This is a genomic window from Kitasatospora sp. CM 4170, from assembly GCF_032110285.1.
GTDB lineage: Bacteria > Actinomycetota > Actinomycetes > Streptomycetales > Streptomycetaceae > Kitasatospora > Kitasatospora aburaviensis.
The window spans coordinates 2226920-2284068 of sequence record NZ_CP134877.1 but is presented as its reverse complement, the minus strand read 5'-3'; the positions used below and the strand labels follow the sequence as shown (position 1 = coordinate 2284068).

Genomic DNA, 57149 nt, shown 5'->3' with positions numbered 1-57149 from the left:
ACGTTGACGTTGTACTTCCACCACCAGCCGGCGGCGGCCGTGCTGTACTCGTTGAAGTAGTACAGGCGGAAGCAGCCCTCGTTCCACTCGTTGTCGTTGTTGTACCCGGAGATCTTGTACGACTGGGCGATGTTGGAGTTGTTGTGCCACTTGATCTGCTGACCATTGGTGCCGGCCGAGGCCGGGGTCGCGGTCGCGACCAGCGTGGCGGTGGCCATGGCGGCGACGGCCAGGGCGCCGAAGCGTGCGGAGATGGACTTGCGCATGCTGAAGAGTCCCCCGTGAAGATTGATGTGCCCGCCACAAGATCGTGACGGCCGCGGACGATGTTAGCCGCGTCGGGGACGCCCGGCCGGGATTTTCGGAACATCTGATCGGATGGGCGGCTGCCTCGCAGGTCAGGCGGGTGTCGGGCGGCCGGGCGTGGCGGGGCCGGGCCTCGCAGGGGCCGTTCGTCTGCCCACCGGCCCGTCCCGGGCGCGGGCCGGCCGATCCGACCGGCGCCGACCGGGTGTGTCAGGCTGGTGGGGGGTGGGCTGGAGCACGACCGAGGTCGGGAGGCTCGCGATGGCCGCGATCAGGGTGAACGGGGTGTCGCTGTACTACGAGGCCCGGGGCTCCGGGCCTGGCGTGGTGCTGGTCCACGGGTCCTGGAGCGATGCCGACAGCTGGGCGCGGGTGGTGCCCGGGCTGGCCGAGCAGGCCGCCGTCGTCGCCTACGACCGGCGCGGGCACAGCCGCAGCGAGGACCTGCTCACCCAGGGATCGGTGTACGAGGACGCGGCCGACCTGGCCGGGCTGATCGAGGGGCTGGGTCTCGCGCCCGCCTTCGTCTGCGGGGACTCCTACGGCTCGCTGGTCACCCTCCGTCTGGCCGCCGCCCGGCCCGACCTGCTGCGGGGTGTCGCCGTGCACGAGCCGCCCGGCACGTCCATGCTGCTCGCCGACCCGGACCTGCGGCCGATCGGCACGGCCTTCGCCGGCCGGATCGCCGCCGTGCGGGAGCTGCTGGAGCAGGCCGAGTCGGCGGCGGCCGCCGAGCTGTTCGTGGAGACGCTGGCCTTCGGCCCGGGCGCGTGGGCCCAGCTGCCGGCGCCGATCCGGCACACGTACGTGCGCAATGCGCCGACCTACCTGGACGAGCTGCGCGACCCGGACGCGCTGGACCTCGACCTCGCCGCGCTCTCCCGGTTCCCCGAGCCCGCGCTGCTCACGCAGAGCGACGACAGCGCGCCGATGTACGGGGAGGTCCTGGACCTGATCGACCTCGCGCTGCCGAAGCCCGAGCGGCACCTGTACGAGGGCGCCGGTCACGCTCCGCACCTGTCGCAGCCGGAGGAGTGGGTGCGGGTCACCCTGCCGCGGATCCTGGGGTGAGGCGGGGGCGGAGGGCGCGCGCCGGGGGATGCGCGCGCCCTGCTCGGTGGCTCGGTCTGGGTGCCCCCGCGTCCGCCCGGGCCCGCGGGTGCCCCCGCGTCCGCCTGTGCCCCCGCGTCCGCCCGTGCCGCGGTTGCCGTTTTCAGGCGGTGCCCGGGGTCTTGCGGGTGGTCACGTTCATCCGGTTCCAGGCGTTGGCGGTGAACACGAGCGCGATCAGCTGGGCCAGCTGCTGCTCGTCGAAGTGCTGCGCCGCCTCCGCGTACACCGCGTCCGACACGCCCTGCGGCAGCAGGGTCACCGACTCGGCCAGTGCGAGCGCCGCGCGCTCCTCGGCGGTGTAGAGGGAGGACTCCTCCCAGGCGCTCAGCTGGAGGATGCGCTCCTCGCTCTCGCCGGCCTTGCGGGCGTCGCCGGCGTGGTAGTCGATGCAGTAGGCGCAGCGGTTGATCTGCGAGACGCGGATCTGCACCAGTTCGACGAGCACGGGGTCGAGGCCCTGCCGGGCGGCCGCGTCCAGGGCCAGGACGGCGCGGAAGACCTTGGGGGCGGCGGTGGCGAAGTTCATGCGCTGGGGAATCTGAACCGTTGTCATGTGAACGAGCCTAGGCAGGGCAGTGGCCTGCCCCATGGTGCATTTCCGGTCAGGGTTCGCGGGTCAATTCGGCGGCGTCGCGACGGCGGCCGTCAGGCGCCCAGCGCCGCGCGCACGGCGTCGACCAGGCGGTTGGCGCGGGCGTCGCCGTGGCCGATCATGCGGTTCGCGACGTAGGCGAAGCCGATGCCGAACTCGTCGTCCCCGAAGGCGAACTGGCCGCCGGCGCCGTCGTTGCCGAAGCTGCGCGCACCGAGCATCGGGCGGAAGGCCGGGGAGTCGAGCAGCACGCCGGAGCCCCAGCGGGCGCCCATGTCGAAGCCCAGGAAGCCCGCGCCCGAGGAGAGTTCGCGCAGCGCGTCGGTCACCGTCCCGGGGGAGAGCAGCCGCTCCCGGCCGCCGACCCCGGTGACGGCGGCCGCGTACACGCCGGCCAGACCGGTGGCGGAGGCGACGGCGCCCGCGCCCGGCAGCTCGATCGCGTGCAGCGCCGGGTCGTTCCAGCCGCGCGGCTGGTCCAGGCCGGGGAAGACCAGCGCGCCGTTCATCGTCACGATCCGGGTGAGCAGGTGCTCGGGCCCGGGCATCGGGCGGCGGCCGTCGGCCTCCACCAGCCCCGCCAGGCGGCCGAGTTCGGCCTCGGGCAGGCCGATCCAGGCGTCCAGTCCGAGCGGCTCGCCGATCGCGGTGCGGAAGTACGCGCCCGGGGTCTGCCCGGTGATCCGCCGGACCACCTCGCCGATCAGGAAGCCGAGCACGTGGCCGTGGTACTCGTAGCTGGTGCCGGGCTCCCAGAGCGGCCGCTGCTCCTCGATGGCGCGGACGACGGGCGTCCAGGCGGCGATCTCGTCGAAGGTGGGGGAGGCGTCCAGCGCGGGCAGGCCGGCCCGGTGGCCGAGGACCGTCCGGCAGGTGATCGACTCCTTGCCGTGCTGCGCGAACTCGGGCCAGTAGCGGGCCACCGGGGCGTCCAGGTCGAGCCGGCCCTGCTGGGCGAGCAGGTGGGCGGTGACGGCGACCAGGCCCTTGGCGCAGGAGAACACGGGGACGAGCGTGTCCGCCGTCCACGGACGTCCGGTCTGCTGGTCGGCGGTGCCGGCCCAGAGCTCGACCACCTTGCGGCCGCCGGCGAACACCGTGACGGCGGAGCCGAGTTCGGGGAAGTCGGCCCAGTTACGGGCGAATGCGTCGGCCACCCCGCCGAAGCCCTCGTCGACCCAACCGTGCTGCTGCTGTTCCATCGCTGCGGTCCTGTTCCTGTTGGTCCGGTCGCTGCCGATCGGCAGCCTCAGGTGTGTTGTTCGGGGTGGTCGCGGTGGGACCGGGACGTGCGGGTCCGACGGTGCGACCACGATCGAAGACCGGGACACGCTACGGGAGCGGGCCGGGTGGACGGAACCGATTTCCGGCGGGTCGGCGGCCCGCCCGGGGCGCCGGCGGTGCACCGGGTCCGGCACGTCGGCGGACGGACGTCGACTCCACCGTGTGGGAACCGCACGGGAGGTGACGCTAAGGTGCGAGGCGTGACAGCAGTGAGCGGGGCACTGATCGGGGGCCGGTACCAGCTTCTGGAGCTGATCGGCCAGGGCGGGATGGGCCGGGTGTGGCGGGGGCAGGACACGACGCTCGGACGGGACGTCGCGGTCAAGGAGGTGCTGCTTCCGCCCGGCGTCGGCGAGCGGGAGCGGGACGAGTTGGTCCAGCGCGTGCTGCGCGAGGCCCGGGCGGCGGCACGGCTCAACCACCCCGGCATCGTCACCGTGCACGACGTCGTCGAGTACGAGGGCGCCCCGGTGATCGTGATGGAGTACATCACCGGCATGTCGCTCGCCGCCGCGCTCGCCCGGGGCGGCGTCCTGCCGGTGGGGCGGGTCGCCGATCTCGGCGTGGCGATGGTGAAGGCGCTGCAGCGCGCCCACGCGGCCGGGATCGTCCACCGCGACCTCAAGCCGGACAACGTCCTGCTGACGGACGATCGGGTCGTCATCACGGACTTCGGCATCGCACACATGGCCGACGCGACCACGGCGCTCACCCGCACCGGCGCCGTCATCGGCACCCCCGCCTACATGGCCCCCGAGCAGTTGGAGGGGCGGCCGCCCACCCCGGCCAACGACCTGTGGTCGCTGGGCGCGACGCTCTACGCGGCGGTCGAGGGGGAGGCGCCGTTCAGCGGCGCGACCTTCGGCGCCCTCTGCGTCGCCGTGGTGACCAAGGAGCCGCGGCCGGCGGTCCGGGCGGGCGTCCTGGCGCCGGTGCTGGCCGCGCTGCTCGCCAAGGACCCGGCTCACCGGGCCACGGCGGAGCAGGTGCTCGCGGCGCTGGACGTGGTGGTGCGGACGGGGGCGCTGCCCGGGGGGTTGCCGGCGGGGCCGGCACCGATGCCGACGGCGCTGGAGGCCGGGTCGCTGCCGGGCGCGGCGGTTCACGGTGGCGTGGCGCCGGGCGTGGTGGCGTCGGGCGTGGTGGCGACCGGCGTGGTGGCGCCCGGCGGGGCCGGTGCGGTCGAGCCGTTCCGGACGGGGCGGGTGCAGGCCGGGCCGCTGGTCGGGAACCCGGGTTTCGCCGGACCGGCCGCTCCCTCGGCGGATGCCGTGAACGCCACGCCCGCCCTGCCGCCGTACCCGGGGACGCCGTATCCGGGAGCGTCGTATCCGGGGACGCCGGCTCAGGGAACGTCGTATGCGGGGACGTCGTACCCGGGGGCGGCATACCCCGTGACGTCGCCCCTTGCGCCCGTTCCCGCTGCGCCCGTGGTCGGGGCGCCCGTGCCCGGGGTGCCCGTCCCGGCCGCCGGTTCCGGCCCGACCGCGGTCGGGGCTGCGGTGGTGCGGTTCCTCGGCTGCGTGGGACTCCTCTGGGCGATCGGCGCCCTGCTGCCCTGGAACAACCTGGGGGACGTGCCGGACGGTTACGTGTCCATCGCCCTCATGGTCACCTCGGTGCTCGCCCTCCTGCACGCCCTGCCCCGGCCCCGGTGGCACCCCGCCGCGGTGTGGGCGGCCACGGTGGCGGGCGACGTCGGCCTGTTCTTCCTCACCAAGGCCGTGCTCCTCGCCTGGCTCGGCGCACGGAAGATCGGCTTCGGCGAGCTGCCGTGGCAGATCGTGGTGAACATGCTGATCCTGGGCACCGGCGCCTGGCTGCTCTGGTTGGTCGTCCCGGGCAGCCGCCAACGTTCTTGAGCTGACGGGAAGTTCGTCGCAGGGCGAGGTGAGCCGGCTTCATCGGTGGGCGAGTTGGTCCGCCTGGTGGACTGCCGGCGGAATGTGCTGGACAGCGGAGCCGGTGCGTCCGATGGTGGGCGGCATGGAGTTCACCCATCTCGGCCGCACCGGCCTGACCGTCTCCCGGCTCTGCCTGGGCACCATGAACTTCGGCCCGCACACCGAGGAGTCCGACGCCCACCTGATCATGGACACCGCCCACGAGCGGGGCATCAACTTCTTCGACACCGCCAACGCGTACGGGCGGGACGGCGAGGGCAACCTCAAGGGCCGCACCGAGGAGATCATCGGCAGATGGTTCGCCCGGGGCGGGGGCCGCCGCGAGCGGACCGTGCTGGCCACCAAGGCGTACGCCCCGATGGGGGAGTGGCCCAACCAGGGCCGTCTCTCCGCCCTCGCCATCCGCCGCGCCGTCGAGGACAGCCTGCGCCGGCTGAACACCGACCACATCGACCTGTACCAGATGCACCACATCGACCGGGACACGCCCTGGGAGGAGATCTGGCAGGCGATGGAGGTCCTGGTCGCCCAGGGCAAGATCATCTACGTCGGCTCCAGCAACTTCGCGGGCTGGCACCTCGCCCAGGCCCAGGAGTCCGCCCGCGCCCGGCACTTCCTCGGCCTGGTCAGCGAGCAGTCCCTCTACAACCTGCTCGACCGCGCCATCGAGCTGGAGGTCGTCCCCGCGCTCCAGCACTACGGCCTCGGGCTGCTGCCGTGGTCCCCGCTCCGCAGCGGCCTGCTCGGCGGCGTCCTGCGCAAGGAGCGGGAGGGTACCGCCGTCCGCGGCGCCACGGGCCACGCCGCCGAGATCCTCGCCGCCAACCGCGACCGCATCCAGACGTACGAGGATTTCGCCGCCGAGCTCGGCACCGACCCCGCCCAACTCGCGCTCGCCTGGCTGCTCGCCCGCCCCGCCGTCACCGCGCCGATCATCGGCCCGCGCACTCCGGCCCACCTCGACGCCGCGATCGCCGCGCTCGACCTGAAGCTCGACCAGAAGACCCTCGACCGTCTCGACGAGATCTTCCCCGGCCACCGGCCCGCCCCGGAGGACTACGCCTGGTAGGCGGTGCCGGGCGCGCACGGCGTCCGGCGTTGCCCTGCCGTTCCCGGCCCTGCCCCGGTTTCTCGGCCCTGCCCGGCTCTCGGGTGGGGCCGCTTCTCGGGTGGGGTCGGGGCGTGTCGGTGTGGGGAGGGGGCTGAACCGGGGCCCGGACCGCGAGGGGCCGGCCGGCCGACCGCGGCGTACCCGCCGGTCACCGGGGCCGGCTGTGGTAGCACTGCTGACATGACGGAAAGGCCTGCCCGGCGGGGCAGTTATCACCATGGGGACCTGGCCGAGGCGCTGGTGACGGCGGCGTTCGAGCTGTTGGACGAGGAGGGGCAGGCCGGGGTCAGCGTCCGGGAGGTGGCGCGGCGGGCCGGGGTGTCGGCCGGGGCGCCGTTCCGCCACTTCGCCGACCGGCAGGCGCTGTTGACGGCGCTGGCCGACCGGGTGCTGGCGGACTTCGAGGCGTGGCAGCGGGCCGCGGTCGCGGACCACGAGGGGGCCGCGCTGCGCGCGATCGGGCTGGGCTTCGTCCGGTACGCGGTCCGGCACCCGCACCGCTTCGAGCTGGTGCGGTCGCGGGTGTTCGCGCCGTCGCGGCAGCCGGAGTTGGAGCGCCGGCTGGAGGGGATCGACGAGGCCTACACCGAACTCATCGTTGCGGACCAGGAGTCGGGTCGGCTCCGGCCGGGGGACCCGGCGCTGGTGGGGCTGGCCGCCCAGGCGCTGGTCTGCGGGCTGGCGCAGCTGATCATCGACGGGTACCTGCCGATCGAGAAGGCGGAGGAGCTGGCCGCGCAGGTGCTGGACACCTTCGGCCAGGGAATCGCCAACCCCCGCTGAGAGGAGGGGATTTGGGCCTGCGCGAAGCCTTGACCGGTTGGTCGGCCGCTGATGTAATCACCGCTTACATGGGTGGATGGAGACAGCTGGAGGCCGATGTGTCCGCCAAACCGAATGCCGGCTACACCACCGCAGGCGTCACCGGCGACACGGTCGTGCTGCTGATCGGCATGCGCATCAATCGCTTCTGGGCCGTTCACCACTGGGTTCCGGTGATGGCGGCGATGTTCCGGATGCTGTACGAGCTGGCCAGGGCCCCGGAGCGCGGGCTGCGCGGTCGGATCCTGCTGACGGCCTCGCCCCGGACGTACTACGTCGTCCAGTACTGGGAGTCGAAGGAGAAGCTCTACCAGTACTCCGCCGCGCCGGACGCCTTCCACCGCAAGGCCTGGGGCATCGCCAACCGCAAGGTCAAGGCGGGGAAGACGCGGCAGCACGTCGGGCTCTGGCACGAGACCTACATCGTGCCGGAGGGGTCGTACGAGGCGATCTACTTCGACATGCCGCCGTTCGGCCTGGCGGCGGCCCACGGCGCGCTGCCGGTGGAGCGGCGCGGGCGCCGGGCGGCGGACCGGCTCGCGTACCGGTCCAGGGCCGCGGAGGGCGTGGCGGCCGCGGAGGCCACGGCGGGCGCGGCGGCCACGGCGGGGACGCCCGCCGGGGCGGACGGCGCGCCGAAGGCCGCCGCCGACGGTGGCCCGCCGGACGGCGGTGCGGCGGAGGGTGGTGTGGCCGAACGCGGTGCGGCCGAGGGTGGCGCAGCCGTCGCCGGGGGTACCGGCGAGGCGCGCGAGGGTGCTGCCGCTCAGTAGAGCAGGCCGCCCATGTGGTCGTCGTCGGCGAGGAGTTGCCAGGAGTGGTCCGGGGTCGCGAAGGCCTCGGGGTCGACGGCGGCCACGGCGTGCTCGGCCACGTGGGCCAGCAGCGCCTGCGGGTCGAAGACCGCCCAGGCCGCGCGGGCCCGCCCGCCCTCCCAGCGCCGCCACTCGGCGCGCAGCCGCTCGTGCGTCCAGAGCGCGAACAGCAGCGCGGAGAGGTCCCGGTTGAGGTAGGCCGCGGGCACGCCGGGGTCGTGCCAGGCGGGCAGCTCCAGTCGGCCGGTGGCGCCGTCGAGGGCGATCACGAGGTCGTGCGGCCAGTGCGCGAGGGCGAGGTGGTCGCGCTGGTACTCGCGCTCGGAGGCCGATTCCGGTTCGTCGGCGGAGGCGAACTCCTCCGGGTACGCCTCGGCCATCGTGCGCAGCGGCCCGGTGGCGGGGACGTCGAGCAGGGTGCCGCCGACCGGCAGGCCGAGCTCCGTGAGCAGTCGGCGGGTGGGGCCGTGGGTGAGCAGTTCCGGCAGCTCGTCGGGGTGGAAGCGGCGGATGCCCGTGGCGGCGGCGTCGGTGTGGGCGGTGTCGGCGGTGTCGGTATCGGCGGTGCCGGTGCGGGCGCCGAGCTCGGCGAGGTCCGCGACGAGCTCGGTGGTTATCTCGTACGCCGCGGAGCCGGGCCCGTCCGGCACGCCGGGCAGGGCGCCCCACGCGAGGGCGCGGACCAGCAGGGCCGTGTCCCAGTGCGCGGGCGGGGCGTCGTCGTCCCGGAACAGCGCCGGGTCGATCGCCCGCATCCGCTGCCGGACGACGTCGACCACCCCGGCGACGACCGCCGGTCCGCGGTGGCCGTCGATCGCCTCGGGCTCCTCGGCGGCGAGGGCCGCCGCGTCGACCTCGCGCAGCAGCTCGACCAGGTGGGGCAGGCCGGTCGCGAGCGGGTCGCGGCGGAGCGCGCCGCCGCGTCGGCCGGCCAGGAACACCTCACCGGTCACGCCGTCGAGGAGGACGGCGTCGCCCTCGTGGGTGGTGTGGGCGGTGTACGTGGTCTCGCCGAGGACGAAGAGGTGCTCCTTGCCGCCCTCGTCCTCCGCGTCGCCGAAGGCCTCCAGCGGTGGCCCGCCGAGGGTGTAGAAGTCCAGGAAGGCGGCCGTCTCCGGCAGGCCCTCCGTGGTCAGGAAGTCCCGGCTGGGCTGGTGCACGAGCCCGTCCGGCAGCTCCGCGGACTCCAGCCGCAGGCGCCCGCCCCAATCCTGCTCGATGCCCACGCCTGGCCACCCCCGGGTTGATGATCGTTGATCACTGCCGACCCTAGCGGGCCTCACCGACAGTGCCGTCGCCAGGGCGGCCCATGGTGGGTGGCGCGGTGGCGGGTGCGGCGGGGCGCGGTGGCGGGTGTCGTACGGCGGCGGAGCCCGCCCGCCGTGAGAGCGTCGGTGCATGGTGGTGGCGGAGGAAGGCGGACGCGGGGCGGCCGTGGTGCACGAGGTGCCGTACTACGCGCAGTGGGAGTCGCCCGAGCTGGTGCGGGAGATCATCGCCGGCTCGGTGAGTGCGGCGGACGACCCGCGCTGGGGCGCGTCGGGCGCCGCCTCGCCGGAGGAGTACGAGTACTGGTCCTGGCGGCTCTGCGGTGTCGCCTGCCTGCGGATGGCGCTCGACCACTGGTGGGGCGTCGCGCCGTCGACGATGACGCTGGCCGGCGAGTGCCTGACGGCCGGCGCCTACGAGCGCGACGGCGACCGGCTGCGCGGGCTGATCCACACGCCGTTCGCCGCCTACGTCCAGGAGCGCTGGGGACTGACCGCGCAGGCACGGGAGTTGACGCCCGAGGAGGTGTCGGCGGAGGTGGCCGCGGGGCGGCTGGTCATGCTGTCGGTGCACCCGGCGGTCCGCCACCCGGACGGGCCCGAGCCGCAGCGGCGCGGCGGACACCTGGTGCTCGCGGTGGGCACCACGGGGACGGCGCTGGTGATCCACAACCCGTCCGGGTTCGCGGGCGAGTCGCAGGCGTACGCGCACGTCCCGTGGCGGCACTTCGAGCGGTTCTACTCCGGCCGGGGGATCGTCCTCGGCCCGCCGGAGGCCGTCGACGGCTGAGACTGGCCGGGCGGTGCGGCTCCGGCGCCGGGGTGGTGTGCGGGTGGGCGGCCCGTGGTTGGTGGCGGTGGACGTACGGCCCTGCCGTGCCTGACCCGCCTTGGCGGCGGGTCAGGCGCGGCAGGGGCCACGCGCGGCTCAGGTCAGGTGCGGGTCAGGCGGGGGTCGGGCGCGGCTCGGGTCAGGCCGTCGGCTCCGGCAGGCCGATCGGATTGACCGGGGGCAGGGCCGCGCGGCAGAGCGCCGCGATCGGCTTGAGCGCGGCGGCGAGCCGATCCAGTTCGGCGCGCGGCTGGTCCTGCCAGACCCGGGCGGCGGCCAGGTCGGTGGCCGCCTCCAGCGCCTGGTGGCGGAGCCGCCCGGACTCGGTGATCGTCCCGCGCCCGGTGAGCCAGCCGCGTTCCGCCAGCCGGGCGGTGGCCGCGTCCCACTCCTCGTCGGTCCAGCCGCGCATCGGCTGGATCGCCTCGCGCCGGGCGTCCAGGGCGCAGCGCACCACCAGCGCCTCGCAGCCGTCCAGCCCGGCCGCGACCAGGGCGCCGACGTGCCCGTCGCCCCGGTGCTCGCGCATCACCGTGGCCGCCTGCCAGAGCCGCCCGTGCAGGCCGGCCGGGCGGGGGAGCGCGGCGTTCGCGGCGGCCAGCACCCGGCCCGCGCAGTCGAGCCGGGAGACGGCCTGCTCCAGCCGGTCGGTGACCAGCTCGATCTGCTCCCGCCCGATGTGCTCCAGCAGCCGTTCGAGCGTCGCCGAGGCGCCCGCGACCCGGGCCGACAGCGTGGTCTCCGGATCGGCGCGCTTCCAGACGTCCGGGAGGGCGCGCTCCACCATCCCCGGTGCGAACCCGAAGAACGCGGCCACCACCGGCGGGGCGTCCACCGGGCCCAGCGGAGCCGCACGCCCGGCGAAGTAGCCGCGCCAGCCGCCGCGCAGTCCGGCGGCCTCGAAGGCGGCACGCGCCTCGGGCGCGAAGTAGGTGATGGCGTGCACCGGCTCGAAGAGCCACCAGAGAGCGCGGGCGGGGTGGACGGGATCGGTCAACGGAGGGCCTTCCTCGCGGGGGAGCGCCGGGGCGCGCGGACGGGGGAGGCGCCGCACAGGGCTGATGACCGCGGCGGCGGCCGCGGTAACCCCGCGCCAGGTGTGACGAGCGTCACGGTGGGGTCTCACGCCTCGGAACCCGCCCCGTTCGGTCCCTCCGGCCCGCCGAGGGATGATGGGCCGAGGTGCCCACTCCCGGCACCGGAACCCTCGCACGAAGGCATTCGGTAATGGCGCAGATCAACCCCAGCATCCTGTCCGCGGACTTCGCGCGACTCGCCGAGGAGGCCGAGGCCGTCAGGGGCTCGGACTGGCTGCACGTCGACGTGATGGACAACCACTTCGTGCCCAACCTGACGCTGGGCGTCCCGATCGTGGAGTCGCTGGCCCGGGCCACCGACACCCCGCTCGACTGCCACCTGATGATCGAGGACCCGGACCGCTGGGCCCCGCAGTACGTCGAGGCCGGCGCCGGCTCGGTCACCTTCCACGTCGAGGCCGCGGCCGCGCCGGTCCGGCTCGCCCGCGAGATCCGGGCCAAGGGCGCCCGCGCGTCCATGGCGCTCAAGCCCGGCACGCCGATCGAGCCGTTCGAGGACCTGTTGCCCGAGCTGGACATGCTGCTGATCATGACCGTCGAGCCGGGCTTCGGCGGCCAGGCCTTCCTCGACATCATGCTGCCCAAGATCCGCCGCACCCGGGAGCTGATCGACAAGCACGGCCTGGAGCTGTGGCTGCAGGTCGACGGCGGGGTCTCGGCCGGCACCATCGAGCGCTGTGCCGAGGCGGGCGCGGACGTCTTCGTGGCCGGCTCCGCGGTCTACGGCGCGGAGGACCCGGCCGAGGCGGTCGCCAAGCTGCGCGCGCTCGCGGACGCGGCGACGGCCGACGCCTGGTGGGCCTGCGCGCACTGAGGCCGCGGCGCCGGCGCCGGCCGTTCGGCGCCCGTTCGGCGCCGGGCTCGCCGTCCGCTCGGCGAGCGGTCGCGATCGCTCGCCGAGCGGACGGTGCCCGGCCCGCCGGACGGCCGGCACGCGGTGCACTCCACGGATGCCCGCCGCGGCCGCCGGGTGGAGGAACCCGCCGGGGTGCTGGATGATCGTGCTCGACGCCCCGGCCCCGGCCGGTCCCGCCCCGAACGGTGGAGGACCCGCGACATGAGCAACCTCGACCTCAAGCCCGCGCCGACCCGCTGCGGCGGCGAGGCCGGCACCGGCCCGGTGAAGGAACTGCTGACCGGCCGCCAGGTCCCGCTCGGCGAGAGCACGGTGGTGCGCCGCCTGCTGCCCAACCTCGGCCGCCGGATGGTCGGCGCCTGGTGCTTCGTCGACCACTACGGCCCGGACGACATCGCCGACGAGCCCGGCATGCAGGTCCCGCCGCACCCGCACATGGGCCTGCAGACCGTGAGCTGGCTCCACCAGGGCGAGGTCCTGCACCGCGACAGCCTCGGCAGCCTGCAGACCGTCCGCCCCTACGAACTGGGCCTGATGACCTCCGGCCGGGCGATCTCGCACTCCGAGGAGTCCCCGCGCCCGCACGCCCGCTACCTGCACGGCGCCCAGCTCTGGGTCGCCCTCCCGGACGCCCACCGGCACACCGACCCGGCCTTCGAGCACCACGCCGACCTGCCCGTCGTCACCGCCCCGGGCCTGCGCGCCACCGTCATCCTCGGCACCCTCGACTCGGCCGCCTCACCCGGCACCACCTACACCCCCCTGGTCGGCGCCGACCTCGCCCTCACCGCGGGCGCCGACCTCAGGCTCCCCCTCGAACCCGGCTTCGAGTACGCCGTCCTCTCGATGACCGGCAGCGTCGACGTCGACGGCGTCCGGGTCGAGCCGGGCTCCATGCTCTACCTCGGCACCGACCGCCGCGAACTCCCCGTCCTCGCCCGCACCGACGCCGCAGTCCTCCTCCTCGGCGGCCAGCCCTTCGAGGAGCACCTCGTCATGTGGTGGAACTTCATCGGCCGCACGGGCGAGGAGATCTCGCAGGCCCGTGCGGACTGGATGGCGGGCGCCCGCTTCGGTGAGGTCCACGGCTACGCCGGCGACCGACTGAGCGCCCCGGCGCTGCCGGCGACGCCACTGAAGGCGCGGGGTCGGGTGCGCTGAGCCGGCCCGGCACCCGGTCTGCAGCGGGGGCGGGTGCCGCGCGGGAACGGCGCAGCTGCCTGGGTGCGTCCTCTCCGGTCGAGGAGAGGCCGCCCCGATCGGCGGGACCGGCATGGAGGGGGCCGGTATGGCTGCATCGGAATTCGCCGAGTGGGTGCGGCACTTCGAGACCGAACGGGACCGCCGTGCCGCCGGGCCCGACCCCTCCTGGGAGTCGGGTGCCCGACTGGCCCCTGCGGTGCAAGCGAGCATCCGGCGCTTCCAGCTGGGCGAGGACGGCGACGGCGCGGACCTGATCGCCAAGGCGGACGCCGCAGGCGACCCGCACTACGCCGCAGCGGTGCGGCTGTTCGAGGACGAGGAGCACAACCACGCACGGTTGTTGGCCCGGCTGCTGGAGGCGGGCGGGGCCACGACGCTGACCGGGCACTGGAGCGACACGGTGTTCGGGCGACTGCGCCGCTCGGCGGGGCTGCGCGCCGAGTTGCTGCTCCTGATGGTCGCGGAGGTCGTGGCACTGCGCTACTACCGGGCGCTGCGCGACGGCACCGACGATCCGCTGACGTCGGAGGTCGCCCGGCGCATCCTGGCGGACGAGGAACGGCACGTCCCGTTCCACTGCGCGCGGTTGCGCACGTCGATCGCGGAGCTGCCGCGCGGCGCCCGGCGGCCGCTCCTGGCGGGCTGGCGGCTGCTGCTCCTCGGTGCGGGGCTGGTGGTGGCGGCCGACCACGGGCGCGCGCTGCGCAGGCTCGGGGTCGGGCGAGGGCGATTCGTGGTGGATGTGACGCGGTCGGCCGGTCCGGTGGTCGCGGCGATCCTCGGGACCCACCCGCCGCGGGTACCCGGTGAAGCTGCGGAGCCTGCCGCTGCCGCGCCGCCCGCGCTCAGCCGTCGACGGTGACGGCCCACTGCTGGAGTTGGCCGACGAGTTGGTCCCACAGGCCGGTGACCAGGAGGAGGCCGACGGTGACCAGGAGGCCGCCGCCGATCCGGGTCACCCAGACGTAGTGCCGCTTGACCCGGGCGAAGGCGCCGAGGGCGCGCCGGAAGGCCAGGGCGGCGAGGACGAACGGCAGTCCGAGGCCGAGGCAGTAGGCGGTCATCAGCAGGGCTCCGCGGCCGGCGCTGGCCTGGTTCCAGGCGAGGGCCTGGACGGCGCCGAGGGTGGGGCCGATGCAGGGGGTCCAGCCGAGGCCGAAGACGAAGCCGAGCAGCGGCGCGCCGGCCAGTCCGACGACGGGCCTGCGGTGGGTGCGCAGTTCCCGCTGGGTGAGGCCGGGCAGGAAGCCGAGGAAGGCCAGACCCATGGCGACGGTGAACAGGCCGAGCACGGTGGTGATGGTCTCGCGGTACGCCTGGAGGGTGTTGCCGAAGTACCCGAACAGGGCTCCGCCGGAGACGAAGACCGCGCTGAAGCCGAGGACGAACAGCAGCGATCCGGCGAGCATCCGGCCGCGCCGGCGGGCGGTGGTGTCGGCGAGGTCGGCGGCGGAGAACCCGGTGACGTAGCTGAGGTAGCCGGGCACCAGGGGCAGCACGCAGGGCGAGAAGAAGGAGATCAGGCCGCCCGCGACGGCCACCGGGACGGCGAGCAGCAGGGTGCCGTGAGCGAGGGTGGCTCCGGGGTCCAGGGCCAGGTGGGCCGGTGCGGTGGTCGGGGTCATGGGGTGGCGGCCTCCGCGGTGACCGGGTCGAGGACGGCCCGCAGCTGGTCGGGGGTCACCGGGGCGGTGACGGCGGCGGCGATCCGGCCCGCGCGGTCGATGACGAGGGTCGCGGGCAGGGCCTGGACGTTGACGGTCTGCGGCGGGAGGGTGCGGACCAGGGCGCCCTTGGGGTCGTACAGGCTGGGGTAGGTGAGGCCGTGGTCGCGGACGAAGGTGCGGGCGGGGCCGGGCTGCGGGTCCTTGGTGTCGATGCCGAGGAAGCGCACGCCCTGGGCCTCGGTCTCGGTGTGGACGCGCTGGAGGCCGTCGGCCTCGGCGCGGCAGGGGCCGCACCAGGAGCCCCAGATGTTGAGCACGACGACGTGGCCGTGGAGGGCGGCGAGGCTCTGCGGGGTGCCGTCCAGGTCCTCGCCGGCGAGGTCGGGGGCGGGGCGGCGTTCGGCGGCCGCGAAGGTGAGGACGGGTGCGTCGGTGGCGGACGCCGCCGAGCCCCGCTGGAGGGCGTCGGCGGCGGCGCAGCCGGTGGCGGGCAGCAGCGCCGCGGCGAGCAGGGCGGCCGCGGCGAGGGCGGCCCGGGGGCTGGGAGGCACGGGGTTCACCTCGGGGTGGTGGTCGGGGCGGAGCCGGACGGAGCGGATCCGGTCGGGGCGGCGGCGGTGGGCCCGGTGGGGGTGACGGTCAGCGGGACGGGGTGGTCGGCGACGGGCAGCAGGCAGCCGTCCGTCTCGCTGCAGGCGGCGTAGCCGATGTGGACGGCGGCCGACCCGGTGCCGGAGGCGCGGACCGGGAGGGTGGCGGTGACGGGTCCGTCGGGGTAGACGGGGACCGTTCCGGTGACGCCCTCCAGGGCGAGCCGGCGGACGGGGGCGGTGACGGCGAGCGGGGCGGTGGTGCCGAGGGCTCCGTCGGTACGGGCCGTGGTGGGCCGGCCGACGCCGTCCACGCCGTCCGGGGGGAGGTCGGTGGCGTAGAGGTGGAAGCCGGCTTCCACGGGGGCGTAGGAGAGTTCGAGGGTGCCGGCGCCGTCGTGCCAGTCGCGGAGGGCGACGGTGACGGTGACGCCGTTCTCCTCGAAACGGCCGAGGAGGGCGGCGGCGGCCGTCACCCGCTCGCTGCCGGAGCCGCCGTGGGCGCTGCCGCCGCCCGTGGTGCCGCCGGCCGAGCAGCCGGCGGCGGGGAGGGCGAGCAGGGCGGCGAGCAGGGCCGCGGCGGGGCGGCGGCGCGGGCTCACGGGGCCCACTTCTTGAGGAAGGAGGTGAAGCCGCTGGTGGTGAGGGAGGGCATGCCGGCGGTGTTGGTGTCGGTGCGGACGGTCCCGTCGGGGGTGACCACGATCAGCACGGGCATCTTGTAACTGCCCTGGGAGTCGTACTTCTTGAGGAGGTTGAAGTTGGTGCTGCTGTGGCCGCCGATGTCGACCTGGACCAGGTGGTAGGAGGCGTTGAGGACGCTCTGCACCTGGCTGTCGCCGAGGGTCTTGTCCAGGGCCTTGCAGTTGCCGCACCAGGTGGCGCCGAAGTCGAGCAGGACGTTCTTGCCGTCGGACTTGGCCTGCCGGATGGCGGCGTCCACGGCGGCGGGCGAGTCGGCGGTGGCGTTGTAGCCGATGGCGACCGGGCCGCCGGCGGCGGCGGGCTTGGCCGGAGCGGCGGTCGTGGCGGCGGTGGCGGCGGTGGTGGCCTTGGCCGATGCGGTGGCCGAGGCCTTGGTGGTGGCCGACGGCCGGGCCGTGGAGGCGCTGGGCGTCGGGGTCGGGGTGGTGGCGGCGCCGGGCGTCGGGGTCGCGGTCTCCGGGACCGGGGTGGTCGGGGTGCCGGTCTCCGGCGGGGCGGTGACGACGTTGACCGGCTCGGGCAGCGCGGCGGTGCCGGAGGCCGTGACGGCGGCGGCCGCGGGGGCGGCGTCGGCTCCGGAGCCGGTCGGGCCGCAGGCGGTGAGGGCGGCCGCGGCGGTGGCGAGGGTGAGGGCAAGGGCTTGACGGCGCAAGGGAGTTCCTCGGGTCGGGGAGGGTCTTCGAAGCGGGAGGGGCCGGTGCGGACGGTCGGTCCGGTGGTGGCCGGATCAGTCGGAGAAGTCCTGGGTGAGCCAGACCGTGCCGGCGGGGTCGCGGTACACGGATATGCCGATGTGGGTGAAGCTGCGGCTCAGCAGGTTGCGGCGGTGGCCGTCCTCGGGCGGCTTCTCGTCGAGCATGCTCTGCGTCAGACGGACGGCCTGGGCGGCGATGTCGGCGGTGGCGGTGGAGACCGGTCCGCCGCGGCCGATGTTCTCGCCGGCGGTGCCCCAGTGGACGCCCTGGGCGCTCTCCCGCTTGCCGACGGCGGGTTCGCCGGGGCACTGGTGGGCGAGGCCGCAGCCGCCGCTCATCACGTCGTTGTGCCCGGCGGCGGCCGCGGTGAGTCCGGCCGTCAGGGTGTACGGCGGGAGGCCCTGGGCGGCCCGGGCGTCGTTGATCAGGGCGAGGACCTGCTGGACCTCGTCCCCGCCGCCCGGTGCGCTCGCCGCCGCACCGCCCGTCGCACCGCCCGCCGCCGCAGCGCCGGTCGTGGCGGCGGAGGCCGCCGTGGTGGGGGTCGCCGTGGTGGGGGCCGCGGCGGCGGTGCCGGGGCCGTCGGTGCGGGTGCCGGTGGGCTTCGCCGCCGAGGGGGAGGCGGGCCGGGGGGTCGCGACGGTGGGCTCGGTGGTGGGCGCGGCAGGACCGGTCGGGGCGGCCGACGTGGCGCCAACGGCGGTGGTGGGTACGGCAGATGGTGCGGTGTCGGCCGCAGTGTTGCCGGCCGTGGCGGAGTGGGCCGCAGCGGTGCCGGCCGCAGTGGCATCCGCCGCCACGGTGTCCGCCGCCGTGGCGGCCGCGCCGGGCGCCGCGCCGCCGGCCGGGGCGGGGAGCGCGGCGACGGTGGCCACGGTGCCGCCGACGGCGAACAGCACCGCTCCGACGACGGCCACCCGGGGCAGCCGGGTCGCCCGCCGGGCGGCACGGTGGGACGGGGCGCGGCGACGGGGCCGGGGCGCGCGGGGGTCGATGGACATGGTGGTACCTCGGGATCGGGTGAGGGGTGCCGCGTCCCGGTGGGCGGCCCGGCCACGGGGGCCGGGCCGGGCGCCGGGAGGCGGTGGGTCGGCGCACCCCGGTCCGCGAATCCGGTGTGCGCGTGGAGCCCTGTCGCGCCGCCTGTTCTGCGGGCCGTCAGAAGCTCTCTGCGACAGCGAGCATAGGACGCCCGAACCGCCTGTCACGCGGTTCCGACCGATCTTCAGGAACGGCTAAGGAAGCCCGCAGCCTGCGCTTCGGGAGCAGCCCTCGAAACCCCGCCCGACCTGCGTCCGGACCTGCGCCCGGACCCGCGCCCGGACCCGCCCGACCTTCGCCCCGACCCGCCTTACCCTTCGCCCCGACCCGCCTTACCCTTCGCCCCGACCTGCGTCCGGACCCTCGCGGCAGGGTCGTCCCGGCCCCGGCCGGGAGGCCCTCCGGTCCGCTCAGAGATCCGTCTCGCGGACCGAGGACTGGGCACGCGGCTGCACCGTGGAGGTGATCTGGGAGCGGTGGTGGGAGCTGGAGAAGGTGACCTGGAAGGTCTGCGCGGAGCCCTGGGCGGTCTGGGTGGTGAACCCGGGCGCCGGCAGCGCGGAGACCAGGCAGACGGCGGTGGCGCCGTACCGGACCGTGACCTGCCCGCCCTCGGACTTCACGGTGTACACGCCCGGCCCGCCGGGGCAGGAGCCGGCCCGGTCGCCGCCCTGCGGAGTGGGCACGGTCGAGCCGGGTGCACTCGTACCGGGTGCGGTCGGTACCCGGCTCTTCGTCGCCGAGGGGCCGCCGCCGGCGGTCGGCGAGCCGCCCGGGGTCGCGGCGGAGGGCGTGGCGGAGGGCGTGGCGGACGGCGTGGGGGAGGGGGCGGTGGACGGCGAGCCGCCGGACGGGGCGGGCGCCGCCGAAGGGCTCTCCGCCACCCCCGAGGCCGCCGTCCCGATCCCGATCGCCGTCGTCCGGACCGTCGGCGGGACCTCGGCCGTGGAGTCCACGACGAAGCCGACCGCGAAGAACACGGCCGTCACGGCGAAGGCCGTGCAGCAGATCCAAACCAGCAGGTAGCGAGCGAGGCGGGGCACGCGGCCCATCATCCACGATCCGCTACGGTGTCCCCCATGCCGAGCGTCCTTGTCGTCGAAGACGAACCCGAGATACGCGCTTCGCTGATCGAGGTGCTCAGCGCGCACGGGCACCTGGTGCGCAGCGCGGGCGACGGATTCGGCGCACTGCGCGAGGTCACCCGGGCGCCGCTGGACGCCGTGGTGCTCGACCTCGGACTGCCGGACCTGGACGGCGCGGACGCGCTGCGCATGATCCGCGGCATCTCCCAGGTGCCGGTGCTGGTCGCCACCGCCCGCGACGACGAGGCGGAGATCATCAAGCTGCTGGACGCCGGCGCCGACGACTACCTGGTCAAGCCGTTCTCCGGCGGCCAGCTGGTGGCCCGGCTCAACGCGGTGCTGCGGCGCTCCACGTCCGCCCACCACCCGCCGGCCGCCGCGCCCGGCCCGGCGCCCGGCCCGGGCGAACTCCTCGCGGTGGGCGAGCTGATCATCGACCCGCGCGGCCGCTCGGCCCACCTCGGCGGGGTGGAGCTGAAACTGACCCGCCGGGAGTTCGACCTGCTCGCCTACCTGGCCCGGCACGTCGACCAGGTGGTGCCCAAGCGCCAGTTGCTCGTCGAGGTCTGGCGCGAGCCCTACGTGGACGACCAGACCATCGACGTCCACCTCTCGGCGCTGCGGCGCAAGCTCGGCGAACGCGGTTCGCTCCCGCGGTACCTGAGGACGGTGCGCGGCGTCGGGATCAAGATGGTGACGCCCCGGTGAGACGGTCGCTGGCCGGGGTGGCCCTGGCCGTCACCGCGATGGTGGCCCTCGCGTTCCTGATCCCGCTCGGGGTGCTGGTGGCCGACCAGGCCCGCAAGCAGAGCACCACCGCCGCCGAGCAGCGGGCCGCCGCCCTGGCGCCCGTGCTGGCCCTCACCACCGGCACGGCCGACCTCCAGCAGGCCGTCGCCGGCCTGGACCCGGGCGAGGGGCTGGGCGTCCACCTGCCCGACGGCCGGCACCTGGGGGCCGGGCACGCCCCCGCCGAACTGCTGCGCCGGGCGATGGACGGGGGAGAGTCGATCGCCCGGGACGTCCCCGGTGGCTGGCTCTACCTCCAGCCCGTGGTGCTCGGCCAGGACGGGACGGCCGTGGTCGAGGAGTTCGTCCCCGACGCCGACCTCACCCGCGGGGTGAGCGCCTCCTGGGCGGTGATGTCCCTGCTGGCCGTCGGCCTGATCGCCGGCTCGGTACTGGTCGCCGACCGGCTCGGAGCCCAGGTGGTGCGCTCCTCCCGGACCCTCTCCCGGGCCTCGAACGCCCTCGGCGCCGGCGACCTGGAGATCCGGGTGGAGCCCGGCGGCCCCAGGGAGCTGCGGGACGCCGGGCAGGCCTTCAACGCCATGGCCGACCGCATGGTCGACCTGCTGGCCACCGAACGCGAACTGGTCGCCGACCTCTCGCACCGGCTGCGCACCCCGCTGACCGCCCTCCACCTGGCCGCCGACCGGATGGCCCCCGGCCCGGACACCCGCCGGATCAGCACGGCCGTGGCGCAGCTGGAGGAGGAGCTCAACTCGATCATCGCCGCCGCCCGCACCCCGCTGGCCACCGGGCCGATGGGCCGCGCGCTCACCGCCGCCGAGGACACCCGCGCGGCGGGAGGCGCGCGGAGCGGCGCGGGGCAGGCTCCGTCGGCGGGTCCCGGTCCCCGTGCGGAGGCGGCGGAGGTGATCCGCCACCGGGCGGGTTTCTGGGCCACCCTGGCGGGCCACCAGGACCGCGCCTGCCGGCTGGAGATCACCACCGAGCCGACGCCCGTCCAGCTCCCCGCGGACGACCTCACCGCGGTGATCGACTCGCTGGTCGGCAACGTCTTCCGGCACACCCCGGCCGGGACCGCGTTCGCCGTCCGGGTGGAGCGCACCGCGCAGAGCGTCGAACTCACCGTGGAGGACGCCGGCCCCGGCATCGACGACCCGGACGGCGCCCTGGCCCGCGGTGCCAGCACCGGCTCCACCGGCCTCGGCCTGGACATCGCCCGCCGCGCCGCCGCGGCCACCGCCGGCGGCCTGCGGATCGACCGCGGCCGCCTCGGCGGAGCCCGGATCACCCTCTCCCTCGGGCTCGCCGCCGCCGACCCCACCACCGGCCCCGGCCGCCGCACCCGCCGCCACACGCGCCACGGTCCGTCCCGCTGACGGCGCAGGCCGTGTCCCGCTGACGGCGCACGCCCCGCGCGGGCGCCCCGAGGCCGCCCGACCGGACGGCACCGCGCCGCGGGCTTCGGCGGCGTCAGGCCGGACAGGGCCTGGCTAGGCCGGGCGGACGAGGCGGCTTTCGTAGGCGAAGATCACGGCCTGGACCCGGTCGCGGAGTTCGAGCTTCTGCAGGATCCGCCCCAGGTGGGACTTCACGGTCGCCTCCGCGAGGTACAGGGTGGCCGCGATCTCGGTGTTGGACAGGCCGCAGCCCACCTGGACGAGCACCTCGCGTTCACGGGTGCTGAGCCGGCTCAGCCGCTCCTCGTGGTCGGTGCCGCCGCCGCCGGGGAGGTGCGGGCGGAAGTTCTCCAGCAGGCGCCGGGTGATCCGCGGGGAGAGCACCGCGTCGCCCGCGGCGACGTTGCGGATCGCGGTGAGGAGCTCCTCGGGCCTGGTGTTCTTCAGCAGGAAGCCCGAGGCACCGGCGTTGAGCCCGGCGAAGGCGTACTCGTCCAGGTCGAAGGTGGTGAGGATCAGCACCCTGCTCTGCGGGGCGACCTCGACGACCTGCCGGGTCGCCTCGATCCCGTCGGTCCCGGGCATCCGGACGTCCATGAGGACGACGTCGGGGCGCAGCTCCCGGGCGAGGTGCACGGCCTGGCCGCCGTCCGCCGCCTCGCCGACCGGTGCCATGTCGGGCTGGGCCTCCAGTACGGTGCTGAAAGCCATGCGGAGCAGCGCCTCGTCGTCGGCGATCAGGATGCGGATCGTCATGCGGACGCCGCTCCGCCGCTGTCGAGGAGGAGGCGGGTGCGGACTCCCCAGCCGCCGCCCGGAAGCGGTCCGGCCTCCAGCGTGCCGCCGTAGGCGGCCGAGCGCTCGCGCATCCCGGGGATGCCGTGGCCGGACGGTGGGGCGGCGGGACGCGGCGGGCGGGGGCCGTCGTCGGTGACGTCCACCGTGACGGTCCCGGTCGAACAGCCGATCCGGACCGTTGCGCGGGTGCCGGTGGGTGTGTGTTTGAGGGTGTTGGTCAAGGCTTCCTGTACCAGGCGGTAGACGGTGAGTTGGGCGGTGGCGGGGACGTGGGCGTGGGTGCCGCGCACTTCGAGCCGGGTCGGCAGTCCGGCCGCGCCCATCTGGTCGGCGAGGGCCGCCAGTTGTGCGATGCCGGGCAACGGGTGGCGCTCCGCGTCCGGTTCGTCGGTCCGCAGGATGCCGAGCGAGCGCCGCATGTCGGTCAGGGCCTGCCGGCCCGTCTCGGAGATCTGGAGCATCGCGGCGGTGGTCTTCTCGGGCGACCGGTGCTGTGCGTAGACGGCGGCGTCGGTGAGCGCGACCATGACGGAGAGGTTGTGGGTGACGATGTCGTGCATCTCCCGGGTGATGCGCGTCCTCTCCTCGGCGACCGCCAGCCGCGCCTGCTGTTCCCGTTCGTGCTCCAGACGTGCGGCCCGTTCCTCCAGGGCCGCGAGGTAGGCGCGCGTGGTCCGCACGTTCACACCGAGGACGGCGGCGGCGACGGTCATCGCGGTGACCGCGACGAAGGGGGTCGGGAAGGCGCCGTCCGGCGCCCAGCGCAGGCAGGCCAGCAGGACCCCTGCCTCGACGACGGCGGCGGCGAGGAGCGCGCCGCGTCGGCCGGTGTGCGCGGCCGCCGTGTAGAGGGCCACCAACAGGGCGACGTCCGCGAGTAGTTGGACGTCCATCAGCCACTGGACGAAGGCCGCGGCCACCACGGCGCCGAACACCGGGAGCGGGGCCCGGCGCCGCCACACCAGGGGCAGCGCGAGGGCGGCGGTGAGCGCCACGGCCACCGGCAGTTCCTGCGGGGGGTGCGTGGTGACCACGTTGACGAGGAGAAGCGTCGGCAGCAGTGAGTCCCACACCGTGGGCGGCAGTCGGGAGCCCCGGCGCCCGGCGGCCGTGAGCAGTCGCGCCGATCGGGCGGTGGCGCGGTCGGCGTCGCTCGTCAGCCGCACGGCCGTCCTCGCCCACCACGCCCGCGCCCGGTCCCGGACCCGCGCCCGGTTTCGTACCCGGTCCCGTTCACGGACCAGGTGGGCAGGGCCGGTTTCCGCGGCCGCCTCGGTCATCAGGTGTCCTCGTCGATTCGGCATCATGGTGGCCCGGCCGGGGCCGCCCCGCGTACGGCAGGGTCCGGTCGGGCACGGGTACGTCCGCCTCGCGCTGCCCCGCACGAACCACGGCCCTGTCACGGTAGACCGCGAGCGCCGCGACGCACATGCGTCCACCGTCTGATGACACCGTGCCGGGGTACGACCGCAGGAGGAGTCCCGGCACCTCCCGTGGTCGCAGGGCGGTCGCCGATCCGGCGTGCCCGACTGCTGCTCCGGTTGCACGGGGACCGCCACGGACTGCGACCCCGGGCGCACCCGACGGCGACCCGGGATCGATGTGGCGGCGCGCACCCGGCGCCGAGGATGGCCGGGTGACCGAGATCATCACGGGACTCTTCATGTCCCCCCTGGAAGTCCTCGCCCTCCTGGGCGCCGTCGCGCTGGTGGCGGCACGCTGGCTCCCCGCTGCCGCCCGCCCGCGCGCCACGGTCGCGGCGGGGGCGGTTCTCCTGTTGTCCGCGATCGTGCTGGGTGTGGCCGGGATCCGCTGGCAGATGCTGCCCGTCCTGGCCGGCGCCGCCCTCGCGTTGCCGTTCGCCCTCGCACCCCTGCTGCGGCGCCGTCCCGGCCGGCCGGCGTGGCGGGCCCGCTGGTGGCTGGCGCTGCCGGGATCGGTGGCCTGCGCCGGCCTGATCGCCACGGGCCCGGTGGCCGCCTGGGCCTTTCCGGTACCCGTGTTCCCCACCCCGTCCGGCGACTTCGCGGTCGGCACCAGGGTGGTGCAGTGGACCGACCCGGCCCGCCCCGAGACCTTCACCCCCGATCCGGACGACCGGCGCACGGTCGTGGTCCAGCTCTGGTACCCCGCGCAGAAGAGCCCCGCAGGCACGCAGCGGGCCCAGTACCTCGGACGCACGGAGCAGGAGGCGCGCACCGTCTCCGACGCCCTGGCCGGCGGGGTCGGGCTGCCGGGCTTCCTGGTCGACGGTGTTCCGCGGGCCCGTTCCCAGGCGGTCTTCGACGCGCCGGTGGACGGCGGCGGGGGACGGTTCCCCGTCGTCCTGTTCTCTCCCGGGTCGGGCGGAGTGCGCACCCAGAACACCGCCTGGGCGGAGGAACTGGCCAGCCACGGCTACGTGGTCGCCGCCCTGGACCACCCGTACGACTCCGCCGCCGTCGTCCTCGCCGACGGCCGGACGATCACCACCGAGACCTCCTCCTCCGGCGACCGGGACAAGGACGACGAGCTGGCGGCCGGCTGGACGGCGATCCGGGCCGCGGACCTCGGCTTCGTCCTCACCCGGCTGGAGAGCCTCGACCGGGGCGAGGCCGCCGACCCGCTGACCGGACGGTTGGACACCGGCCGGGTCGCGGTGACCGGACACTCCATGGGTGGGGCCGCCGCCCTGCAGGCGGCCCGGCAGGACCGCCGGTTCCGCGCCGTCGTCGACCTGGACGGCTACCCCCACGGCCCCACCTCGCCCGCCCTCGACCGTCCGGCGCTCGCTCTCACCCAGGCCGTCACCGCGGGAACCGACCCGCGCTACGTGCCCCGCCTCACCGAGGCGCTCAACTCCACCACGGCGACGAGCTACCGGCTCACCGTCCCCGGTGCCGCACATCTCACCTTCATGGACGGCCCGCTGTATCTGCCGCCGGTGCCCTCGATAGTCGGCTCCCTGGGCCGCACCGGGAGCCCGCGCATCGTCGCCGCAGCCACCCTCGCCTTCCTGGACGCGGTGCTGCGGGACAAGCCCGGCGACCCGGCCGGCAACCTGTCGGCCTACGGCGACCTCAGCGTCCACCAACCGGACGGCAGCCGCTGACGGTGGACCTCGGTGAGCCGGGCCTCGCCCTGTCCGGGGTGGTCGAACCGAACCCGCTTTCCTGGCGGCACGTCAGATAGTGTGCGGGGGAAGGGGCGTCGAGTCCGTCGGCGGCTGGAACGGCAGGTAGCAGTCGGCGACCGGTAGCGGCCGCCGCTCGCCCGGCAGCGCCGTGTCGCAGCTCCGTAGGTCGGACGGCACCCGGTGGCGGACCGTCGGCCGGCCGGCGCCGGGTACGGGTCGCACCACCGGCATCCGGTCGGCGAACCGGGCCGTCCCGGGCGGCCGTTGCGCATCCGCCGCCGACCCGGTGGGCGATATGCCGAGGTGGACGGGTGGTGCGGTCGGGCCCGGGGCGACGGTCTCCCGGCGGGGGGTGTCGGCGGGCAGGGCGCTCAGCGGGAGGCCGAGCAGGAGAGCGAGACAGGCGACGGAGGAGACGGCCGTCGAGTTCGAGCGGTGCACACGGATTCCTGGGTCGAGTGGCCGGGCCGCAGGCGGGCCGGGGCGTTCCCCGTTCACGCTAGGAAGTTGCCGGCGGGCGTGCAGCACGGTCGGCACCGAGGGATTTGGGGGCCGCCGGGTGCTTCGGCCCCGCTCGCGGCGCCGGATCCCCGACCGGCCCGTCGCCCCGCCGAACGTGGTGCCCCGGTACACCCCCGCGGTGCGGACCGAAGGAGTGGGCCGGGGCGCCCGAAATGATTCGGCGATCGGCCGTTTCCACTGGCCGACGGCCCCGTGGTTCTGCTGTGATCAGCGCCGCGGGCCTCGGCCGGAGCGTGCGAACAGCTTGTCGCCGGGGAGCCGTCCCACGCCCCGTGCCCTTGTCCGGGCCGACCTCTGCCGGCCCGTCGAGCGGGCCCGGGTCGATCTCGCCGGCGTGGGGCGTCGTGCCGCGTACTTCGAAACCGTCACCACTCCTGGAGGAGAACCCATGGCCACCACTCGTACCGCGTCCGCCGTGTGGAAGGGATCGCTGATCGAAGGGGCGGGCGAGGTGGCGCTGGTCTCGTCCGGCGCCGGCTCGTACCCGGTGTCGTGGCCGGCCCGTGCGATGCAGCCGAACGGGGTCACCAGCCCCGAGGAGCTCATCGCGGCGGCGCACGCCTCCTGTTACTGCATGGCCCTCTCGCACGGGCTGACCGGGGTCGGCACGGCGCCGGAGTCGCTGGAGGCGCAGGCCGCGGTGACCTTCGAGCCGGGCACCGGGATCATCGGCATCGTCCTGACCGTGCGCGGCTCGGTGCCGGGTCTGTCGGCGGAGGAGTTCGCGGCGGCGGCCGAGGTGGCCAGGCGGAACTGCCCCGTCAGCCAGGCGCTCGGCGGCGTTCCGATCACCCTCGCCTCCGTCGAGCTGGGCTGACGTCCCGGGTCGTCCCGGGTCCTGGAGGCCGGCGACCCGGGACACTGCCGGTGCCGCGATTCGGTGCGGTTCGCCGGAAGGAATGTCCGGCGAAGGAAGACGGCGCACCACGGTGAAATGCCGGAGAGGGGCGCGCGGCAATGTCGACGGATTCGTCCGGCGAACGGTCACCGCGGGAAGGGCGGGATCGGGATCGCCGGGGGTGGTGATCTCCGTGGCGACCGTTCCACGACCCGCGCCGCGCGCTCCCGGTCACTGGTGCACCCGCTCGTGGCGCAGCCGCGCGTGATGGAACATCCGGCGCCCGGTCGGCAGGGCCGTTCCGTCCCCCTGACGGGGCTTCGGCCTCGGCGCTCCTCGGGATCCTGCGACCGGTCGACGTCGTCAGGATTCCAGCCGTTGACGCGGATTGACGGAAATTCAATTAGGGATCGCCCACGATTGTCTCGCGAATTCTGCCGCCGATGCCATTTCGGGATCGCATAGGGTCGATGCAATGCTTGCCGTAATCGTTGCTTCCTGCCATGATTCGCGCTTGTGATAAACCGTCGCACTCTGATCACGGCGCTTGCCGCCGTACCGGCCCTCTCCACCGTGGGCACCATTCTGGGGAGCACCCCCGCCCAGGCCGCCGACCTGTATGCCTCCAACACCGCGCTCTACTCCGACCCGGCACTGGTCGAAGGCGTGGACTACGGCCGGCGCTCCCGTCGGCACCTGGTCGACGACCAGGACCCGGCGGCCCGCGCCCAGTTCGTCCGGACCGCCGTGATCGCCCCGCACGGCGGCGGCATCGAGGGCGGCACCTCCGAGCTGTGCCTTGCGATCGCCGGCTACCACCCGGCCGATCTCGCCCCGACGCCGACCGCCGGTCCGGTGCACGACTTCTGGATGTTCGAGGGCATGCGCTCCTCGGGCAACAGCGCGCTGCACGTCACCTCGACCCACTGCGACGACACGACCGCCCGCGCGATGTGTGCCGGCAGCCTCAACGTGGTGTCGCTGCACGGCTGCACCGCCGCCCAGGCCGGGCTGGAGGCCGGTGCCCAGGCAGTGCTGGTCGGCGGCCTCAACTCGACCTTCCGCCAGTACCTGATGGAGGAGTTCGCGACGGCGGGCATCCGTGCGGTGACCGCCTCCGGGGAGGAGGAGATCGCCGGTATCGCCCCGGAGAACATCTGCAACCGCAGCCTGCTGGGTATGGGCGCGCAGCTGGAGATCACCACCGATCTGCGCGGCGCGATGTTCGCCACGGGCAAGAACACCCGCGCCGACCGGGCCGCCAACACCCTGCCGCTCTTCTGGAGCTTCACGGGTGCGGTCCGTACGGCGATCCAGCGCTTGGAGGCGACCCAGCCGGTGCTGTGACGGGCCGGGGTCCTCGAAGGGCGGCTCGGCGGCCTTGAGCCCCTCGACGGGATCGCCGTAACGGCCGTGGCCGGCGAGCAGTTCGGGCCGGCGCGACGAACGGGTCACGCCGAGCCGCCCTCCCTCGTCCAGGCGCCGACGCCGAGGCGTCCGGTCGTGCCGAGGTCGAGTTCCGGGGTGACCATCACGGGGGCCGCGTCCGGGAAGGCGCGGACCCGTACGTAGGGGGCGTTGACCGGGGCGCCGTCCTGCGTGGTGTTGCGCCACACCAGGGTGGAACGGGCGCCCTGGCCCGGCTGCAGGGCGATCTCCTGCGGCGGGTCGTCCGCGCCGGTGCCGGTGGTGATCTCGGCGCCGCCCGGCAGGATGCGCACCCCGTCGATCGGCCGGTGCTCCAGGTCGAGCAGTTGCAGCTTCGGGTAGCCGTTGACGGTCACCGTGGTGCTGCCGCAGTTGCGCAGGTGGAGGCCGACCACGCGCAGGCCCATGGCGGCGTCGCCTTCGTCGGCGTACAGGCGAAGACCCGACGCCGGGCACGGGCCCGCGGGCTGCGGCGCCTCGGCGCTGGGCACCCGGCGGACCCGGAGGATCTTGACCCGGGGCCCGGTGCCGGCCCGCGTGGTCTCCCGCCCGCCCAGGTCGACCGTCGCCGTCACGGTGGCGCCCGGAGCGATCGCGGGGACGGTCCGGGTCACGTTGTCCAGGGCACCTCCGTCCGCCGAGAGCCGGCTGAACACCACCGTGACGTCGGACGGCTCGCTGCCCGGATTGGTCACCTCGTACTCCGCGCAGGCCGGGCCGGCGGCGGTGATCCGTACCCCGCCCTGCCCGGAGGGTGCCGCCGATCCCGGCGGTGTCCCGCACGGCCCGGCGCTGCCGGACGTCCCCGGGGCCGCGGTCGTCGCCGCCACGGACCCGCAGCCCGCGACCAGGGCGGCGGCGACCGCGGCCGCCGCTGCGGCCGCCACGGGACGATGGACCGTCAGCAAGTCGGTGAGCTCTCGGAATCGACGCATCCGCCGATGCGATCACGCTCCGCGCCGAACGGCTGTGAGGGGCGCCACTTCCCGCGCAACAGTCCTGCAACGTACTGCTGACCACCGTCTGACCACCGTCGCGACCGGAGGGGCGGACTGCGAGTCGGGTCGCGGTTGAACGTGGAGGGCGACCGGCGGCGGCCGGGGAGGTCGCAGGGGGAGAGGGCGGGGCGAGGCCGGTCGACCGGTTGCGGGCCTCGGCGGGCGTGGCTCAGAGGCTGTGGGCGGTGATGTCGCCGTAGGAGGTGGTGGCGCGGATGTCGAGTTCGGCGCTGCCGTTGTTCTTGAGGGAGTTGCTGACGCGGCCGTAGCCGGTGCCGGCGTCCAGGGTGGCGGAGGCGCCGGTGGCGGCGCCGACGGTGATGTCGCCGGACTGGGTGCTGAGGACGACCGTGCCGCGGACGGCCTCGGTGATCCGGATGTCGCCCCGCTGGGTGCTGATCTCGGCGGGGCCGCCCAGCCGGCCGATCTCGACGTCGCCGTCGGTGGCGGTGAGGCGGACGCTGGCGGCCTCGTCGATCTTGATCTGGCGGTACGCGCCGTCGAAGGCGATGTCGCCGAGGCGGCCGACGCCGCGCAGTTCGGAGGCGGCGGCCCTGGCCTCGACGCGGGAGCCGACGGGCAGCTTGACGGTGATCTCCACGGATCCGGAGGGTCCGAAGAGCTGGTTCCTGGCCGCGGGCGCCGCGATCCGCAGGACGCCGTCGTCGTGGGTGACGGTGGTCTGCTCGGCCGCCTGGACGTCGCGCCGCTTGGTGGGGTTGGCGGGCCGGACCTCGACGACGGTGTCGGTGCGGTCGGCGGCGATCAGCTGGATGCGCCCGGCGGGGACGTCCAGGACGGCCGCGATCGGTGCGGGGGTGTCGAACTTCTGCATCATGCCCTCCTGGGCTCGCTAGATCTTTCTGACGCCGGAAACGCTACGTTGCTTTCCAGGGCTAGGCAACAAGCTCGTTGCGGCAAGTGGTTATATCTGCAGGTCAACGATGCGAAATCATTGCAACGACCGGAGAGGTAATGCAATGGCCGCGGCTTCGATCATTGCAATGGGTGAGGAGTGAACGCTATGCTGGGCGAGCAGGGACCACCATGGACGACCCACCGAGGAGATCGCGATGCCGGGAGGCAGGCTCACCCAGCAGGAACGCCAGCAGATCGCGCTGGGGCTGGCCGACAGCCTCCCCTACGCCGAGATCGCGCGACGCCTCGAACGTCCGACCTCGACGGTCACGCGTGAGGTGATGCGCAACGGCGGCCCCACCGGCTACCGCGCCGACCTGGCCCACCGCGCCGCCGAACGCCGCGCCCACCGGCGCAAGCCCGTCTCCCCCCGGGGGCCGGAGCCGGTCCCCCAGCTGGGCGGGCGCGACGCCGACGCCGTGCGCGACTTCGAGGAGATGCTGACCACCGTCCTCATGCAGTCGGGCCTGCCCAAGATGACGGCGCGGGTGATGGCGAGCCTCTACGCCACCGACGCGGGCAGCCTCACCGCGTCCGAACTCGCCCAGCGCCTCCAGGTCAGCCCGGCGTCGATCTCCAAGGCGATCACGCTCCTCGAAAGCCTGGACCTCGTCCGCCGTGAGCGCGACGAGCGCCGCCGCGAGCGCTACATCGTCGATGACGACCTCTGGTACCAGTCGATGATCCGCAGCGCCCGGGACAACGCCAAGTTCGTCGAGGCGGCGCGGCAGGGCGTCACCATCCTCGGCCCCGGCACCCCGGCCGCCACCCGCCTGGAGAACGTCGCCCGCTTCCTCGACTTCGTCTCCGAGGGCATCACGCGCGCCGCCGAGCAGGCCCGCGAAGTCCTGTACACCCGGGCCGAACCGGCTGCGGCCGCCACCACCGCACCGACCGCCGGCCGCGACTAGGGGGCGTCCTTCGGGTCGCGACGCCCGCCCGGCGTGATCCGAAGGACGCGCCCTGGGCCCTGTCCGGCCCCGACCCCTTCGATCGACGAGCAGCCGCCCCGGCATCCCGCCGGGGCGGCTGTTTGCGTGCCGCCGGTGCCGGCGCGGGCGGGTTCCGCTACGCGGGGGCGGCGCCGTCGGGCGGGCGCGGGTGTGCTTCGAGGGCGGGCGATGACGTAGCAGCTTGTAACGTTTTCGCTGTGCGCGACGAAAAGTCCTCGAAAACTGTTGTTAACCGTTGCGGGTCTGGCTAGATTCACTCCCGCTCCCGCCGGTGGCGACGGGTGCGGCGGCACCGGACGGCGGTGCGCCGGAGAGCGGGGACGGCTGGTGTGCGGCGCTGTCCCGAGCCGAGAGAAGGAGACCCGGGCATGGGTGGCAGAGTCGTGGGCGGTCCGAGTCGGCGCGGGTTCCTGAAGGGGCTCGGCGCGGCGGCGGTCGCCGCGGGCGGGGGTTCGGTGCTCGCCGCGTGCAGCGGTTCGAGCTCGGGCGGCGGCGACAACGGGGGCTCGGGCGAGCTGTCCGGCTCGGTCACCGTGTGGAGCTGGAAGAACCCGGCGGCGGAGCTCAAGGCCCTGATCCCGGCGTTCAACGCCGTCCACCCGAAGGTGAAGGTCACCGTCCAGGACATCGGCAACCCGGCCATCTGGGACAAGATCACCATCTCCATGGCGGCCGGCGGCCAGGGGCTCGCCGACGTCCTGCACATCGGCGTGGACTACCTGCCCAGCTACATCGAGAAGTTCCCCGGCGGCCTGGCCGACATCTCCAAGCTCGGCGCCGACAAGTACGCGACCGCCTTCGCCCCCGGCCTGTGGCAGACCGTCTCGCGCGAGTCCAGGGTCTACGCCCTGCCGTGGGAGGCCAACGCCAGCGGCTTCTACTACCGGGCCGACCTCTTCCAGAAGGCCGGCGTCGACGCCACCGCGCTGGCGACCTGGGACGACGTCATCGCCGCCGGCAAGAAGGTCAAGGACGCCACCGGCACCGCCCTGCTCGCGCTGGACCGCTCCGCCTCGCAGGCCGACTCGGCCAACCTCTTCCAGCTGCTGCTCCAGCTCCAGGGCACCTTCTACTTCAACCTGGACGGGAAGATCACCCTCAACTCGCCCGAGGCCGTCCGAGCGCTGACGCTCATCAAGGAGATGAACGACGCCGGCCTCGTCCTCGACGCGCAGGGCTCGCCCGGCCAGCCGGGCTACGACTCCGCGGTCAAGGCGGGCAAGGTCGCGGTCTGCCCCAACCCGGCCTGGTACGGCGGGTACATGGAGACCCTGGCCGCCGACCAGAGCGGGAACTGGAAGCTGATGCTCCCGCCCGCCGTCACCCCGGGCGGGTCCCGCTCCGCCATCGTCAACTCCACCCACCTGGCGGTCGCCGGGTCGAGCAAGAACCAGCGGGCGGCCTTCGCCTTCGCCGAGTTCGCGCTGACCCGGCCCGAGTCGCAGGTCGGGATCTACAAGAACAAGGGCATCTTCCCCGCCCTGCTCAAGGCCTACGACGACCCGGCGTTCCACACCGAGGCGGCGTTCTTCGGCGGCCAGAAGTACGCCGAGGTGTTCCTCGACGAGCTGTCCAAGCCGTCCGTGCCCACCAACTACACCGCCGACTACGCCCGGGCGCTCAAGGTCATCGACGACGCCCAGACCAAGGTGCTGCTCCAGGGCGCCGACCCGGCCGCGGTGCTGAAGTCCGCCGCGGAGCAGCTCGTCCAGCAGACCAGGCGGGCGCAGGCATGACGACCGCTCCGCTCGATCGGCCGGCCCCGCCCGGGGCCGGCCCCTCGGCCCCGCGGACCCGCACCACCCCGGCCCCCCGGCGGGCCGGGCGCGGTGGTGGCGCCCGCCTCGCGCCCTACCTCTTCGTGCTCCCGGCGCTCGCGCTGTTCGCGGCGTTCCGGCTCTACCCGGTGGTCTGGTCGTTCCTCCTCAGCCTGTACCGGACCGACGGTGTCCAGCAGACCTGGACCGGCCTCGGCAACTACGACCGGCTGATCCACGACCCGCTGTTCTGGAAGGCGCTGGGCAACACCGCGCTGATCCTGGTCGTCCAGGTGCCGGTCATGCTGGCGCTCGCGCTCGGCCTCGCCGTCGCGCTCAACTCCGCGCTGCTGCGCTGGAAGCCGGTGTTCCGCCTCGGCTTCTTCCTCCCGGTGGTGACCGGCCTGGTCACCTACGGCCTGATGATGGGCGCACTGCTCAACCAGGACTCCGGTGCCGTCAACTGGCTGCTGCAGCTGGTCGGACTGCCCGAGGTGCACTGGCTCAGCGACCCGTTCTGGGCCCGGGTGGCCATCATGCTCGCCCTGACCTGGCACTACACCGGCTACAACGCGGTCATCTACCTGGCCCGGCTGCAGACCGTCCCGGCCGAACAGCACGAGGCCGCCGCCGTCGACGGCGCGGGCGCCTGGCGCCGGTTCTGGCACGTCACCCTGCCCGCGATGCGGCCCGCCGTGCTGCTCACCGTCGTGCTGTCCACCATCGGCACCCTGCAGCTGTTCGACGAGCCGTTCATCATGACCGGCGGCGGGCCCGACAACGCGACCACCACCATCGGCGTGTACCTCTACCAGACCGGGTTCCGGTACTTCGACTTCGGCTACGCGTCCGCGATCGGCTACGCGCTGGTCCTGATCATCTCGCTGCTCGGCCTCGTCCAGGTCAAGCTCGCCAAGGAGGAGGAGTGATGGCCGGCACCAGTCCCGCCTTCCGTGCGTCCCGCCGCGGTCAGGTGCTGCTCACCGGGGCGATGCTCGCCCTGCTCGCCCTCACCGTCGCCCCGCTGTACTGGCTGGCGATCGCCTCCACGCACACCTCGCACGACATCTTCGGCCGCCCGCCGCAGCTGCTGCCCGGCGGCGAGCTCGGCACCAACCTCGGCAACCTGGAGGAGTCCGTCGGCTTCGGCCGCGTCGTGCTCAACTCCCTGCTGCTGTCGGTGGTCTACACCGTCCTCGGCGGCATCGTCTGCACCCTGGCCGGCTACGGCTTCGCCAAGTACCGCTTCCGCGGCCAGGGCTTCCTGTTCTCGCTGCTGCTGCTCGCGCTGGTGGTCCCGACCCAGCTGACCATCGTGCCGCTGTTCAAGATGATGGTGAACCTGGACTGGCTCAACACCTACCAGGCCGTCCTGCTGCCCAACCTCGCCCTGCCGTTCGGGATCTTCCTGATGCGCCAGTCCATGCGCTCCCTGCCGGACGAGCTGCTCCAGGCCGGCCGGATCGACGGCTGCGGCGAGCTCGGCCTCTTCCTCCGGATCGCGCTGCCCACCATGCGCCCGGCCCTGGCGGCGCTGGCGATGTTCCTCTTCCTGTTCCAGTGGAACGACTTCCTCTGGCCGCTGGTCGCGCTGCGCGACCCGTCCTCGTACACCATCCCGGTCGCCCTCGCCGCGCTGACCGGCAGCTCCGACGTCGACTACGGCCAGCTGCTGACCGGTACCGCGGTGGCCGCGGTACCGATGGCCGTGCTCTTCCTCTTCCTGCAGAAGCACTTCGTGTCCGGGATGCTCGCCGGGGCCGTGAAGCAGTGACCGCCCACCCGGCCGGTCCGCGCACCGCCGCGCCCGCCCCGACCACCCCCTCCGCCGCCCCGACCACGCCTTCCACCGCCCCGACTCCAGAGAGGCCTCCCGTGCAGACCGGCTCCATCGACCTCGCCGCGCTGCCCACCTTCACCCCGGACCAGTGGGAGGGCGGGACGCACGAACTCCGGCTGCACGGCACCCGGATCACGGTGCAGGCCGCGCCGGGCGCCGTCGCGGCGGCCGCCGAGGACACCGACACCGTCGTCCTCGCCGCCACGACCGCCACCGAGGTGACGATCCGCCTGGACGTCCCGCTCGGCGACGCCGCCGGCTTCTGGCACCCGAACGCCGGCTGGGAGCGCACCCTGCCGGCCGACTGGTCGCCCTGGCGCTCCGTCTCCCTGGTGGACTCCGCTCCGGCCGGCTGCCTCTTCGACACCGCCGGGCGCTCCGTGCTCGCCTTCGCCGCCGACCGCGTCGTGCGGCAGACCGCCGTGCGCTTCGGCGTCTCGGAGGAGCACAAGCGCTTCGGCGTCTGGCTGCGCTTCCCGCTCGCCGCCGGCGAGTCCTGCCGGGTGCGGCTCGCCGCTCCCGGGACCACCCTGGCGGCCGCGCTGCGGGAGCTGCGGGACTGGTTCGGCGCCCTGCCCGGGGGCACGCCCCTGCCCACGCCCGACTTCGGCCGGACCCCGGTCTACTCGACGTGGTACGCCTTCGCCCAGGACGTGACCGCCGCCGGGGTCGAGCGCGAGGCCGCGATCGCGGCCGAACTGGGCTGCGGGCAGCTCTTCCTCGACGACGGCTGGCAGCTGCACGGTGACGGGCGCGGCTACGCGGGTTGCGGCGACTGGACGGCCGACCCCGCCAAGTTCCCCGACCTGCGCGCCCACGTCGAGACCGTCCGCGGGCTGGGCCTGCGCTACACCGCGTGGATCGCCCCGCTGCTCCTCGGCGAGCGCTCCGCGGCCCACCGCGACTGGGCCCGGTTCGCCCCGCACCACGTCCACCGCCTCGACTGCCGGATCCTCGACCCGCGCCACGCCGAGGTCCGCGAACACGTGGTCGGCCTCTGCCGCGGCGTGGTGGCGGAGTACGGCCTGGACGGACTGAAGATCGACTTCCTGGACGAGGCCACCGCCTACGGCCTGGCCCCCGCCCCCGACGGGGCCGGCCCCGGCTACGTCGCGGACGTCGGCGAGGCGATGGCCCTGCTGCTGACCCGGCTGCGCGAGGAGCTGCACGGGCTGCGCGGCGACGACTTCGTGATCGAGCTGCGCCAGCGCTACACCGGCCCCGCCATGACGGCGTACGGCAACCTCCTGCGGGCGATCGACTGCCCGGCCGACGCGGTGGCCAACCGGGTCCGCACCCTGGACATCGCCATGCTCGCCCCCGGGGGCGCCGTCCACTCCGACATGCTGATGTGGGACCCGGACGGCGCGCCGGAGGTGCTCGCCCGGCAGATCCACGGCGCGCTCCACTCGGTGCCGCAGATCTCCGCCCGGCTCACCGGGCTCTCCGGCCCCCACCGCCGGGCGCTGGCGTTCTGGCTCTCCACCTGGCGGCGGCTCAGCCCGGCCCTGACCGGCGGCCACTACGAGCCGGGCCGGCCCGACGAGCTGTACCCGCAGGTCACCGCCCGGCACGACGACCAGTACGTGGTCACCGCCTACACCGACCGCCCGGTCACCCTGCCCGCGGAGCCCTGGCACGCGCTCACGCTGGTCAACGCCTCGACCGCGGGGCGCCTGCTGCTGGACGTGCGCGGGGCCGCGCGTCGCGTCCGGATCGAGGCGTACGACGCGGCGGGCCGGCCGCAGCCCGAGCTCCTGATCGACCTCCCCGAAGGTCTGCACTCCGTCGCCGTGCCGACCGGCGGTCTCTGCCACGTCACCGAGGTCGCCGGATGACATAGTTACGGCCGACCGGGGACAACGATCAACCCAATTGGGGGCAGGTAGTAGTGGAACAGGAAAAGGTCGGGATCACCGAGGTCGCGCAGCGGGCCGGGGTCAGCGTGGCCACGGTGAGCCGGGTGCTGAACCGCAAGGCCGGGGTCTCGCAGAAGACCCGGCAGGTGGTCGAGCGGGCCATGGAGGAGCTCGGCTACGAGCGGGGCACCGCCACCGGCGGCATCGTCGGGGTCATCACCCCGGGGCTGTCGATCCCGATCTTCGGTGTGCTGGCCGAGCGGATCGGCCTCGCGCTGGCACCGCACGGCCTGCGCGCCGTCGTCTGCCCCGCGCTGCCGGGCGGCGTGCAGGAGCGCGACTTCCTCAAGTCGCTTCTCGACCTGGGCGCGAGCGGCATCGTCTTCTGTTCCGCCAGCAACACCCTGGAGAACTTCGACCCCGAGGTGCTCCAGCTCCTGGAGAACCGTCCCGTCCCCTACGTCTGCATCAACGGCCGCTTCGAGGACAGCCCCTCGGTCGCCTTCTCCACCGACGACGCCTACGCCGCGGAGCTGTCGGTACGTCATCTGTACGGGCTCGGCCACCGCCGGATCGGGATGGCCGCCGGTCCGGTCGGAAACCGCCCCGCCGACCGGAGGGTCGCCGGGTTCCGGGCCGCGATGGCGGCGCTCGGCCTCGGTGAGGACGAGCAGCCGGTGGTGCACCAGACCTACTCGGTCGAAGGCGGCCAGTTCGCCGCCGAGCAGTTGCTGGCCCGGGGCGTCACCGCGGTGATCGCCGCGAGCGACCAGATGGCGCTCGGTGCGATCCGCGCGATCCGCCGCCAGGGCCTCTCCGTCCCCGAGGACGTCTCCGTGATCGGCTACGACGACGGCCCGCTCATGGAGTTCACCGACCCGCCGCTGACCACGGTGCGCCAGCCCGTGGACCGGCTGGCGGCCGAGGTCGCCCGCGGCCTGGTCGGTCTGCTGTCCGGGCACCAGGTCCCGGTCGGCGAACTGATGTTCCAGCCCGAAGTCGTCGTGCGCGGCACGACCGCCCCCCACCACCCCCGACGGCCGCCTGCCTGAGGCCGCCGGGGGCGCACCTTCCACAACGATGTCGGAGGATACGTTGCCCCACCCCGTACCCCGTCCCGCCCTGCTCCGCGCCCACGCCCACCTGGGCCTGGTCTCCGTTGCGGCGAGCGCCCTCACCCTGCTGCCCGCCGGGGCGGCCCACGCCGGCGGCGACCCGGTGGTCCCCGGAAGCGCCTACACGATCGCCTCCGGGGCCACCGGCCAGTGCCTGGGCGGCAGGTGGGCGGCCACCGCCGACCTGACCCCGGTCGTGCAGCAGCCCTGTCAGGGTCTCCTGGGCCAGCGCTGGCGGCTCACCCCGAACGGCCGCGGCGGCTACACCATCGCCGACCGCTCCGCCCCGAACTCCTGCCTCAGCGTCCAGGGCGGCTCCACCGCCTCCGGCGCCGCACTCGTCGAGTACGCCTGCAACGGCTCCCCGAACGAACAGTTCACGCTGGAGACCACCGCGAACGGCGCCACCCTCGTCCACCCGCAGAACAGCGCGCTCTGCCTGGACCTGCCGTACGGCGCCCCCACCCCGAACGTCCAGGTCCAGCAGTACACCTGCCACGGCGGCGCCAACCAGCAGTGGCTGCTGACCCGGGCCGACCCGCTGATCTTCGCCAACCCGGGCTTCGAACAGGGCACCACGGGCTGGACGTTCACCGCGCACGCCGGCACTGCCGGGAACAACGCGCACCGGGGGGCGGGCCTCGCCTACCTGGACGCGGGCAGCGGCTACCGGATCAGCCAGAGCACCACCGCGCCACAGGCGGGCAGCTACGACATCGGCGCCTGGATCGCCACCGGCGCGGCCGGCGGCACCCTGACCGTGCAGGTCAACGCGGTCACGGTGGGAACCGTGACGGTGCCCGCGCAGAACGTCTACGCCCAGTACACCGTGCCGGGCGTACGGGTGGCCGCCGGAGACACCGTCACCGTGTCGGTCGGCTCCGCGCCCGGTGGATGGGTCAACGTCGACGACGTCACCGTCGCGCCGTCCGCCCCCAACAACCCGCGGATCAGCTCCTCCAACGCGACCGTCACCGCCCTCTTCGACTGGGCCCGGGCCAAGGCCAACTCCTTCGCCGCCCAGCCCGGTGCCACCGGCCCGCTCAACGCCGACGAGCGCACCAGCGGGGGCAGCGGACAGGGCACGTACGCCGCCGGCTACTGGGCGGGCTACCCGTACCGGTCGGCCTTCTACTCCCGGGACTTCGCCCACCAGGTGGTCGGCGCCCACCTGCTCGGCCTCGACGCGGCCAACAAGACCATGCTCCGCTCCTTCGCGTCCTCCGCGGCCGGCGCCCCGGACCACATGCCGTACTGGGCGGTCAACTTCGACGCGAAGACCCCGCTGTCGATCGACTACCACAGCCCGACCTCGTTCGTCCGCGAGCTCCCCGCCGCGTTCGAGCTCGCCCAGAAGATCAACGAGGCCTACGGCTGGACCGGCGACACCGACTACCTCGACGACCCGGCGCTGTCCGGATTCGTCGCCGGCACCGTCGGGCCCTACGTCACCGGGCACACCGGCCCGATCGACAACGGCGGCGTCCCGGTCGCCCAGGCCACCAGCGGCGACATCTTCCAGGGCGTCGCCAGCTACAACGAGAACGGTGCCACGCTGGCCGAATCCGGCGACGCCGTGGCCTCGCAGTACCAGGCCTACCTGGCCGCCGCCGCGCTGGCGACGGCCAAGGGGAACGCCGATACCGCCGCCGGGCTCCAGGCCAGGGCGGCCACCCTGAAGACCTACTTCAACACCTCGTGGAGCGTGGACCCGGCGAACCCGGCGCGCGTCGTCCGCGCCTACGACGTCAACGGCACCGCGTACAGCGACTGGGGCAAGGAGAACTCCTGGTTCATACCGCTGAAGGGCATCATGGACCCGGGGCAGCGGCAGAACGACTACCTGGCCTGGATCGACGCCCAGGCCTCCGGGGCGGGCGCGCCCGAGAACCTCGAAGCCGCCACCTACCTGCCGGACGTGTTCTTCGCGCACAACCAGGGCGCGACCGGCTGGAAGTGGATGCAGTACGTCCACGACCGCGTCGGCACGCTGCACAGCACCGGGCGCTTCCTCAACGGCGACTACCCCGAGATCGCCTTCACCCTGCTCGGCCAGACCGTCCAGGGCCTCATGGGCGTCCAGCCGGACGCCGCCGGGCACGCCCTCAGCACCACCTCCCGCCTGCCCTCGGACATCGGCTGGCTGCAGCTCACCTCCGTCCCGGTCGGCAGCGGCACGGTGACCCTGCGGCACGACGGCGTCACCAAGTCGGCCCTGACCAACACCTCCGGCACCGGCAGCCTCACCTGGACGGCCCGGTTCGCCGGCACCCACAGCGGCATCACCGTCGACGGCGCGGCGCAGCCGACCCGCACCGTCACGATCGACGGCGTCACCTACACCTACGCCACCGTCACCGTCCCAGCCGGCCGGACCTCGGTCGTCCAGGTCACCGGCTGACCGACCCCCGGCCGGCGGCGCGGCACTTCCCCCACGGTCCGCGCCCCGGTCGGGCACCCGCCCGGCGGCAGTCGAGACACTGCCGCCGGGCGTTCTCCCGATCCCCGGACAGCAGGGCCGACCGGCTCCCCCGGACCGAGCCCCGAGGAGTAGGAACCCATGCACAGGAGCAGAGGCAAGCTCGCGGACGGCCGCGAGATCATCTACTTCGACACGGCCTTCGCCGACCGCGGCTCCGCCGACCTGCGCCCGCTGGAGCCCACCGCCGCCCGCTCCGAGGTCCGCCGCGACCCGGCCACCGGTGACTGGGTCACCGTCGCCGCCCACCGGCAGGACCGCACCTACCACCCGCCCGCCGACGAGTGCCCGCTCTGCCCCTCCCGGGACGGCCGGCTCAGCGAGATCCCGGCCGACGACTACCAGGTGGCCGTCTTCCAGAACCGCTTCCCGTCGCTCGCCCCGGACGCCGCCGCCGCCCACGTCCCGGTCGGGGACGGCGAGCTGCGCACCGACCACCCGGGCACCGGCCGGTGCGAGGTGGTCTGCTTCACCGCCGACCACGACGCCTCGTTCGCCGACCTGGACGAGCCGCGGGCCCGTCTCGTCCTCGACGCCTGGACCGACCGGACCGCCGAACTCTCCGCCCTGCCCGGCGTCCGTCAGGTCTACTGCTTCGAGAACCGCGGCGCCGAGATCGGCGTCACCCTCGCCCACCCGCACGGTCAGATCTACGCGTTCCCGTTCACCACCCCGCGCACCCGCCGCGCCCTCGCGGCCGCCGAGGAGCACCGGGCCCGCAACGGCCGCAACCTCTTCGAGGACCTGCTCGACGCCGAACGGGCCGCCGGCGAGCGGGTCGTGCTCGCCGGTGAGCACTGGACGGCCTTCGTTCCCTTCGCCGCCCGCTGGCCGTACGAGGTGCATCTGTACCCCGACCGCCGCGTCCCGGACCTCACCGCCCTCACCGAGCCCGAGCGCGCCGAGTTCCCCCGCCTCTACCTGGAGCTGCTGCGCCGCTTCGACCGGCTGTTCGACGGCGGCCCCACCCCGTACGTCTCCGCCTGGCACCAGGCGCCCCTCGGCCGGGGCGCCGAGTTCGCCCTCCACCTGGAGCTCTTCACCGTCCGGCGGACCGCCGGCAAGCTCAAGTACCTGGCCGGGGTGGAGGCCGGCATGGACGCCTTCGTCAACGACGTGGCGCCCGAGCAGGCGGCCCGCCGGCTGCGGGAGGCCGGCGCATGACCGGCTTCGCACAGCTCTACGGCCACGCCCCCGGGGGCGAGTGGGCCGCGCCGGGCCGGGTCAACCCCATCGGCGAGCACACCGACTACAACGACGGGCTCGTCCTGCCCATCGCGCTGCCGTGGACCGCCCGGGTCCAGGCCCGCCGGCGGGGCGACGGCCTCCTGCGGCTGCACAGCACCCTCGACGGCGGCGTGACCGCCGAGCTGCGGCCCGCCGAGCTCGCCCTGCTCGCCCAGCGCGCGGAGAACGAGTTCGTCGACCGCGTGGTGGCCGCCGTCACCGCGGCCTTCGTCGGCGCCGGCCACGGCGTGCCCCGCTGCTTCCCCGCCGGAGCGGCCGCCGGGGCCCGCCGGACGGCGTGACGGGTGGTGTGACAGACGGTGTGACAAGCCGTATGACCGGTCGTCAAAACGACCGGATGGCCGTCTTGATGGAACGGGCGGTCGTGGGATACGGTCGCCCGGTGACAGACGTGATGGGTGCGGTGGCTGGGAACCTACGCAGGATTCGCGACGCCCGCGGACTGTCACTGAACGAACTCGCAAGGCAGTCAGGCGTGGCCAAGGCCACCCTGTCGCAGCTCGAACTCGGCCGTGGCAATCCGACGGTCGAGACCCTGATGACCTTGGCGACGCACTTCGGTGTGACGCTGACCGACCTCATAACCTGCGACGACCCGCCGAAGACGCACGTCAGGCGGGCCGGCGAAGGAACCCTCGTGAGAGGGGACGGGCTCCAGCTCAGGCTGGTGCACCGGATGACCAGTGGTCCCACCATGTACGAGATCTATGACATGGCGACGTGTCAGGGACTGTTCGAGTCCCCGGCGCACGGCGTCGGCGTCATGGAACACCTGATGCTCCATCAGGGCACCATGCGGGTCGGCCCCAAGGACGATCCGGCAATGCTCGAAGCCGGGGACTTCATCGTCTTCTCGGCCGACCGGCCGCACTTCTACGAGAGCCTGAGCCCCACGACCCAGGCCACACTGATCGTGCTCTACCCCACAGGGGCCCAGCCGCCGCTGTGAGGCTTGCAGGGCGCACTTGCAAGGCGCAAGGGGGGTTTCGTTGCAAGGAACAGTACAGCGCGTACGCGAAGTGCTGCGCGAGTCGGGCAGCTCCGAGGAGATCGTCGAGCTGCCGGCGGCCTCGCCCACGGCAGCGGAGACCGCCGAACAGCTCGGCTGTCCGGTGGGGGCCATCGCGAGCAGCCTGATCTTCGACGTCGACGGCACGCCGCTGCTCGTCGTGACCAGCGGCGCCCATCGGGTGGACACCCGCCTGCTGGCCCGGCTGCTCGGCGTCGGCCGCGGGAAGATCCGGCGCGCCACACCGGAGTTCGTGCTCAGGGCCACCGGTCAGGAGGTCGGCGGCGTCGCGCCCATCGGCCATCCGCAGTCCATCCGCACGCTGGTGGACGTCGCCCTGGACGACTACGAGCAGGTGTGGACCGGGGCCGGCATGCCCCATTCGGTCTTCAGAACCACCTACGCCGAACTGGTGAAGCTCACCGGTGGCGAATCCGCGGTGGTCGCCGGCACCTGAGTCACCGGCACCTGAGAGCTGTCCGGACGCGGGACGGTGACCCTCGGCTTCCGTGCCCCTCGGCGACCTCCTCGACCGTGCGCCCCGACCGCACGCGCCTTCGGCGCCTCCGTGACGTGAGCGTTCGACGTGTGGCCACCCGGCCCGTCGTTCGACCTGGCACGCCCGTGCGCCTGCACACTCGTACCGCCGCACGCCTGAACATCTGCGCGCCTGCATGTCCGTACCGCTGCACTGCTGCACGTCTGCACCGCTGCACGTCTGTACGACAAGCACATGCCTGATCCAGTCCTCTGCGAGAGTGGTGGTTCCGCATGGCCGAAGACGCACAGTACGTCCTGTTCATCAACGCCAACGACACGTCGCGCCACACGTCGAGCGCGAATACGGCGATCTATCCGAATCTCGGGCTCCTGACGCTGATGAGTGCTCTGCGTCCGAAGCTCGCCGACGGCGGGCCGAGCGTCGGGTACTTCGACGGAACCGTCCACGGCAATTCCGTCCTCGTGGACTTCATCGAGGCCCACGCCCATCGAATACGGGCCCTCTGCTTCAGCGTCCTGACCGCGAACTACGGGGCCTCGATCACGATGGCCAAGCGGGCCAAGGAACTCAATCCGGACATCCTGGTGGTCCTCGGCAACGACCACTTCTCGGCCCTGTACGACCGGGTGATGGCCAACCAGCCCGTCGTGGACGTCGGCTTCCACGGCAACGACGTGGTCGAGGGGTTCGCCGAGTTCATGAGCGACCGGCTCGCCGGCCGTCTGCGACCCGCGATGGACTACGCGGGACTGGTCTACCGGGACCCCGGCGGCACGGTCCACCGGAACCCGGAGAATCCGGCCGAGTACCACCGGCTGCCGCTGGTCGACTACGGGCTCGTCGACAGTTTCATCCCGCACGAGAAGCACTACCTGGACGGCCAGCAACAGGTGTACTTCTTCATGCGCGACCGGGAGTTGCGCAGCCAGGTCGTCGACATCGGGCGCGGTTGCGTGAAGTTCGCCGGCGAACGCCTGGAGGGCGTGCCGCTGAACGCCTGCGACTTCTGCGGCATCATCCCCGGTGTCCGCGAAATCGTCGCGCCGGAGGCCGAACGCGCCTGGCGGATCCTGGAGAACGTCCACAACCAGGGCTTCAACTACTTCTACATCACCGCCGACGAGCTCCCGCTGACGCTCTGGCGGATGCTGCGCGCGATGGCCGCGAACCCGCCGGAGTGGTTCCTGGCCCTGCCGGAGGCGGAGCGTCCGAAGATGTTCGGCTACGCGCGGGCCGAGGCGTTCGCCACCGGTCCCGACCGCATCGACACCCTGGTCAACAAGCTGGGCCTGGACCACTTCTTCATCGGCTTCGACGGCCTCTCCGACGTGTCGCTCCGGGTCATGAACAAGCAGCCGGTCGGCGGCCGGGGCCGCGCGCACGCGCCGATGGGGCACAACCTCCGGGCCCTGGAGGGGGTCATCGACCGGGGCGGCATGATCACCGCCGGGCTGGTGGTGACGCACCTGGGTATCACGCCCGAGATCATGGCGGACAACCACGAGGCGCTCACCCGGATCGTCGAGGAACACCCCAGGACCTTCGCGGCCCTCGACTTCGGACCGCTCTGCCCCATCCCGGGCTCGCAGTCCTACCGCTACCTCACGCACCCCGACTACGCCGAGGCCAGGGCCGCCGAGTTCGGCCTCGAAGTCGACCGGGCCTACCTGGAGTCCCGAATGGACTTCTACCGTACGGCCGACGAGCTCGACATGGACGAGATGATCCGCGACTTCATCGCCGGCTGCTGCCCGAAGGTGACGCAGGATCTGGTCGACGAGTACATGAGCCGGATGAACGCGCTGGCGACCAAGCACGGCATCGTCATCGGCGGCGGGGTCTGACCGGCCTTCCGCCCCGCGGAGCGACGGCCCCTGGGGGCTTCACCTCGCGGTGAAACGTTCCTGTGGTCCGCCCCGGCTGTTCCGACGGGCGGGCACCTCCCGGTACTTCGCTTCCCCGCGCACCCGCGCACCCGCGCACCCGCGCACCCACGCGCACCTGAACCGCAACCGTTCGCATCCCGCACGTTCGCATCGTCTTCCGCGGCCATGGCGATGGCCGCGGAGAAGGAGAGTCTTCCCATGACCGGACACGGCAGAGAGAACCGGACCGAGCAGCGGCTCGTGCACGAGATGGTGGCCGCGCAGGCGCAGGCCCACCCCGACGTGATCGCCCTGCGCTGGCCCGGCGGTGAACTGACGTACCGTCAAGTCCAGGCCTCGATCCAGCGGTTGGCCGGACACCTCGCCGGCACCAGCCGGGCGGCGCTGTTCAACGACCGGTCGCCGGAGCTGGCGATCGCCGTGCTCGCGGTGCTGGCCGGCGGCGGCTCCTACGTGCCGCTGGACGACACCTATCCGCGTGGACGCCTCGACTACATGCTCGCGGACAGCGGTGCCGACCGACTGCTCTGCCGGGCCCACCTGGCGGACCTCATCACCGTCCCCGAGGGCTGCCGGCTGGAGGTCCTCGACAGCGTCCTCGACGGGGAGGCTCCCGCCGAGCCGCCCCGGCCGGGCGCCGGCGCCCGGCCCGAGGACCTCGCGTACATCAGCTACACCTCCGGCTCCACCGGCCGGCCCAAGGGCGTCGTCATGCCGCACGGGGCACTCGCGAACCTGATCTCCTGGCAGGTCGAGAACTCCGGTTCCACGGTCGGCTGGAACACCCTGCAGCTGTGGCCGCTCAGCGTCGACGTCTCCTTCCAGGAGATCTTCGGCACCTGGGCCAGTGGCGGGACGCTCGTCCTGGTCGACGAGGCCACCCGCAGCAACCCCACCAAGCTGCTCGCCTACATCGACGAGCAGCGGATCGACCGGGTCTTCCTGCCGTTCGTCTCCCTGCACCAGGTGATCGAGGCCGCCGTCCAGCAGGACCGGTTCCCCGGCTCGCTCAAGGAGGTCGTCACCGCGGGCGAGCAGCTCCAGATCGGGGAGTCCGTGCGGACCTTCTTCTCGCGCACCGGCGCGTCGCTGGAGAACCAGTACGGCACCACCGAGACCCACGTCATCACCGCCGAGAAGCTCACCGGCGACCCGGCCGGGTGGCCGGTGCTGCCCTCGATCGGCCGGCCGATCGACAACGCGGTCGTCAAGGTGGTCGACGCCGCGATGCAGCCGGTCAAGGCCGGGGAGGTGGGGGAGATCTGCATCGGCGGGATCGCCGTCGCCGACGGCTACCTCAACCGGCCCGAGCTGACGGCGGAGCGGTTCCGGACGTGGGAGGGGCTGGGCATCCCGGCGTACCTGACCGGCGACTACGGGCGCGTGCTGCCCGACGGGGACCTGGAGTTCCTCGGCCGCCGCGACACCCAGGTCAAGATCAAGGGGTCCCGCGTCGAACTGGGCGAGGTCGAGAGCCAGCTCCGCGACCTGCCCGGGGTCAGCGACGCCCTGGTCACCGTCCACGCCACGGCGACCGGGGAGCAGTTCCTGGCCGCGCACTGCGTGCGGGTGCCCGGCGAGCGGATCGAGGAGGAGCGGCTCCGCGCGAGTCTGCAGGGCGTGCTGCCCGGCCACATGGTCCCGGCCCGGTACGTCGTCGTGGACGCCTTCCCGTTCACCCCGACCGGGAAGGTCGACCGGGCGGCGCTCGCCCAGGCGCTCACCGGCCGGTGACCTGACGCCCCGGACCGGGGCCGAGACACGGCAGCCACACCCCGAGCGGGGGCGGGTCGACCCTGCCCCCGCTCTCCCTTGACCGCGGCCACCGGGCCGCCGGCTCCGGGCCCTGCGCTCCGAGCTGCCCGTGCCGGGCCCGCCCGCATCCGGGCCGCCCGCTGCCGGCCCGCGACCGCCCGCACCCGGCCCCGCATCCCCAGGAGGAGCACCCACGTGAGCACCGAACTGCCCGAACCAGCCCGCCGAATGCGGCGGGAGGTCACCCTCGCCCAGCTCGTCTTCCTCAGCATCGGCGGCCAGATCGGCTCGGCCTGGCTCTTCGCGGTCCTCTCCGCCGCGGGGATCGCCGGGCCGGCCGCGATCCTGTCCTGGGTCGTCGCCGGTGTCGTCTTCATGGTCATCGCCCTGACCTGGATCGAGCTCGGCGGCATGCTCCCCCTGACCGGCACCGTCGTCCGCTACCCGTACCTGACCCACGGTGCGTTCACCGGCTGGATCATCGGCTGGGCCGCCTGGCTCTTCGCCGTGTCGATCCCCGCGGTGGAGGCGGTCGCGGTGATGACCTACCTCGGCAGCCGCTTCCCCGGGCTCCACGTCGTCGAACAGGTCGACGGCACCACGGTGCTCACCTGGCCGGAGGGCATCGTCTCCGCCATCGCGCTGATGGTGGTCTTCTACGTCGTCAACGTGATCGGCATCCGCAAGTTCAGCGTGGCGACCAACTGGGTGACGTTCTGGAAGATCGTGATCCCGGTCGCCACCTTCCTGCTGCTCTTCTTCGCCCTGCACGGCGACAACTTCTCCCTGGCCGGCGGGTTCCTCCCGTTCGGCGGCGCCAGCACCGTGCACGCCATCTCGTCGACCGGCATCGCCTTCGCCTTCGTGGGCTTCAGACAGGCCCTCGACTTCGGTGGCGAGATGAAGAACCCCCGGCGCGACGCCAAGATCGCCATCATCGTGGCCATCGCCGTCCCCACCGTCCTCTACACCCTGCTGCAGATCGCCTTCATCGGCGCGATCGACTGGCAGGACGCGCAGGTCCGCCCCGGCGACTGGGCGGCGCTCAACGCCAGCACCTGGGCCTCCGGTCCGTTCTTCCACGCCCTCGACGCCGTGGGCACCGCGGGCTTCGCCGCCTTCGGCAGCGTGCTGCTCGTCGACGCCGTGCTCTCGCCCGCCGGCGCCGGGTGGATCTACCTCGGCAACAGCGCCCGGGTCAGCCAGGCGCTGGCCCACCACCGGGCGGCGCCCGAGATCTTCCGGCGCCTCTCGCCCCGCGGCGTGCCGACCGTCGCCACGGCCTTCTGCTTCCTGGTCGGCTGTCTCTTCTTCATCCCCGCACCGAGCTGGTACCAGCTGGTGTCGTTCATCTCCGCCGCCGGCGTGCTGACCTTCCTGATGGGCAGCGTCAGCCTCTCCTCGCTGCGGCGCACCGCCCCCGACCTGCCGCGGCCGTTCCGGCTCCGGTGGGCGGCCCTCTGGTCGCCGGCCAGTTTCATCTGCAGCGTGCTGGTCATCTACTGGTCCGGCTTCACCACCCTCGTCACCCTCCTCGTCACCGTCTTCGCGGGGCTGCCGGTCTTCGCCTCCTACACCGCGGTCAGGCGCGGCTGGATCGACCGGGCGGTCGCCGTCCCGCTCTCCCTCGCCTTCCTGGCCGCCTGGGTCTGGACGACCGCCTCCGGGGGCTGGTTCCTCGCCCGCCACGGTGCGCGCCACAGCGGGTGGGGCTTCGGGCTCTACGCCACCGCCTTCACCCTCTGCATCGCCGTCTTCACCGGCCTGCTCTGGGCGGCGGGCAACCGCGAGGGGCGCCGCCACGTCACCGGCGGCCTCTGGCTGCTCGGCCTGCTCCTCGCCCTGCTGCCGCTCTCCTACTACGGCGAGTACGGGCCGACCGGTGATCCGGCGATCCCCTTCCCGCTCGACACCCTGGCGATCGCCGCGGTCTCCTACGTCTTCTACCTGTGGGCCCAGGCCAGCGGCTTCCGGACCGAGGACCTGGACGACACCCTCGCCGCCCGGGAGGTGCTCGACATCCCGGACCACGCCGGGGAGTTCGGGGACGGCGTGCCCGTCGGGTCCGGGCCCGCCGCCGCCGCGGCGAGCAGGGACGCGGCGGGCTGACCGACGTGCGGCCGCCGACCGCGGCCGCCGACCGGAGCCCCGGCCGGCGGCCGCACGGCTCACGGCGCGGGTCGGGGGACGGGTCGGAGCGCGACGGCCTTGCGGGCGTGCAGGACACTGGCGTCCAGGGGCAGCGGCGAGCGGTCCACGAGGGTGAGCCCCGCGTCGGCGAGGAGCCGGGCGTAGTGGTCCTCGCGGCGTTCCCGGCCGCCGACGTTGCACATCATGTGCAGGTCCCAGGCGGTGGCCAGGGAGGCCGAGCCGTCGGCGGGCAGGATGCGCTCGACGACGAGCAGGTCGGCGTGGGCGGGCATCGCGCGGGCGCAGTGGCGCAGGATCTCGCGGCAGCGTTCGTCGTCCCAGTCGTGCAGCACCCGGGAGAGCAGGTAGACGTCGCCGCCCGCCGGTACGTCCGCGAAGTCGCCCACCCGGTAGCTGCAGCGGCCGCCGTATCCCGCCGCGTCGAGCCGGCGGCGGGCGGCCTCGACGACGTGCGGGCGTTCGAGGAGGACGCCGTGCAGGCGGGGGTGCGCGCCGAGGACGCGGCCGAGCAGTTCGCCGTTGCCGCCGGCGACGTCGACGACGGTCGCGGGGGCCGGTGCCCGGCCCGCGGCCGTGAGGACGGGGTGCGCGGGGAGCGGCTCGAACATGTGCGAGCTCGCGGCCATCGACCGGTCGAACAGCTCGGCGAGCTCGGGGTCGCGGGCGAAGTGGTCGAAGTGGTTCTCGCCGAAGAGGTGGTCGAAGGCGGTCTCCCCGGTCCGCACGGTGTGGGCGAGGCCGGCGAAGGAGCGGTAGAACGGTCCGCCGTACAGCAGGGCGAGGGGGCGCAGCGACCCCGGGGTGTCGGCGCGCAGCAGGGCGCCGAGGCCGGTGAGCCGGAAGGCGGCCTCGCCCTCCCGGGTCACCACGCCGAGCATCGCGAGGTAGCGCAGCAGCGTGGCGAGGCTGCCCGGGTGGGCACCGAGCCGCCGGGCCAGCGCCTCGCCGTCGGTGGCCACCTCGGTGTCCATGGCGTCGGGCAGGCCGAGCTGGGCGCAGGCCGCGAGGGCCTGGGTCGTCCAGGCACCGGTGAGCCGGCGCAGGAGCGCTTCGGCAGGCCGTTGTGTGCGCTGTTCGTCCAGGTGGGCGGCGAGCACGTCGCGGTGGTCGCCGCGCGCGTAGAGCTCCACCCGCCGGTAGCCGGCCCGGGAGCCGGCGGGTGCGGTGAAGTAGAGGACCGTGCCGTCCTCGTGGGGGTTGTACCCGCCGCCGTCGGCGGCCGCGCCGTGGCGCGTGAGGATCGCGCACAGGCCGCGCAGCACCAGCGGGTCCGGGTCGGCCACCTCGAAGGCGAGGTGCGCCTCGTGCTGGTGGGCCCGCTCGTGCTCGGCGAGGCCGTCCAGGTCCGAGCCCGGCGGCACGGTCAGGGCGAACACCTCGACCGTGCGGTGCGTCCCGTCGCTGCCGCGGACGGCGGGGCGCAGGATCCCGACGGCCAGCTCGCCCGGGTCGCGCCGGTGCCGCAGGGCGAGCCGCTGCCGGACGACGACGCTGGGGTGGGCTGGCGTGTCGGCGGCCAGCCCGCAGGCGGCCAGGTCCGCGCGCAGGGCCTGCGGCCCCGGCGGGAAGACGAGCAGCGCGGCGTGCGCGAACCGGGTGTGGCGTGCCAGGGCCCGCAGCTCGGGGCCGTCGAGGCCGGGCAGCAGGAGCGGGAGCAGGGCGGCGGTGTCCTGGTGCCGGACGAAGTCGGCCGTCGTGCGCAGCCGGGTCGCGTCGTCCGGGGAGGTCGCGGCGGCGGGCTCTGCAGGGGCGGGCGCGGCCGGGGGAGTGGTGGCGGTCGTGGTCATGGCGGGGGCGTCCTCGTTCCGGTGCTCGGGGGTGGCGCTCAGACGCCGACGTAGTTCTCGGCGAACCAGTCCTGGTGGGTGCGCGAGGTGCGCAGCGACTCCAGGCGCGCGCGGCGAAGGGAGTCCTCGAACGGCGACCGGCCGTACGGGCCGGGCACGGCGTGCAGCAGGCGGACCATCCAGTGCGAGAACTCCTGCGCGCGCCAGATGTGCGCCAGGCAGCGGCGCGAGTACTGGTCCAGGGCCCGCGGGTCGCCGTGCGCGAGGTCGTCGACGAGGGCCTCGGCGAGGAGCTCCGCCTCCAGCACCGCGAGATTGGCGCCCTTGGCGGCGGAGGGGCTGAGCACGCTCGCGGCGTCGCCGGCGAGCAGGAGGGCGCCGTGGCGCAGCGGCTCCACGACGTCGGAGTCGAGGTCGACGACGGTGCGGTGGACGACCGGGCCCCGGTGCAGCGGGCCGTGGTCGGCGGCGCGCATCCGCACGTCCAGCTCGTGCCAGATGCGCTCCTCGGGCCAGGCGTCGGCCGGGGTGCCGCGGTCGCACTGCAGGTAGTAGCGGGTGACCTCGGCGGTGCGGGCCATGTGGCCGGCGAAGCCGCGCCGGTGCACGGCGTAGCCGACGGCGTCGAGGCTGGGCGGGGCCTGGACCAGCAGGCCGAGCCAGGTGGCGCCGTGGTCGTGGCGGTGGCGCAGGGCGCCCGGGGGCAGCGACCGCCGCGCGGCGCCGTGGCGGCCGTCGCATCCGGCGACGTACCGGGCCCGCCAGCGGGTGGGGCGCCCGTCCGGCTCGCGCGCCGTGACGGTCGGGTGCGGGCCGTCCGCGTCGTGCACGGCCAGGGCCTCGGTCTCGAACCGGATCCGCCCGCCGGCGTCGAGGAATCGGTTCAGCAGGTCGGTGACCAGTTCCTGCTGGGGGTAGACGGTGTGCCGCTCGCCGCGGCCGAGGCGGCCGTAGTCCAGCCGGAAGCGGCCGTCCTCGGTGCGGAACTCGCAGGTGCCGTGGGCCCGGCCGGCCCGGTGCAGGCCGTCGGCGAGGCCGTGGCGCTCCAGGACCCGCACGGTGTTGGCGGCGAGGAAGCCGGCGCGGGCCCTGGTCCGGACGTGCCCGCGGTCGGCGCGTTCGAGGACGACGCAGTCGATGCCGCTGCCGTGCAGGAGGTTGCCGAGGAGCAGCCCGGCCGGCCCGGCACCAAGGATGACCACGTCGGCCGCTTCGTCGGCCGGTCGATTGTTCTGACGTTCCGTCACGAGAAGTGGATCATAGCCACCGGTAGATACACGGATCGGCCGAAATCACCCGGGGGTGTGAATAGCGTGATGATCTCCGTGTCGTCGGGCGGGGCCCCGTCGGGCCGGCCGGACCCGCCCGGCGCGCGTGTCCACTGGCTGTCATAGCCGTCCGGGCAGGTCATCGCCATTTCCCCGGGGCGAGTTGGCAGGTTTCTGCAGCGGCCGTTGCCGGGCCGCTCGGGGGTGCCCTAGAAAGATCTCCGGAAGAAAACCGGGCAGTGGCCGCGAGGAGCCGCACCGAATAGGAAGGGTCCCCATTATGGCTTCGTACGACGAGAACGTGCAGAAGATCAAGGAGATCGTCTGCGACATTCTGGAGATCGAGGAGGACGAGGTCACCGAGACCAGCCTCTTCAAGGAGGACCACCAGGCGGACTCGCTGCGTTCCATCGAGATTCTCGCGGGTCTTGAGAAGGAATTCAGCGTGACCATCGACCAGTCCGAGCTCGCCCGCATGGTGAACCTCAAGGGCGTCTACGAGGTGGTCGCGGAGGCCGCCGGCTGGTAGTCGGCGGGTTCGTTCGGACAGGGCACGGGCCGGAACAGTGGACGGAGAGGTCGGGATGGCAGAGTCGGGGCAGGCTGGCCCGCGCAGGGTCGTGATCACCGGGCTGGGGGTGGTCTCCAGCATCGGGATGGGAGCCGGTGAGTTCCTGCGCGGCCTGCGCAGCGGGAGCAGCGGCGCCAAGCCGATCACCGTGTTCGACGTCGAGGGGTTCGACCACGCCAACGGGTGCGAGGTGGTCGGGTTCGAACCCGGGCGGTGGATCCGCCACCTGCCGGTCGAGACCCTCGGCCGCGCCACCCAGTACTCCGTCGCGGCCGCCCGGATGGCGATCGACGACGCCGGGCTTGACCTTGAGGTCTGGCGCTCGCGCCCCGGCGTCGTCACCGTCGGCACCACCGACGGCGAGTCCCGCGACCTCGACCACATGGTCGAGGCCGAGGTCCTGCACGGCCCCGAGCACATGGCGCCCGAGTCCGCGCGCCGGGTCGCGGCCGGCCGGCTCTCCGCGGCCATCGCCCAGGAACTGGAGCTGGCCGACGTCGAGGCGGTGACGATCCCGACCGCCTGCGCCGCCGGCAACTACGCGATCGGCTACGGCTTCGACGCGGTCCGCTCAGGCGAGGCCGAGTTCGCCCTGTGCGGCGGCGCGGACGCGATGTGCCGCAAGACCTTCTCCGGCTTCTACCGCCTGGGCACCATCGCCCCCGACCGCTGCCGGCCCTTCGACGTGGACCGCAAGGGCATCCTGACCGGTGAGGGCGCCGGCATCCTGGTGCTGGAGAGCCTGGACTCGGCGCTCGCCCGCGGCGCCCGGATCTACGCCGAGGTGCTCGGCTACGGCCTCAACTGCGACGCCTACCACCAGGTGGCGCCGAACCAGGACAGCGTGGGCCGCTGCATGGAGCTCGCGCTGGAGAACGCCGGGATCAAGCCGGAGCAGGTGGACCTGATCTCCGCACACGGCACCGGCACCAAGGCCAACGACGTCACCGAGGCGCGCGCGATCCGCGAGGTTTTCGGAACGCAGCCGCCGAAGGTCATCTCGATGAAGTCGATGATCGGCCACACCATGGGCGCGGCGAGTGCGCTTTCCGCGATCGGCTGCGCCCTGGCCATCACCAACAATTTCATTCCGCCGACCATCAACCACACCACCACCGACCCCGAATGCGACGTCGACTGCGTGCCGAACACGGCCGTGGAAGCCGATCTGCGGATCGTCCAGAACAACGGTCTGGCATTCGGCGGGAACAATGCCGTGGTGCTGCTCGGGAAATACGACGAGGTGGCCGCGTGAACTGGGCCGTGACCGGCATGGGCGCCGTGGCCAGTGTCGGCCGCGACCCGGCCGAGCTGTTCGCCAACCTGTGCGCCGGCGTCTCCGGGGTGGGCGAGCTCAAGGGCTTCGACCTCACCCGCCACGACGCCCGCTTCGCCTACGAGGTGGACGACCGCCCCGAGCCCGGGGCCGACGTCCCGCGCCGGGCGACCGCCCTCCTGCTGGACGCCGTCCGCCAGGCCGCCCGCGACGCGGGCCTCGACGAGCACGACCTGAGCGGCGTGCCGATCCTGATCGGCACCGGTCTGCGCGAGCTGCGCTCGGTCGAGCTCTGGCAGCGCGACGGCATCGAGTTCCCCCCGCAGGACCTGCACTTCGGCACCGCGCTGCGCCGGGAATGCAGTGCCGACGACACCCACACCTTCTCCAACGCGTGCTCGGCCGGGCTCTACGCGCTCGGACTGGCCACCGACCTGCTGGCGGCAGGCACGGCGGAGACCGTGATCGTGGCCGGCGTCGACGTGCTCACCGAGACCATGTACGGCCTGCTGGAGCGCGTCCAGCCGGTCCCGCCGGAGCGCGTGCGCCCGTTCGACCGCAACCGCGCGGGCGTCCTGATGGGCGAGGGCGCGGCGGCGGTCGTGCTGACCCGCACCCCGGCCGCCGGCCGGAAGGTGCACGGCCTGGTGCGCGGCGTCGCCGTCAACTGCGACGCGCACCACGTCACCGCGCCCGACCCGGTCGGCATCGCCGAGGCGATCCGGGAGGCCCACACCCGGGCCGGCCTCGGGCCCGCCGACATCGACCTGGTGATGGTGCACGGCACCGGGACGCTGCTCAACGACGAGACCGAGGCGATCGCGCTCGGCGAGGCCTTCGGCGACGCCGCGGGCGGGCCGGTCATGACGGCCATCAAGTCCATGACGGGCCACACCTCCGGGGCGTCCGGCCTGCTGAACCTGGTGGTGACGCTGATCGCCCTGGCGGAGGGCCGGGTGCCCCCGACCATCGGCCTGGACGACCCGGTGAAGGAGGCCTCCGGCTTCCGGATCGTCACCGGAGAGGCCGCCGAACTGCCGATGTCGGTGGCCCAGTTGAACGCATTCGGCTTCGGCGGCGTGAACGCCGTGGCGATCGTGGAGGCGGCCCGATGAACGTGCTGGTGAGCGGCGTCGGCGTGGTGCTGCCGCGGGCGGCCTCGGCCGCCGAGCTGATCGAGCCGGGGCCCGCCGACGCCCCGCCGGTCGAGCCGAAGGACCTGGTCGGCAAGAAGGGCCTGCGCTACAAGGACCGCGCGACCCAGCTGGCCTACTGCGCGGCCCGGGCGGCCCTGCAGGACGCCGCGCTGGTGGACGAGGAGGGCCTGACGGTCGCCGCCGGCAGCGTGGCGGTGGTGGTCAGCTCCAACTACGGCAACCTCGACACCGTCACCCGGGCGATGGACACCATCACCCGGGAGACCGCGGCCGCCGGCAGCCCGATGGACCTGCCGAACGCCTCCAGCAACGTGGTCGCCTCCTCGGTGGCCATCCGCTTCGGCCTGCGCGGCCCGAACCTGATGCTCTGCAACGGCGCCACCTCCGGGCTGGACGCGCTCCGCTGGGGCGCCGGCCTGATCCGGGCCGGCCGGGTCTCCCGCGCGCTGGCCCTCGGCGTCGAGCCGGACAACGCGGCGGTGCGCGCCTTCACCGGCGCCGACCGGCTGCTCGACGGCGCGGTGGGCGTGGTGCTGGAGAGCGAGGAGTCGGCGGCCGGGCGCGGCGTGCCCGGCCTGGCGGTCCTCGGCGCCGAGGTGCGCGGCGCCGGCCTGGCGGCCTCGCTGGCGCGGCTGGCGGGCCCGGCCGGGGAGCGGCCGGCCCTCTGGCAGGTGCCCGAGACGGACGCGGGGGCGGACGCCCTGCCCGCGGACCTGCTCGACGGTGTGCCCCGGGACGACCTCGGCGAGCGCTTCGGCACCGCCTCCGGCGCGCTCGGCGTGCTCCAGTGCGCCGCGGCCGTCGGCTGGTTCGCCCGCGGCGGCGCCGGGCCGGTGGTCGCCAGCGCCGGTACCGACGCCGACGACGCCAGCGCCGGTCTCGTCCTGCTCCGGCCGGCGGCCGTCTGATGTCCGGCGGCGGCACCGTGGTCGTCGAGGGCGCGGCGCAGACGGACCGGCCCGGCGCACTGCCGCCGGTGGTCGTGCACCGCCGCGCGGCCGGCGCCGCCGGAGGGGGCCGGATGCTGCTGCTCCACGGCCTGGCCAACAGCGCGAGCGTCTGGGACGCCTTCCTCGCCCACCGCGGGCACGGTGACGGCCCCGAGGTCTGGGCCGCCGACCTGCCCTGGCGCGGTGACTGCGTGGCCCACTGGAGCTCGCGGGGCGACGTCGTGCCGTACGTGGCCGACGCGCTGCGCGGGGTGCCCGGCGGCGCCGGCGTGGTGGTCGGCCACTCGATGGGGGCCAACAGCCTGCTGGAGTTCCTCCACCGGCAACTGGAGTGCGGCGCCGACCCGTTCACCGAGTACGGCATCCGCGCCCTCGTCCTGGTCTCGCCGTTCTACCGCCGCGCGGCCGAGGACTTCGGCTGGCAGTCGGTGGAGACCGCCGTCCAGAACTTCGTCCGGACCATGACCGAGGGGGTGCGGGTGCACGCCGCCGGCCGGGTCCCGGACGACCTGGTCGAGGAGCTCGGCAGCCGGGTCCGCGACCGGGTCGGCGCCTACGGCTGGATCCGGTTCTTCGAGACCTACCTGGCCACCCCGTGGCTGCGCACCGAACGCTTCCCCGTGCCCTGCCTCGTGATCGCGGGCGAGCACGACTCCATCGCGCTCCCGGAGGAGGGCCGCCTGCTGGCGGCCGACCTGCCGCAGGGGCGGTTCCACCTGCTGCCCGGCAGCGGGCACTTCCTGATGATCGAGCAGGCGGGCGACCTCGCCGCCGCGGTCGATCGCTTCGTCAGCACCTTGCCGGCCGCGTGACCGACAGGCGGCCCCGGACCCACACCTTCAGGGGAGCACCTCCGATGACCACCGTGACCGACAGCGCAGTCAAGGCGCTCCTCACCAGCGAGACGACCGTGCCGCTGCGCACACGCTTCGAGGGCGCCAACATCTGCACCTGGATCGGCTTCAAGCACATCAACTACCTCGTCGAGGAAGCCATCCTGCTCCACTTCGCCGAATCCGGCCTGGAGGCCCGCGCGCTCTACACGGAGCACGGCCTGGGCGTGGACCTCGTCGAGCTCGACACGCGCATCCTGAGCGCCCTCTTCATGGACGAGACGGTCGAGGCCCGGGTCGTCCCCAAGGCCGGGGACGAGGACACCGCCGTCTCCTTCACCGTCACCCTGACCGGCGAGCGCGACGGCGAGGACACCAAGCTGGTCGCCGCCCGGGCCAAGGCCGTGCTGCGGCGCGAGAGCTACATCGAGGAGGCGAGCGAGCCGCCGGCCCCGATCGCCCGCTTCGTCACGGACCGTCTCGGCACGCCGGTGCGCGGCCTGCAGACGCCGCCCGACATCTCCGGGCTCGACCTCACCGCGGCCACCACCTCGCTGTCCGCCGGCCGCGGCACCACCGGTCCCGACCCGGTGCTCGACCTGCTCACCGCCGGCACCAACTCCTTCGGCTGGAAGTGGCGCATCCCGTACCCGTACTGCCACTTCTCCGAGCGTCTGCAGATGTCCAGCTACCTGCGTCAGATGGAGGAGGTCGTCGACCTGTTCCTGGCCGACCGGGGCATCTCGGTGCGGACCCTGATGGACGAGCGCCGCTGGATCCCCGCCTGCCCGCACTCGAAGATCCAGATCGTCGAGGAAGCGCTGATGGAGGAGGAGCTCTACACCGTCTACACGGTGGAGGACATCTTCAAGGACTTCACCTACACCTCGCGGATGGACTGCTACGTGGTCCGCGACGGCAAGCTCGTCCAGACCGCCACCGGCAAGGTCACCCACGGCTACGCCGTCGTCGACAACCGGCGCGAGTGGAACCTGGTCAC

Annotated in this window: 51 protein-coding genes and 1 pseudogene (2 of these 52 running past the window's edge); 34 read left to right on the top strand and 18 right to left on the bottom strand. The window is 73.9% G+C overall.

Features of this window, described 5'->3' with window-relative positions; all coding sequences use genetic code 11:
- Positions 1-266, bottom strand: partial view of a hypothetical protein gene (locus RMN57_RS09005; protein ID WP_313762871.1) — the 5' portion only. The gene continues 109 nt to the left of window position 1, outside the view; 266 of the gene's 375 nt are visible here — the first part of the coding sequence; it begins with the start codon at positions 264-266; the stop codon falls past the left edge of the window.
- A 301-nt stretch (positions 267-567) separates the two neighbouring features.
- Here RMN57_RS09005 and RMN57_RS09000 point away from each other — a divergent pair, with 301 nt between their 5' ends.
- Complete coding sequence (locus RMN57_RS09000) at positions 568-1377, top strand: alpha/beta hydrolase (protein ID WP_313762870.1); 810 nt, start codon at positions 568-570, stop codon at positions 1375-1377.
- A 142-nt stretch (positions 1378-1519) separates the two neighbouring features.
- Here the strand turns inward: RMN57_RS09000 and RMN57_RS08995 are convergent, their stop codons facing one another.
- The gene (locus RMN57_RS08995) at positions 1520-1972 is read right to left on the bottom strand and encodes a carboxymuconolactone decarboxylase family protein (protein WP_313762869.1); all 453 of its coding nucleotides are present in this window, start codon (positions 1970-1972) and stop codon (positions 1520-1522) included.
- Positions 1973-2064: 92 nt separating this feature from the next.
- Positions 2065-3213: a serine hydrolase domain-containing protein gene (locus RMN57_RS08990; protein WP_313762868.1), complete on the bottom strand. Its 1149-nt coding sequence runs from the start codon at positions 3211-3213 to the stop codon at positions 2065-2067.
- A gap of 282 nt (positions 3214-3495) precedes the next feature.
- Between RMN57_RS08990 and RMN57_RS08985 the strand changes: the two genes are divergently transcribed.
- From RMN57_RS08985 to RMN57_RS08970, 4 genes and pseudogenes are all read left to right on the top strand, one after another.
- Positions 3496-5157, top strand: coding sequence for a protein kinase domain-containing protein (locus RMN57_RS08985; RefSeq protein ID WP_313762867.1), 1662 nt, complete (start codon positions 3496-3498; stop codon positions 5155-5157).
- 124 nt (positions 5158-5281) lie between these two features.
- Complete coding sequence (locus RMN57_RS08980; protein WP_313762866.1) at positions 5282-6268, top strand: aldo/keto reductase; 987 nt, start codon at positions 5282-5284, stop codon at positions 6266-6268.
- Between the two features lie 222 nt (positions 6269-6490).
- Positions 6491-7093, top strand: a complete 603-nt coding sequence (locus RMN57_RS08975; protein ID WP_313762865.1) for a TetR/AcrR family transcriptional regulator — start codon at positions 6491-6493, stop codon at positions 7091-7093.
- 68 nt (positions 7094-7161) lie between these two features.
- Positions 7162-7695: pseudogene (locus RMN57_RS08970) on the top strand (DUF4188 domain-containing protein); the annotation flags it as partial.
- Positions 7696-7898: 203 nt separating this feature from the next.
- On the opposite strand, the gene RMN57_RS08965 reads toward RMN57_RS08970, so the two are convergent.
- A complete protein-coding gene (locus RMN57_RS08965) occupies positions 7899-9173 on the bottom strand; it encodes an SUKH-4 family immunity protein (RefSeq protein WP_313762864.1) in 1275 nt (424 codons plus the stop codon).
- Between the two features lie 172 nt (positions 9174-9345).
- Between RMN57_RS08965 and RMN57_RS08960 the strand changes: the two genes are divergently transcribed.
- Positions 9346-10005 carry a C39 family peptidase gene (locus RMN57_RS08960; RefSeq protein WP_313762863.1) on the top strand — a complete coding sequence of 220 codons (660 nt, stop codon included), beginning with the start codon at positions 9346-9348 and terminating at the stop codon, positions 10003-10005.
- Between the two features lie 181 nt (positions 10006-10186).
- On the opposite strand, the gene RMN57_RS08955 is transcribed toward RMN57_RS08960, so the two are convergent.
- On the bottom strand, positions 10187-11044 hold the full coding sequence (locus tag RMN57_RS08955; RefSeq protein WP_313762862.1) for an SCO6745 family protein: 858 nt from the start codon (positions 11042-11044) through the stop codon (positions 10187-10189).
- Between the two features lie 230 nt (positions 11045-11274).
- Between RMN57_RS08955 and rpe the strand changes: the two genes are divergently transcribed.
- The 3 genes from rpe (at position 11275) to RMN57_RS08940 (ending at position 14065) form a co-directional block, all read left to right on the top strand.
- Positions 11275-11958 carry a ribulose-phosphate 3-epimerase gene (gene rpe, locus RMN57_RS08950; RefSeq protein WP_313762861.1) on the top strand — a complete coding sequence of 228 codons (684 nt, stop codon included), beginning with the start codon at positions 11275-11277 and terminating at the stop codon, positions 11956-11958.
- 243 nt (positions 11959-12201) lie between these two features.
- Positions 12202-13161, top strand: a complete 960-nt coding sequence (locus RMN57_RS08945; RefSeq protein WP_313762860.1) for a pirin family protein — start codon at positions 12202-12204, stop codon at positions 13159-13161.
- 127 nt (positions 13162-13288) lie between these two features.
- Positions 13289-14065, top strand: a complete 777-nt coding sequence (locus RMN57_RS08940) for a ferritin-like domain-containing protein (protein WP_313762859.1) — start codon at positions 13289-13291, stop codon at positions 14063-14065.
- Here the strand turns inward: RMN57_RS08940 and RMN57_RS08935 are convergent.
- From RMN57_RS08935 to RMN57_RS08910, 6 genes are all read right to left on the bottom strand, one after another.
- Positions 14049-14828: a cytochrome c biogenesis protein CcdA gene (locus RMN57_RS08935; RefSeq protein ID WP_313762858.1), complete on the bottom strand. Its 780-nt coding sequence runs from the start codon at positions 14826-14828 to the stop codon at positions 14049-14051. The genes RMN57_RS08940 and RMN57_RS08935 overlap by 17 nt on opposite strands.
- Entirely contained in the window at positions 14825-15421 is a 597-nt protein-coding gene (locus tag RMN57_RS08930) for a TlpA disulfide reductase family protein (protein ID WP_313762857.1), read from the bottom strand. Before RMN57_RS08930 ends, RMN57_RS08935 begins: the two co-directional genes overlap by 4 nt.
- 5 nt (positions 15422-15426) lie before the next feature.
- Entirely contained in the window at positions 15427-16062 is a 636-nt protein-coding gene (locus RMN57_RS08925) for a hypothetical protein (RefSeq protein WP_313762856.1), read from the bottom strand.
- A complete protein-coding gene (locus RMN57_RS08920; protein WP_313762855.1) occupies positions 16059-16817 on the bottom strand; it encodes a thioredoxin family protein in 759 nt (252 codons plus the stop codon). Before RMN57_RS08920 ends, RMN57_RS08925 begins: the two co-directional genes overlap by 4 nt.
- Before the next feature lie 75 nt (positions 16818-16892).
- Positions 16893-17861 carry a CAP domain-containing protein gene (locus RMN57_RS08915; RefSeq protein ID WP_313762854.1) on the bottom strand — a complete coding sequence of 323 codons (969 nt, stop codon included), beginning with the start codon at positions 17859-17861 and terminating at the stop codon, positions 16893-16895.
- Between the two features lie 450 nt (positions 17862-18311).
- Positions 18312-18944 carry a hypothetical protein gene (locus tag RMN57_RS08910; protein ID WP_313762853.1) on the bottom strand — a complete coding sequence of 211 codons (633 nt, stop codon included), beginning with the start codon at positions 18942-18944 and terminating at the stop codon, positions 18312-18314.
- Positions 18945-18980: 36 nt separating this feature from the next.
- Between RMN57_RS08910 and RMN57_RS08905 the strand changes: the two genes are divergently transcribed.
- On the top strand, positions 18981-19694 hold the full coding sequence (locus tag RMN57_RS08905; RefSeq protein WP_313762852.1) for a response regulator transcription factor: 714 nt from the start codon (positions 18981-18983) through the stop codon (positions 19692-19694).
- Positions 19691-21115: a HAMP domain-containing sensor histidine kinase gene (locus RMN57_RS08900; protein ID WP_313762851.1), complete on the top strand. Its 1425-nt coding sequence runs from the start codon at positions 19691-19693 to the stop codon at positions 21113-21115. The genes RMN57_RS08905 and RMN57_RS08900 overlap by 4 nt, the downstream gene beginning before the upstream one ends.
- A 114-nt stretch (positions 21116-21229) precedes the next feature.
- Here RMN57_RS08900 and RMN57_RS08895 read toward each other — a convergent pair whose 3' ends face one another.
- Both RMN57_RS08895 and RMN57_RS08890 read right to left on the bottom strand, forming a co-directional pair.
- Positions 21230-21892, bottom strand: coding sequence for a response regulator transcription factor (locus RMN57_RS08895; protein ID WP_313762850.1), 663 nt, complete (start codon positions 21890-21892; stop codon positions 21230-21232).
- A complete protein-coding gene (locus RMN57_RS08890; RefSeq protein ID WP_380234093.1) occupies positions 21889-23100 on the bottom strand; it encodes a sensor histidine kinase in 1212 nt (403 codons plus the stop codon). The genes RMN57_RS08895 and RMN57_RS08890 overlap by 4 nt, the downstream gene beginning before the upstream one ends.
- A 434-nt stretch (positions 23101-23534) precedes the next feature.
- Between RMN57_RS08890 and RMN57_RS08885 the strand changes: the two genes are divergently transcribed.
- Positions 23535-25025, top strand: coding sequence for a dienelactone hydrolase family protein (locus RMN57_RS08885; RefSeq protein WP_313762849.1), 1491 nt, complete (start codon positions 23535-23537; stop codon positions 25023-25025).
- 72 nt (positions 25026-25097) lie between these two features.
- On the opposite strand, the gene RMN57_RS08880 is transcribed toward RMN57_RS08885, so the two are convergent.
- Positions 25098-25490 (bottom strand): hypothetical protein, encoded by a 393-nt coding sequence (locus RMN57_RS08880; RefSeq protein ID WP_313762848.1) that lies wholly within the window; start codon positions 25488-25490, stop codon positions 25098-25100.
- Between the two features lie 469 nt (positions 25491-25959).
- Between RMN57_RS08880 and RMN57_RS08875 the strand changes: the two genes are divergently transcribed.
- The gene (locus RMN57_RS08875; protein ID WP_313762847.1) at positions 25960-26388 is read left to right on the top strand and encodes an OsmC family peroxiredoxin; all 429 of its coding nucleotides are present in this window, start codon (positions 25960-25962) and stop codon (positions 26386-26388) included.
- 594 nt (positions 26389-26982) lie between these two features.
- Positions 26983-27756 carry a poly-gamma-glutamate hydrolase family protein gene (locus tag RMN57_RS08870; RefSeq protein ID WP_313762846.1) on the top strand — a complete coding sequence of 258 codons (774 nt, stop codon included), beginning with the start codon at positions 26983-26985 and terminating at the stop codon, positions 27754-27756.
- 104 nt (positions 27757-27860) lie between these two features.
- On the opposite strand, the gene RMN57_RS08865 is transcribed toward RMN57_RS08870, so the two are convergent.
- The gene (locus RMN57_RS08865; protein WP_313762845.1) at positions 27861-28724 is read right to left on the bottom strand and encodes a DUF4232 domain-containing protein; all 864 of its coding nucleotides are present in this window, start codon (positions 28722-28724) and stop codon (positions 27861-27863) included.
- A 280-nt stretch (positions 28725-29004) separates the two neighbouring features.
- On the bottom strand, positions 29005-29670 hold the full coding sequence (locus RMN57_RS08860) for a DUF4097 family beta strand repeat-containing protein (RefSeq protein ID WP_313762844.1): 666 nt from the start codon (positions 29668-29670) through the stop codon (positions 29005-29007).
- 238 nt (positions 29671-29908) lie between these two features.
- On the opposite strand from RMN57_RS08860, the gene RMN57_RS08855 reads away from it, so the two are divergent.
- The 14 genes from RMN57_RS08855 to RMN57_RS08790 all read left to right on the top strand — a co-directional run bounded on the left by RMN57_RS08855 (position 29909) and on the right by RMN57_RS08790 (position 48265).
- Positions 29909-30664 (top strand): helix-turn-helix domain-containing protein, encoded by a 756-nt coding sequence (locus RMN57_RS08855; protein ID WP_313762843.1) that lies wholly within the window; start codon positions 29909-29911, stop codon positions 30662-30664.
- Positions 30665-31074: 410 nt separating this feature from the next.
- Complete coding sequence (locus tag RMN57_RS08850) at positions 31075-32442, top strand: extracellular solute-binding protein (protein WP_313762842.1); 1368 nt, start codon at positions 31075-31077, stop codon at positions 32440-32442.
- The gene (locus RMN57_RS08845; RefSeq protein WP_313762841.1) at positions 32439-33392 is read left to right on the top strand and encodes a sugar ABC transporter permease; all 954 of its coding nucleotides are present in this window, start codon (positions 32439-32441) and stop codon (positions 33390-33392) included. The genes RMN57_RS08850 and RMN57_RS08845 overlap by 4 nt, the downstream gene beginning before the upstream one ends.
- Positions 33392-34237 carry a carbohydrate ABC transporter permease gene (locus tag RMN57_RS08840; protein WP_313762840.1) on the top strand — a complete coding sequence of 282 codons (846 nt, stop codon included), beginning with the start codon at positions 33392-33394 and terminating at the stop codon, positions 34235-34237. The genes RMN57_RS08845 and RMN57_RS08840 overlap by 1 nt, the downstream gene beginning before the upstream one ends.
- Before the next feature lie 101 nt (positions 34238-34338).
- Positions 34339-36141, top strand: a complete 1803-nt coding sequence (locus RMN57_RS08835; RefSeq protein WP_313762839.1) for an alpha-galactosidase — start codon at positions 34339-34341, stop codon at positions 36139-36141.
- 53 nt (positions 36142-36194) lie between these two features.
- Positions 36195-37214 (top strand): LacI family DNA-binding transcriptional regulator, encoded by a 1020-nt coding sequence (locus RMN57_RS08830; RefSeq protein WP_313762838.1) that lies wholly within the window; start codon positions 36195-36197, stop codon positions 37212-37214.
- 43 nt (positions 37215-37257) lie between these two features.
- Entirely contained in the window at positions 37258-39678 is a 2421-nt protein-coding gene (locus RMN57_RS08825) for an RICIN domain-containing protein (RefSeq protein WP_313762837.1), read from the top strand.
- Between the two features lie 159 nt (positions 39679-39837).
- Positions 39838-40920 carry a galactose-1-phosphate uridylyltransferase gene (gene galT / locus RMN57_RS08820; protein WP_313762836.1) on the top strand — a complete coding sequence of 361 codons (1083 nt, stop codon included), beginning with the start codon at positions 39838-39840 and terminating at the stop codon, positions 40918-40920.
- A complete protein-coding gene (locus RMN57_RS37025) occupies positions 40917-41285 on the top strand; it encodes a galactokinase family protein (protein WP_380234081.1) in 369 nt (122 codons plus the stop codon). The genes galT and RMN57_RS37025 overlap by 4 nt, the downstream gene beginning before the upstream one ends.
- Positions 41286-41386: 101 nt before the next feature.
- Positions 41387-41953 (top strand): helix-turn-helix domain-containing protein, encoded by a 567-nt coding sequence (locus tag RMN57_RS08810; protein WP_313762835.1) that lies wholly within the window; start codon positions 41387-41389, stop codon positions 41951-41953.
- Positions 41954-41993: 40 nt separating this feature from the next.
- On the top strand, positions 41994-42470 hold the full coding sequence (locus tag RMN57_RS08805) for a YbaK/EbsC family protein (RefSeq protein ID WP_313762834.1): 477 nt from the start codon (positions 41994-41996) through the stop codon (positions 42468-42470).
- Between the two features lie 314 nt (positions 42471-42784).
- Positions 42785-44359, top strand: a complete 1575-nt coding sequence (locus RMN57_RS08800; protein WP_313762833.1) for a cobalamin-dependent protein — start codon at positions 42785-42787, stop codon at positions 44357-44359.
- 240 nt (positions 44360-44599) lie between these two features.
- Positions 44600-46135, top strand: a complete 1536-nt coding sequence (locus tag RMN57_RS08795; protein WP_313762832.1) for an amino acid adenylation domain-containing protein — start codon at positions 44600-44602, stop codon at positions 46133-46135.
- Between the two features lie 216 nt (positions 46136-46351).
- On the top strand, positions 46352-48265 hold the full coding sequence (locus RMN57_RS08790) for an APC family permease (protein WP_313762831.1): 1914 nt from the start codon (positions 46352-46354) through the stop codon (positions 48263-48265).
- Between the two features lie 59 nt (positions 48266-48324).
- Here the strand turns inward: RMN57_RS08790 and RMN57_RS08785 are convergent, their stop codons facing one another.
- Complete coding sequence (locus tag RMN57_RS08785) at positions 48325-50094, bottom strand: methyltransferase (RefSeq protein ID WP_313762830.1); 1770 nt, start codon at positions 50092-50094, stop codon at positions 48325-48327.
- Positions 50095-50132: 38 nt separating this feature from the next.
- Entirely contained in the window at positions 50133-51296 is a 1164-nt protein-coding gene (locus RMN57_RS08780; RefSeq protein WP_313767752.1) for a 4-hydroxybenzoate 3-monooxygenase, read from the bottom strand.
- A 346-nt stretch (positions 51297-51642) separates the two neighbouring features.
- Between RMN57_RS08780 and RMN57_RS08775 the strand changes: the two genes are divergently transcribed.
- The 6 genes in view from RMN57_RS08775 to RMN57_RS08750 are tightly spaced (at most 55 nt apart) and all read left to right on the top strand, a layout consistent with a single transcriptional unit that may run on beyond the window.
- Positions 51643-51891 (top strand): acyl carrier protein, encoded by a 249-nt coding sequence (locus RMN57_RS08775; RefSeq protein WP_313762829.1) that lies wholly within the window; start codon positions 51643-51645, stop codon positions 51889-51891.
- A gap of 55 nt (positions 51892-51946) precedes the next feature.
- Complete coding sequence (locus tag RMN57_RS08770; RefSeq protein ID WP_313762828.1) at positions 51947-53188, top strand: beta-ketoacyl-[acyl-carrier-protein] synthase family protein; 1242 nt, start codon at positions 51947-51949, stop codon at positions 53186-53188.
- Entirely contained in the window at positions 53185-54324 is a 1140-nt protein-coding gene (locus RMN57_RS08765) for a beta-ketoacyl synthase N-terminal-like domain-containing protein (protein WP_313762827.1), read from the top strand. The genes RMN57_RS08770 and RMN57_RS08765 overlap by 4 nt, the downstream gene beginning before the upstream one ends.
- Positions 54321-55274, top strand: coding sequence for a beta-ketoacyl synthase N-terminal-like domain-containing protein (locus RMN57_RS08760; RefSeq protein WP_313762826.1), 954 nt, complete (start codon positions 54321-54323; stop codon positions 55272-55274). Before RMN57_RS08765 ends, RMN57_RS08760 begins: the two co-directional genes overlap by 4 nt.
- Entirely contained in the window at positions 55274-56128 is an 855-nt protein-coding gene (locus tag RMN57_RS08755; RefSeq protein ID WP_313762825.1) for an alpha/beta hydrolase, read from the top strand. Before RMN57_RS08760 ends, RMN57_RS08755 begins: the two co-directional genes overlap by 1 nt.
- A gap of 44 nt (positions 56129-56172) precedes the next feature.
- Positions 56173-57149, top strand: partial view of a hypothetical protein gene (locus tag RMN57_RS08750; RefSeq protein ID WP_313762824.1) — the 5' portion only. Its footprint extends 43 nt past the window's final position; the window shows 977 of its 1020 coding nt (coding positions 1-977); the start codon lies at positions 56173-56175; its stop codon lies beyond the right edge, outside the window.

Excerpts from the sequence above, each read along its gene's own strand:
- RMN57_RS08845 (WP_313762841.1), top strand. The coding sequence starts at position 32,439 with ATGACGACCGCTCCGCTCGATCGGCCGGCCCCGCCCGGGGCCGGCCCC.
- RMN57_RS08885 (WP_313762849.1), top strand. The coding sequence starts at position 23,535 with ATGTGGCGGCGCGCACCCGGCGCCGAGGATGGCCGGGTGACCGAGATC.
- RMN57_RS08975 (WP_313762865.1), top strand. The coding sequence starts at position 6,491 with ATGACGGAAAGGCCTGCCCGGCGGGGCAGTTATCACCATGGGGACCTG.
- RMN57_RS08800 (WP_313762833.1), top strand. The coding sequence starts at position 42,785 with ATGGCCGAAGACGCACAGTACGTCCTGTTCATCAACGCCAACGACACG.
- RMN57_RS08990 (WP_313762868.1), bottom strand. The coding sequence starts at position 3,213 with ATGGAACAGCAGCAGCACGGTTGGGTCGACGAGGGCTTCGGCGGGGTG.
- RMN57_RS08755 (WP_313762825.1), top strand. The coding sequence starts at position 55,274 with ATGTCCGGCGGCGGCACCGTGGTCGTCGAGGGCGCGGCGCAGACGGAC.
- RMN57_RS08850 (WP_313762842.1), top strand. The coding sequence starts at position 31,075 with ATGGGTGGCAGAGTCGTGGGCGGTCCGAGTCGGCGCGGGTTCCTGAAG.
- RMN57_RS08935 (WP_313762858.1), bottom strand. The coding sequence starts at position 14,828 with ATGACCCCGACCACCGCACCGGCCCACCTGGCCCTGGACCCCGGAGCC.
- galT (WP_313762836.1), top strand. The coding sequence starts at position 39,838 with ATGCACAGGAGCAGAGGCAAGCTCGCGGACGGCCGCGAGATCATCTAC.
- RMN57_RS08960 (WP_313762863.1), top strand. The coding sequence starts at position 9,346 with ATGGTGGTGGCGGAGGAAGGCGGACGCGGGGCGGCCGTGGTGCACGAG.
- RMN57_RS08855 (WP_313762843.1), top strand. The coding sequence starts at position 29,909 with ATGCCGGGAGGCAGGCTCACCCAGCAGGAACGCCAGCAGATCGCGCTG.
- RMN57_RS08980 (WP_313762866.1), top strand. The coding sequence starts at position 5,282 with ATGGAGTTCACCCATCTCGGCCGCACCGGCCTGACCGTCTCCCGGCTC.
- RMN57_RS08895 (WP_313762850.1), bottom strand. The coding sequence starts at position 21,892 with ATGACGATCCGCATCCTGATCGCCGACGACGAGGCGCTGCTCCGCATG.
- RMN57_RS08785 (WP_313762830.1), bottom strand. The coding sequence starts at position 50,094 with ATGACCACGACCGCCACCACTCCCCCGGCCGCGCCCGCCCCTGCAGAG.
- rpe (WP_313762861.1), top strand. The coding sequence starts at position 11,275 with ATGGCGCAGATCAACCCCAGCATCCTGTCCGCGGACTTCGCGCGACTC.
- RMN57_RS08940 (WP_313762859.1), top strand. The coding sequence starts at position 13,289 with ATGGCTGCATCGGAATTCGCCGAGTGGGTGCGGCACTTCGAGACCGAA.
- RMN57_RS09000 (WP_313762870.1), top strand. The coding sequence starts at position 568 with ATGGCCGCGATCAGGGTGAACGGGGTGTCGCTGTACTACGAGGCCCGG.
- RMN57_RS08905 (WP_313762852.1), top strand. The coding sequence starts at position 18,981 with ATGCCGAGCGTCCTTGTCGTCGAAGACGAACCCGAGATACGCGCTTCG.
- RMN57_RS08840 (WP_313762840.1), top strand. The coding sequence starts at position 33,392 with ATGGCCGGCACCAGTCCCGCCTTCCGTGCGTCCCGCCGCGGTCAGGTG.
- RMN57_RS08860 (WP_313762844.1), bottom strand. The coding sequence starts at position 29,670 with ATGCAGAAGTTCGACACCCCCGCACCGATCGCGGCCGTCCTGGACGTC.
- RMN57_RS08915 (WP_313762854.1), bottom strand. The coding sequence starts at position 17,861 with ATGTCCATCGACCCCCGCGCGCCCCGGCCCCGTCGCCGCGCCCCGTCC.
- RMN57_RS08995 (WP_313762869.1), bottom strand. The coding sequence starts at position 1,972 with ATGACAACGGTTCAGATTCCCCAGCGCATGAACTTCGCCACCGCCGCC.
- RMN57_RS08795 (WP_313762832.1), top strand. The coding sequence starts at position 44,600 with ATGACCGGACACGGCAGAGAGAACCGGACCGAGCAGCGGCTCGTGCAC.
- RMN57_RS08775 (WP_313762829.1), top strand. The coding sequence starts at position 51,643 with ATGGCTTCGTACGACGAGAACGTGCAGAAGATCAAGGAGATCGTCTGC.
- RMN57_RS37025 (WP_380234081.1), top strand. The coding sequence starts at position 40,917 with ATGACCGGCTTCGCACAGCTCTACGGCCACGCCCCCGGGGGCGAGTGG.
- RMN57_RS08945 (WP_313762860.1), top strand. The coding sequence starts at position 12,202 with ATGAGCAACCTCGACCTCAAGCCCGCGCCGACCCGCTGCGGCGGCGAG.
- RMN57_RS08760 (WP_313762826.1), top strand. The coding sequence starts at position 54,321 with ATGAACGTGCTGGTGAGCGGCGTCGGCGTGGTGCTGCCGCGGGCGGCC.
- RMN57_RS08875 (WP_313762847.1), top strand. The coding sequence starts at position 25,960 with ATGGCCACCACTCGTACCGCGTCCGCCGTGTGGAAGGGATCGCTGATC.
- RMN57_RS08770 (WP_313762828.1), top strand. The coding sequence starts at position 51,947 with ATGGCAGAGTCGGGGCAGGCTGGCCCGCGCAGGGTCGTGATCACCGGG.